We start from the raw sequence: 55,779 nt of genomic DNA on the forward strand, positions 1-55,779 counted from the left end.
GCGCTGATCGGCGGCGCGCGCCGCGACGAAGAGAAGGCGCGGGCGAAGGAGCGCATCTTCTCGTTCCGCGACGAATTCGGCCAGTGGGATCCGAAGGCGCAGCGCCCGGAGCTGTGGAGCCTCTTCAACGCACGGCTGCATAAAGGCGAGCACCTGCGCGTGTTCCCGATCTCGAACTGGACCGAGCTCGACGTGTGGCAGTACATCGCGCGCGAGAACCTCGAGCTGCCGTCGATCTACTACGCGCACCAGCGCGAGATCGTGCGCCGCAACGGCCTGCTCGTGCCCGTCACGCCGCTGACGCCGATGCGCGACGGCGAGACGAGCGAAGTCGCCCAGGTGCGCTTCCGCACGGTCGGCGACATCAGCTGCACGTGCCCGGTCGAGAGCGACGCGGACGACGTCGAGAAGATCATCGCCGAGACCGCGGTGACCGAGATCACCGAGCGCGGCGCGACGCGGATGGACGACCAGACCTCCGAAGCCGCGATGGAACAGCGCAAGAAGCAAGGTTATTTCTGAAGCACACGAGGACATTCACATCATGAGCATCATCGAAAATCACGAAGACCTCGGCGTGCTGCGCTTCATCACCGCAGGCAGCGTCGACGACGGCAAGAGCACGCTGATCGGCCGCCTGCTGTACGACAGCAAGGCCGTGCTGTCCGACCAGCTGTCCGCGCTGTCGCGCGCGAAGAACAAGCGCACGGTGGGCGACGAGCTCGACCTCGCGCTGCTGACCGACGGCCTGGAAGCCGAGCGCGAGCAGGGCATCACGATCGACGTCGCGTACCGCTACTTCGCGACCGCGAAGCGCAAGTTCATCATCGCCGATACGCCGGGTCACGAGCAGTACACGCGCAACATGGTGACGGGCGCGTCAACCGCACACGCGGCGATCATCCTGATCGACGCGACGCGCGTGACGGTCGAGAACGGCGTTGCCGAACTGCTGCCGCAAACGAAACGCCACAGCGCGATCGTCAAGCTGCTCGCGCTGCAGCACGTGATCGTCGCGATCAACAAGATGGACCTCGTCGACTACAGCGAGGCGCGCTTCAACGAGATCCGCGACGCGTACGTCGCGCTCGCGAAGCAGCTCGGCCTCGACGACGTGCGCTTCGTGCCGGTGTCGGCGCTGAAGGGCGACAACATCGTCGGCGCGAGCGAGCGCATGCCGTGGTATGCGGGCGAGCCGCTCCTCGACGTGCTCGAGGCGCTGCCGGTGGAGACGCAGGCGCATGACGCACTGCGCTTCCCGGTGCAGTGGGTCGCGCGCCAGGACGGCAGCTCGGCCGACGATTTCCGCGGCTACATGGGCCGCATCGAGTCGGGCGAGGTGAAGGTCGGCGACGAGATCGTCGTGCTGCCGTCGAACCGCACCGCGACGGTCGCCGAGATCGTCGCGCCGGTGCCCGGCGGCACCGCGTCCGTCGCGCAGGCGTTCGCGGGCCAGACGGTGACGATTCGTCTCGAACAGGATGTCGACGTGTCGCGCGGCGACATGTTCGTCACGACCGCCGAGCCGGTCGAGCCGGCCAAGAAGCTCGAGGCCGACCTGTGCTGGTTCGACGAAGCGCCGCTGTCGCAGCAGCGCAAGTACCTGCTGAAGCAGACCACGAGCACGGTGTTCGCGAAGATCGGCGCGGTCAAGCAGGTGCTCGACGTGCATACGCTGTCGCACGCGATCGACCGTCACGAACTGAAGATGAACGACATCGGCCGCGTCGCGCTGACGCTGCAGAAGCCGATCGTCTGCGACACGTACGATGCGCATCCGGGCACGGGCGCGTTCGTGCTGATCGACGAGGCGACGCACCACACGGTCGCCGCAGGCATGATCCGGGCGTTCTCGGCGTAACAACCGGCGAACCGCGCCGCCATGCGGCGCGCGGACCGGACGCCGCCGTCCGCAGGACAAGCGAAGCGACAAACATGGGCAAGGTATATCTGATCGGAGCGGGGCCGGGCGCAGCGGACCTCATCACGGTGCGCGGCGCGCGGCTGCTGGCGCAGGCCGACGTCGTGCTGCACGATGCGCTGGTCGAGCCCGCGATGCTCGACTACGCGCCGAACGCGCGCAGGATCGCGGTCGGCAAGCGCTGCGGGCAGCGCTCGACCGCGCAGCACTTCATCAACAAGCAGATCGTCGATGCGGCGCGCGAGCATGCGTGCGTCGTGCGGCTGAAGGGCGGCGACCCGATGCTGTTCGGTCGCGCCGAAGAGGAAATGCGCGCGCTCGATGAGGCCGGCATCGACTACGAGGTCGTGCCGGGCATCACCGCAGCGCTGGCCGGCGCGGCGACGCTGAAGCGTTCGCTGACGCTGCGCGGCGTGTCGCGCAGCGTCGCGTTCGCGACGCACAGCCGTGCGCCGGGCAGCGACGAGATCCGCGAAGCCGCGCGCGCCGATTCGATCGTCTACTACATGGGCCGCGACAGTGCCCCCGGCATCGCGCAGGAGCTGATCGATGCCGGCCGTGCGCCGGCGACGCCCGTGGCGATCGTCGAGGCATGCAGTACCGCGCGCGAGCGCTCGCTGACGCTGACGCTCGCGCAGATGGCGGCTGGCGACGCGCAGGCATGGCTCGATCCCGCGGAACCGAGCCTGCTGATGATCGGCGATGCGTTCGCCGAGCGCGCACGGCACGCGAAAGAGGGCGATTCGTTGCGGACTGCCGCCTGAGCGGAATCCGGCCGCAGTCCGAAACAAAAAAGCGCTGGCGGAAGCCAGCGCTTTTTTATTTGGAGCCGCCGTTGCGCTTACGCGTCGTCGCCGATCCGGTCGATGCAATAGCGTGCGATCGCGTCGAGCACGCCGTCGTCTTCGCCGACAGCCGTCGCGCAGCGGATCTCGACGCCCGGATGCGCGGCGCGGCACGCATCGACGAGCTGCGGCAGGTCGCGGCGGATATGGCCGCCCTGGCCGAAGAACACGGGTACCACGGTGATGCGCGTGCAGCCGGCGGCGACTTGCGCGGCCACGGCCTCACCGAGCGGCGGCGTCATCAGCTCGAGGAACGCGAGCGACACGTGCGACGCAGGGGAGCCGGCGCCGCGCAGCCGCGCGGCGAGCCGCTCGAACGGCTCGGCCCAGCGCGGATCGCGGGCGCCGTGGCCGAACAGGACGATGCCGTGCGAGCTCATGTCGAAGTCTCCGTCGTGATGCGGCGCTCAGTGCCGGTCGACCCACTTTAGCGCGAACAGGCCGAGCGCGAGATAGATCAGGCCCGGCGTCGCGGCGGTGAGCGGTGCGGGCCACGTGTTCAGCGTGCCGATGTGCGAGAACAGCGTATTGAGCAGCTGGAAGCTCATGCCGAGCATGATGCCCCCGAACACCTTCACGCCGACCACGCCGGCGCGCGTGTGCAGGTACGCGAACGGCAGCGACAGCACGAGCATCACGAACACCGCGAACGGATACAGCAGCTTGCGCCACAGCGCGATGTCGTAGCGCTGCGTGTCCTGCTGGTTTTCGCGCAAGTGCTGGATGTAGCGGAACAGGTTGATGATCGACATGCGCTCCGGCGACACGAGCAGCACCGACAGGATCTGCGGCGTCAGGTCCGAACGCAGCCGGTATTCGGGCAGCGACACCTGCTGCGACCGGTAGACGGGGTTCAGCGCATCGGCCGGCTGGCCGCTGATCGGCTTGATCGGCGTGAGCTCGGTTTCGGTGACGCCCGTCAGCAGCCAGTGGCCGGGCGGCTCGTAGCGGCCCGTCTGCGCGATCCGCACGTTCTGCAGCTGGAATTTCGAGTCGAACTCGTAGATGCGCACGTTGCTGATCGTCGAATCGGGCGACAGGCTGCCGACGTTGACGAAGCGCGTGACCTGTTCGCCGTTTTCGCGGGCCGCGAGCGTGTCCTTCACCCACACGCCCGACTGGAAATTCGACGAAACCGACGCGCCGAGCGCCTGCAGCCGCACGCGTTCGGACAACTGGTCGGCGTACGGGCCGACGAATTCGCCGATCAGGTAGGTGATGATCACGAGCGGCACGCCGATCTTCAGCAGCGAGCGCAGCGCCTGGTTGGTCGCGAGGCCCGACACGCGGAAGATCGTGAATTCCGAATTCGCGGCCATTTGCGCGAACACGTAGATCGCGCTGATCAGCGCGGCGACCGGGATGATCTCGTAGAAGCGCGACGGCGTCTGCAGCGCGACGCGCATCACCGCGTAGCCGAACTTGTAGTTGCCGTGCCCGACCGAGTTCAGTTCGCTGATCAGGTCGAAGAAGAAGAACAGACCCGAGAACGCGAACAGGATGAAGACGAACGTGACGTAGATCTGTCGCGCGAAGTACTTTTCATAGAGCCGCATCGATCATGCTCCCGAGCGGCCGAACAGCGCGCGTGTAAACAGCGGACGATTGCGCACGCGCAACCAGAAGATGACGGCGACGATCGCCGCGACGAGCGCGTGCAGGCCGACGAGGCCGACGCCGAACGACATCTTGCCCTGCTCGATCTGCGCCTGCACGACGTTCAGCAGGTTCGAGTAGGTGAGGTAGATCAGCACGGCCATCACGAGGTTGATCGTGCGGCTGCGGCGCGGGTTCTGGTACGCGAGCGGGATGCCGAGCACCATCAGGTTGAGCGCGATCAGCGGCAGCCCCGCGCGCCACGCGAATTCCGCGAGGTTGTCGCGCGTCGGGTTGCGCAGCAGCTCGGGCGTCGGCGTGCTGTTGGTGGTCTGCACGTTCACGACCGGCTTGCTGGTGATCTTCACGCCGTAGCGCTCGAACTCCATGATCTTGAAGTTCGGCTGGCCGGGCGTGCCGTCGTAGCGGCGGCCGTCTTCCAGCACGACGAAACGGTCGCCGTCCTTCGACGTTTCCGTATGGCCCGTCTGCGACACGACGACGTTGACCTTGCCGTTCTCGGTCGACGTCACGAACACGTTCTGCACCTTGCTCTGGTCGGGCGTCATCTTCTCGATGAAGAACACGCGATGGTTCGACGCCGACTCGCGGAACTGGCCCGGCGCGAGCAGCGAGATCTCGTCGCGCTGCTGGAAGCGTGCCTTGATCATCTTGCTCTGCTGGTTCGACCACGGCCAGCCGACGAACGCGAAGAACGCGATCAGCAGGATGAGCGGCGTAGCGAACACGCCGATCGGCTTGATGAGGCGCGTGAGGCTCACGCCCGACGCGAGCCACACCACCATTTCGGAATCCCGGTACCACCGGGTCAGCACGAACAGGATCGACACGAACAGCGTGACGACGAGCATCACGGCAAGATAGCCGATCACGGTCAGGCCGATCAGCACGAGCACGTCCCGCGGGTCGATTTCACCGGACGCGGCGTAACCGACGATGCGGATCATCATCGTCGTGAGCATGATCGTGAGCAGCACCATGAACACGGCGCCAGCCGTATACGCAAGCTCGCGCTGGAGGGAGCGTTCGAAGATCATTCTTGATGAGAAGAGGGCGGGAGGCTGCGCACGCGTGGTGGAGCGCTCGCGCCGCCACGGGAAAAATAGCGGATAATTGCGGCTTTCATCCTTAGCCCAGATTTTATCCGAGGACAAGCGCGATGGACTTTAGCATAAAAGGCTGTGATTGGAGCAAAGGCGAGGCCAAGGGGTTCCTGACCGGGAAGTCCGACTGCATCGTGCTCGGCATCTTCGAGGCGCAGACGCTTTCCGGCGCGGCGCTCGACATCGACACGGCCACCAAGGGACTGATTTCGCGCGTGGTGAAGGCCGGCGACATGGACGGCAAGCGCGGCAAGACGCTGTTCCTGCACGAAGTGTCGGGCATCGGCGCGTCGCGCGTGCTGCTCGTCGGTCTCGGCAAGCAGGATGCTTTCAATCAGAAAGCCTATAACGATGCAGCCACGGCCGCCTGGCGCGCGCTGCTGGCGACCAAGGTCGTCCAGGTCACGTTCACGCTCGCGCAACTGCCGGTCGACGAGCGCAGCTCCGACTGGGGCGTGCGCGCGGCGATTCTCGCGCTGCGCAACGAGACCTACCGCTTCACGCAGATGAAGAGCAAGCCGGAACCGGCGTCGCACACGCTCAAGCGCGTCGTGTTCAGCGTCGATCCGTCGGATGAAAAGGCCGCGAAGGTCGCGGTCAAGCAGGCCGTTGCGCTCGCGAACGGGATGGATCTCACTCGCGACCTCGGCAACCTGCCCGGCAATGTCTGCACGCCGACCTATCTCGGCAACACCGCGAAGAAGCTCGCGAAGGATTGGGGCCTGAAGGCCGAAGTGCTCGGGCTCAAGCAGATCCAGGCGCTGAAGATGGGCTCGTTCCTGTCGGTCGCGCGCGCGTCGGTCGAGCCGCCGCAGTTCATCGTGCTGCACTACCAGGGCGCCGCCGCGAAGGCCGCGCCGGTCGTGCTGGTCGGCAAGGGCATCACGTTCGACACGGGCGGCATCTCGCTGAAGCCGGGCGAGGGCATGGACGAGATGAAGTACGACATGTGCGGTGCCGGTTCCGTGCTCGGCACGATGCGCGCGGTTGCCGAGATGGGCCTGAAGATCAACGTCGTCGCGATCGTGCCGACCTGCGAGAACATGCCGGGCGGCAACGCGACGAAGCCGGGCGACATCGTCACGAGCATGAAGGGCCTGACGATCGAGGTGCTGAACACCGACGCCGAAGGCCGCCTGATCCTGTGCGACGCGCTCACGTATGCGGAGCGCTTCAAGCCGGCGGCGGTGATCGACGTCGCGACGCTGACGGGCGCGTGCATCATCGCGCTCGGCCATCACAACAGCGGCCTGTTCTCGAAGGACGACGCGCTCGCGGGCGAACTGCTCGACGCGTCGCGTGAGGCGGGCGACCCGGCATGGCGCCTGCCGCTCGACGACGAGTACCAGGATCAGCTGAAGTCGAACTTCGCGGATCTCGCGAACATCGGCGGACGTCCGGCCGGCAGCGTGACGGCCGCGTGCTTCCTGTCGCGCTTCACCGAGAACTACCTGTGGGCCCACCTCGACATCGCGGGCACCGCGTGGAAGAGCGGTGCCGCGAAGGGTGCGACGGGCCGCCCGGTGCCGCTGCTCGCGCAGTTCCTGATCGACCGCGCCGGCCAGTGATGGCGGTGCTGACGACGATGCGGGTACGCGGGCAATGACGCGGATCGATTTCCACTCGAACGTCGGCGATTCGCTCGCGTATGCGTGCCGGCTGCTGCGCAAGGCCTACCAGGCCGGGCAGCCGGTTGTCGTGCTCGCCGAGCCCGCGCGCCTGCGCGCGCTCGACGAGCGGCTCTGGACGTTCTCGCCGCTCGATTTCATTCCGCATTGCGGCGTCGACAGCGAGCACGCGGCCGGCACGCCGATCGTGCTGGCCGCCGATCTCGACAAGGCGCCGCATCATCACGTGCTGCTGAACCTCGGCGCGACCGTGCCCGCGCAGTTCGCCCGCTTCGAGCGCCTGCTCGAAGTGGTCGGCAACGCGCCGGACGAACTGGCCGCGGGCCGCGACCGCTATCGCTTCTACCGCGATCGCGGCTACGCGCTGAACAACTACAAGCAGGGCAGCTAGCCGCAACCGTCGACGGAGTGTTGCCGTGACACAAGCCGATTCATCCTCGATCCCGACGCTGACCGACGTGCTGGTGCCGGGCAAGCCGGTGCCGGCGCGCTCGCCCGCGCCCGACGCGCCGCAGCCGCACGCCGGCGCGGCGATTCCGGTGCTGACCGACGTGATCGCGCCGGCCGATTCCACGAAAGCCGAGGGCGACCCCGAATTCGTCGTGATCGAACCTGTGCCGACGCTGCACGTGCCGGCGGTCGAGCTGCCGGGCGACGTCGCGACGGCTGCCGCGGCGGCGATGGGCGAGACCGATGCGCCGGCCGAACCGGGCGCCGCGGAGCATGTGGTCGCCGAGCACGCAGCGGCCATGAATGCGCCGCTCAAGACGTCGCTGGCCGACGACGATGCGTCGCAGCATGCGTTCGCTGCGGTGGCGCGCGACGCGGCCGGGCACGCGTCTGACGCGGTCATGCCGGAGGCGGTCGTACCGGCCGCGGTGCCGCAGCCGGATGTGCAGGCAGCCGTCGGGCTGACGCCTGAAGATGCGCAGCATATCGCCGAGCGCCTGCGCAATCGGCTGACGAGCTATCTGACCGGAGCAGGGCGCGAGGCCATCGAGGCCCGCTGTCGCGACGCACTGCATGAGCATTCGGCCTGGCTGGTCGGCCAGGTCACGCGCGAGGTGGCGCTGACGCTGGAAACCGAGGTCATGGACTGGGTCCGCGACGCGGTCGACGAAGAGATCGCGCGCCGCCGCGCCGGTCATTCGGGCTGAACTTCGGGCTGAACCCCCGGCCGTTCCGGTGACAGAAAAGAGGGGCGGTTCCAGTAAGTGCCGGCGAAGCTGCCGGCGACGGGCAAGCCCGCCTGTCGGCGGCACCCAGCACAACGGTTGTGCCCCGTCCGGGGCATCCGGTTCAATGCAGCGACAGCACCCATTGCGCGAGTGCGTGGGCTTCGCCGCTCGTCAGTTGCGTATTGGCGGGCATCGGCACGCCGCTCCACACGCCGACGCTGCCTTTCACGATCGATTGGGCAAGGTAATCGACGGCGTCGCCGCGCGCCGCATACTTGCCGGCGATGTCGCGGAACGACGGGCCCATCAGCGGCTTGCCGACCGCGTGGCAGGCCATGCAGTTCTTGCGCTGCGCAAGCGCGAGCCCGTCGGCCGGTTCGGCGCGCGCCGCCGCTGCGCCGCCTGTCAGCAGCATCACGAGCAGCGCGCGCAATATCGTCTGTTTCATGCGGTTCTCCGCCGGCGGGGACGGCCGGCTTCATGGTCCGCGCATTATAAAAGCAAAGGGAACGCACGTTTTGCGCGTTCCCCCGGCGGCCGTTTCCATTGGGGTCGCATGGTGCGGCGATATCGCGTCAACCCGTGACGGCGCCCTGGTTCGCCGGCCGGGCGAGGGCCGCGAATTTCGCGAGCACGCCGCGCGTGTAGCGCGGCGCCGGCTGTTTCCACGCGGCGCGACGGCGCGCGAGTTCGGCATCGTCGACGTTCAGTTCCAGCAGCAGCCGGTGCGCGTCGATCGTGATCGAGTCGCCTTCCTGCACGAGCGCAATCGTGCCGCCGACGAACGCCTCGGGCGCGACGTGGCCGACCACCATGCCCCACGTGCCGCCCGAGAAGCGGCCGTCCGTGATGAAGCCGACCGATTCGCCGAGTCCCTTGCCGATGATCGCGGACGTCGGCGCGAGCATTTCCGGCATGCCGGGGCCGCCCTGCGGGCCGAGGTAGCGCAGCACGAGTATGTCGCCGGCGTGGATCCGGTCGCCGAGGATCGCATCCATTGCGCTCTGCTCGTCGTCGAATACGCGGGCGGGGCCCGTGATCACCGGGTTCTTCAGGCCGGTGATCTTCGCGACCGCGCCGTCTTCCGCGAGATTGCCCTTCAGGATCGCCAGGTGGCCTTCCTTGTACAGCGCGCGGTCGATCGGGAAGATCACGTCCTGGTCCGCGCGCGGCACGCTCGGCACGTCCTTCAGTTCGTCGGCGATCGTGCGGCCGGTGATCGTCATGCAGTCGCCGTGCAGCAGCCCCGCATCGAGCAGGATCTTCAGCACCTGCGGAATCCCGCCGGCCCGGTGCAGGTCGGTCGCGACGTACCGTCCCGACGGCTTCAGGTCGCAGATCACGGGCACGCGCTTGCGGATGCGCTCGAAGTCGTCGATCGTCCAGTCGACCTCGGCCGCATGCGCGATTGCGAGATAGTGCAGCACCGCATTGGTCGAGCCGCCGGTCGCCATGATTACCGACACCGCGTTCTCGATCGACGCCTTCGTGATGATGTCGCGCGGCTTCAGGTCACGCTTCACGGCTTCGACGAGCACGCGCGCCGATTCGGCCGCCGAATCGACTTTCTCCTGGTCGGGGTTCGCCATCGTCGACGAGTACAGCAGCGACATCCCGAGCGCCTCGAACGACGAACTCATCGTGTTCGCGGTGTACATGCCGCCGCACGAACCCGACGTCGGGCACGCGTTCTGCTCGACGCCTTCGAAATCCTCCTGCGACATCCGGCCCGCGGTGAATTCGCCGACGGCCTCGAACGACGACACGATCGTCAGGTCGCGGCCCTTCCAGTGGCCGGGGCGGATCGTGCCGCCGTACACGTAGATGCCCGGCACGTTCAGGCGCGCGAGCGCGATCATGCCGCCCGGCATGTTCTTGTCGCAGCCGCCGACGACGACCACGCCGTCCATCCATTGCCCCTGCACGCAGGTCTCGATGCAGTCGGCGATCACCTCGCGCGACACGAGCGAGTACTTCATGCCCTCGGTGCCCATCGACATGCCGTCCGAAATCGTCGGTGTGCCGAAGATCTGCGGGTTCGCGCCGGACGCCTTCACGGCCGCGACGGCCGCGTCCGACAGGCGCTGCAGGCCGGAATTGCACGGCGTGATCGTCGAATGGCCGTTCGCGATGCCGACCATCGGCTTGTCGAAATCGTCCTTCTGGTAGCCGAGTGCGTAATACATCGAGCGATTCGGCGAACGGGCCACGCCTTGCGTGATGTGCTTCGAGCGACGGTTGTATGGCATGGGGGACTCCATCGTTGTCTGGGCGACGCCCGTGAGCGGCGCGCCGGTTCGGATGAAACAAGAATGGAGTGTCCGGATTGGGATGTCCAATATATTATTTGTCGCCTATTAAGTCGTTTTGCGAATGAGTAACGTATGGCCGATCCGACACCCGACCTGCGCCAGTGGCGCTATTTCATGACCGTTGCCGACGAGCGCCATTTCGGCCGCGCGGCCGAGCGCCTGTCGATGACGCAGCCGCCGCTGTCGCAGGCGATCCGGGCGCTCGAGGATGCGCTCGGCGTCGCGCTGTTCGTGCGCACCAAGCGGTCGGTGGCGTTGACCGCGGTCGGCGCGGCGCTGTTGCCCGACGTGCGCCGGCTGCTTGCGTCGGCCGATGCGCTGCCGCCGCTCGCGCGGCGGCTCGCGCGCGGCGAGGCCGGCTCGCTGTCGCTCGCGTTCGTGTCTACCGCCGATTACGGGCTGCTGCCGTCGCTGCTGCGCGCGTTCGGCGCGCGCTATCCGCAGGTACGCCTGCAGCTCGCGGAGGCGACGAGCGACGTGCAGATCGACGAACTCGTCGCCGGCCGCATCGACGCGGGGCTCGTCATTCCGCCCGTGCCGCCGCGTCACGCGGCCGGGCTGTCGTACCTGCCCGTCGTGCGCGAGCCGCTGGTGGTCGCGATGCCGACCGCAACGTCCGACGCGCCAGAGGACGAACCCGTGCATCTCGCCGAGGTCGCCGCATTGCCGCTCGTGATCTTTCCGCGTCGTTTGGCGCCCGGCTTTTATGACATCATTACGGGCTGCTACGGCGCGGCGGGGGAAACTCCGCGCATCGGCCAGGAGGCGATCCAGATGCAGACGATCGTCAGCCTCGTGTCGGCCGGCATGGGCGTCGCACTGGTGCCGCAATCGATGCGTAACCTGCGGCGCACCGGCGTGGTCTACCGGCCGCTCGCCGGTCACGCACCGGTCGTCGAGACAGGCCTCGTGTGGCGCACGGGCGACGTGAGTCCCGTGCTCGCCGGCTTCATCGACGTCGTGCGTGCGCAGGGCCTCGCGGCATGACGTGAACGATGGAGCGCCGGTGCCGTCCAATGCGCGGTGCTGCGCGTTCGCGATGGCCGTACCGCATTCGAAAACTTCTTCGCTAACCCATGATCATTCACCCGAATTTCGACCCCGTTGCGATCCATCTCGGGCCGCTGGCCGTGCGCTGGTACGGCCTCATGTATCTCGTCGGCTTCATCGCGGCGATCGTCGTCGGCCGGGTCCGCCTGAAGCTGCCGCACGTCGCGGCGCAAGGCTGGACCGCGAAGGACATCGACGACATGATGTTCTACGGCGTGCTCGGCACCGTGCTCGGCGGCCGGCTCGGCTACGTGCTGTTCTACAAGGCCGATTTCTACTTCTCGCATCCGCTCGACGTGTTCAAGGTGTGGGAGGGCGGCATGTCGTTTCACGGCGGCTTCCTCGGCGTGACGCTCGCGATGGTGCTGTTCGCGTGGCAGCGCAAGCGCCACTGGCTGCAGGTCACCGATTTCGTCGCGCCGATGGTGCCGACGGGGCTCGCGGCCGGGCGGCTCGGCAACTTCATCAACGGCGAGCTGTGGGGCCGCGTGACCGACCCGACGGCGCCGTGGGCGATGCTGTTCCCGGGCGCGATGCGCGACGATGCGGCCTGGCTGCCGAAACATCCGGCGCTCGTCGAGAAGTGGCATCTCGCCGACGTGTTCATGCAGTACCAGATGCTGCCGCGCCATCCTTCGCAGCTCTATGAAATCGCGCTCGAAGGCATCGCGCTGTTTTTCGCGCTGTTCTTCTTCTCGCGCAAGTCGCGGCCGATGGGCGCCGTGTCCGCGCTGTTCCTGATCGGCTACGGTCTCGCGCGCTTCACGGTCGAGTTCGCGCGCGAGCCCGACGACTTCCTCGGCCTGCTTGCGCTCGGCCTGTCGATGGGGCAGTGGCTGTCGCTGCCGATGATCCTCGCGGGCATCGCGCTGATGGTCTGGGCGTATCGTCGCCGCGCGGCGAATGCGACTGCGTGATGCGATATCGATGCGCGCGCAACTGGCGCGTGCATCGGCAACTCGCATGAAAAAACGCCGGCCCTCGGGTCGGCGTTTTGCGTTTCTGGCAGCCGCGCGTTGCGCGTTACTTCATCTGCACCGAGCCGTTGACGGTGACCGACACGGTGGCCTTGCCGCCTTCGACCGCGATCGGCGCGCTCATCTTCGCGCTGTCCATCGGCGCCGCGGCCATCGCCATCATGCGCGGGTACGGCTGCACGTTGCGGCCGCTGCCGACGTTGACGTCGCGGATCGTGTAGCTGCCGTAGCCGAACGCCTTCGCGGCTTCGTCCGCGCGGGCGCGGAACGACTTGATCGCTTCGGTCGTGAGCTTCTGCTCGGCCGTGCGCTGCGCTTCAGGCGACAGCGAGAACTCGACGTTCGCGACCTGCATCAGGTTCGACAACTGGCCTGCAAGCTTCGACGCCGCGGCGAAATCGCGCGATTCGAGCGCGACCTCGGTGCGGCCGCGCCATGCGGAGATCTTCCCGTCGCGATCGGTGCTCGGATACACGGAGAACGCGCCCGTGTGCGCGGTGACTCCCGATACACCCTTCGCCTGCGACAGCGCTGCATCGGCGCGCTGGTTCAGCGCGGACGTGAGGCTGCCTGGATCCTTTGCCTGCTGTTCGTAGAACAGCGTGATGTGGATGATGTCCTGCGGCACGTCGGCGCTGGCCTGCGACGAAAGCGACAGCACGCCCGCCGGTTCCGGGAAGTGCGGGTTCGCGGCCTGCGCGTGCGCGGCGGGCGACGCGAGCGTCAGCGCGACGGGAACGGCGGCGGCGAGGGCGAGCGACAGCGCGAGTGCGGATTTTTTGGTCATTGTTGGACTCCTTGTGCGAGGGCGCGCACGCGGATCACGCGTGCACGACGCGGGCGTACCGCGCAACGAAAAAACAGCCGGCCCGATTGACCGACAGCGGTTGCTTAGGCTGCGCGAAAGACCCGCGAGTTCCGTGGCGGCAGCGCGTGCTGACCAGATTTGACGTTTGGCGCGCGCGCCTGCTGCGTGCGCCTACTGCGTGCGCCTACTTCATCAGCTTTTCGGTGATGAACCGCCATTCGGCGCGCGTAACGGGCGTGATCGACAGCCGGTTGCCGCGTGCGAGCACGCGCATGTCGGCGAGTTCGTCGTGTTCGCGCAATGCGGCGAGCGGCACGAGCGGCGACTTTTTCACATAGCGCACGTCGACGAGCAGCCAGCGCGGCGCTTCCTGCGTCGACTTCGGGTCGTAATAGGGGCTTTTCGGATCGAACTGCGTGGGATCGGGGTAGGGCGTCGACGATACTTCGGCGAGGCCCGCGATGCCCGGCTCGGGGCAGCTCGAGTGATAGAACAGCACGCCGTCGCCGATCTTCATCGTGTCGCGCATGAAATTGCGCGCCTGATAGTTACGCACGCCGGTCCACGGCAGCGAGCGCTGCGGTGCGTTGGCGAGATCGTCGATGCTTGCTTCGTCCGGTTCGGACTTCATCAGCCAGTATTGCATGGATCGTAATCGACGCAGCAGGAGGCATGATGGTCTGTTTGCATGCGCGTTCCGCGTGCAAACAGACCCTGAAAAAGAAAACGGCACCGGGACTCGCCCGATGCCGTTGGATAGGCCCCCGCCTTGGCCGCTAGGCCGGCATCCTGAACCTGAGGTTCAGAATTGGTCGCAGTTAGCAGCACTTCGGGTACATCAGACAGAGTGACGCGCGCGCCCGTGCTACAAATTTCCGCAACCGTGCACATGGCATTGGTTCAAGGAATATATGACCTTGGCGAACCAGGCAGGGAAGCTGACTGAACTGTGTTTCGATGCGCCAATTTGACCACCGTTGATCGCCGAGATCAAGGGGAATCGACGCATCGATTAAAACGTTACTGCGTCTCGTGCTGTGCGAGCACCGCGCCGAGCTGTTCGTTCATCTGGTGCATTGTACGACGGATTTCTTCCGCCGGAAATGCTTCACCGTGCCGCACGCTAGTTTGCAGCCGCAGCAATTCCGATGCGAGCGACAGTGCCGCCATCACCGCGATCCGATCGGTGCCGCGTACCGAGCTGTTCGAGCGGATTTTCGACATTTCGGCGTCGACACGCGCGACCGCCTCGAGCAGCGCCGCTTCGGTCTCGGCCGAACAGGCGAGACGATAGGCCTGACCGAGAATCGAGACTTCGATCTGCTTGGTGCTCATGCATGTTCTCCGTGGCTGGCCGCGTCATCGCCATCCGTACGCGCCTGCGCATCCAGCAGGTCGAGCTGGTTGTCGGCTTGCTCCGCGCTTTTCGAGCGCGGCAGCTTTTCGAGAATCGCGTTCAGTTTCACCTGTGCGTCGTCGATCTTTGCCGACAGCGTGTCGCGCTCGGCCGCGAGCGCATTGCGTTCATCGCGCAGCTGCGCGAGTTCCGCGCGGACCGTGTCCGCTTCCGCGCGCAATTGCGCGACCTGCTCCTCGAGCGCGAGCCGTTCCGAGTGATAGCGCTTGTTCAGCGAAATCAGACGGCCAATATTTTGAGATAGGGTTTCGAGTTCGTTGAGCATTTGCTGCGTCCTCTAAAGACCCAGCATTTTAGCGCGGAATAACGCGCAATCCGACATCTGTAACGTTTCCAGTCGTAACACCCCCGCTTCTTGCCGCGAATAGGCACGTCCCGCGCGTGTCCGAACGCTTCCTTGACGCTCGCGCGAGCGGCTCCTAAACTGGCGCCGCCTCGGTGCTCGCGCGTGGAACGCGCGGTTAAACGGGAAGCAGGGAGCGGGCTCCGCCAGGAGGCCGCCAACCTGCGCTGCCCCCGCAACGGTAAGCGGCCGCGTCCGGTGACGCAGGCCGGCTCGGGCGCGTTCCGCGTGCAGGTTTCGCACGCGGGCGCGGGCCACTGCGCGTCATCGCGCGGGAAGGCGAGCCGGTACGCCGCCAGCCCGGATACCGGCCGAGGCGGGGAGCCCGTACGGGCTTCGTGACGCGCGGCCTGCGGGGAGGCGGGGCGCGCAGTGCTTCACGGGATTTATCTTCATGCTGACCCCAATCGTCCGCACGGCGCTCGGCGCGCTCTGCGGATTGCCGCTTGCCGCCGCCGCGCAGACCGCGGCGAATGCCGATGCCGCGGCACCCGCCGTACCCGCGGCAACGTCCGCCGTGCCCGCGGCCCGGCCTGCCGCTGCGACCATGCTCGAACCGGTCGTCGTCACCGCGCAGCGCGCGCCGCAGGCGCTGGCCGACACGATTCCGCAAACCACCGTATTCGACGCGCAGGATATCGCCGCGCATCCGGGCGCCGACCTGCCGACGCTGCTCGCGCTCGCGCCCGGCGCGCAGATCGTGCGCAACGGCGGCCCGGGCGCGAGTACGACGATGTTTCTGCGCGGCGCGGAGTCGACGCAGTCGCTCGTGCTGATCGACGGCGTGCGGGTCGATTCCGCGAGTCTCGGTGCCGCGCAACTGAGCCAGTTGCCGCTCGACCAGATCGAGCGCGTCGAGATCGTGAACGGCAATGTGTCGTCGCTGTACGGCTCGGGCGCGATCGGCGGCGTCGTGCAGGTGTTCACGAAGGACGGCGGCAATCATCCGCCGCGCTTCAACTTCGCGGTCGGCGTCGGCAGCTACGGCACGCAGACGCAGCAGGCGGGCGTATCGGGCCGGCTCGACGGCGACGGGAAGACGACGTTCAGCGTGTCGATCGCACGCGACAAGGACAACGGCTTTTCCGCGCTCGACCCGGCGAAGAAGCCGAACGCGAACCCGAATGCGAACGGCTACCTGAACGAGAGCATCACCGCGGCGCTGCGCCACCGCTTCAACGATCGATGGGATGCGGGCGTCAGCTACTTCCAGTCGAACGGCAACAACAGCTACGACAACGCGTGGGGCGTGCCGACCGACCTGAACAACCTCTATTCGCGCGTGCAGCAGGTGCGTGCGTTCGCGAACGGCAAGCTGACCGACTGGTGGACCGCTCGCGTGAGCGTGTCGACCGGCAACGATCGCAGCCAGTCGGCGCTGAACGGCGTCTATACCGATCACTTCAATACCGACAACCGCCAGTACACGTGGCAGAACGATTTCCGCATCGCGCCGGATCACCTGATCCAGGCCGGCTACGAGCGGCTCGACCAGCAGTTCATGTCGAATGCGTATGCCGCGCCGCAGCGTCACGTGAATTCCGGCTGGATCGGTTATTCGGGGCGCTTCGGCCGCCAGCAGTTCCAGGCGAACCTGCGCCGCGACCAGTACTCGGACTTCGGCGGCGCCAACTCCTACTATCTCGGCTACGGCCTCGAACTGACCGATCGCTGGAAGGTGACCGCGAGCTATTCGGACGCGTTCCGCGCGCCGAGCTTCAACGACCTCTATTACCCGATGGCCGGCAATCCGTCGATCCAGCCGGAGCGTAGCCATTCGATCGAAGCCGCGCTGCAGTATGCGTCCGATGCGGTGGGCGTGATGCGGCTCACCGCATTCCAGACGCGCTACGCGAACCTGATCAACTATCGGCCCGACGGGAGCGGTTTCTACTATATTGCGCAGAACGTCGGCCGCGCGAAGGTGCAGGGGCTCGAAGGGTCGTGGCAGGGGCATGTCGGCGCGACCGACGTACGGGTTGCCGCCACGTTGCAGAACCCGGTCGACGAAACGCAGAATCAGGATCTCGACCGCCGCGCGCGGCGTTTCGCGTCGATGGCTGTGAACCGCGCATTCGGCGCGTGGCGCGTCGGCGGCGAATGGCTCGTGAGCGGCGCGCGCAACGATTCGGGCGGCGGGCGGCTCGGCGGCTACGGGATCGTCAACCTTTCCGCGCGCTACAACATCACGAAGTCGTGGTACGTCAGCGCGCGCATCGACAACCTGCTCGACAAGGACTACGAGCTTGCATATGCCTACAACACGCCGAAGCGAGGCGCCTATGTCACGCTCGGCTGGCAGCAGCAGTAAGCGGATGCGCTGCGCGTCGTGCGCAGGGCCGTGCGCGGCATGAGCGCCGCGCGCGCCGCCGCGATCTGGGCCGCGCTGGCCGCCGTGGCCGCGTTGCTGTTCGTCGCATCGCTGTCGATCGGCAGCGTGCCGATGTCGCCGTGGCAGGCGCTCGCGTCGCTCGTGCCGCATGGCGGCGACGCGCTGTTCGCCGACATCGTCCGCACGCTGCGCCTGCCGCGCGCGCTTGCGGGTTTCGCGTGCGGTGCGCTGCTCGCGCTTGCCGGTGCGCTGCTGCAGGTGCTGCTGCGCAACCCGCTCGCGGAACCGTACGTGCTCGGCGTGTCCGGCGGCGCGGCCGGGTTCGCGCTCGTCGCGATGATCGCGGGCGGTGCGTGGTGGCTCGTCGATGCGTCGGCGTTCGCCGGCGCGCTCGTGTCGGTCGCGCTCGTGCTCGGCCTCGCGCGCCGCGAGCTGTGGCGCGGCGATTCGCGCGATGCGTCGCCGCGGCTGCTGCTCACCGGTGTCGTGATCGCGGCAGGGTGGGGCGCGGTCGTCACGCTGCTGCTGTCGCTCGCGCCCGATGCGCGGTTGCGCGGGATCATCTTCTGGCTGACGGGCGACCTGAACGGCGTGACCGCACCGTGGTTCGCGTGGGGCGCGCTGCTATTGGCCGCATGTGTCGCGCTGCCGGCCGCGCCGGAATTGAACGTGCTGCTGCGCGGCGACGCGACCGCGCTCGCGCTCGGTGTCCCCGTCGCGCGCCTGCGCGTGCGAATCTATCTCGTCGCGTCGCTGGCCGCGGCAGCTGCGGTAACGACGGCCGGCACGATCGGCTTCGTCGGCCTCGTCGTGCCGCATGCGCTGCGGCTCGCGTTCGGCAACGACCAGCGCATGCTGCTGCCGGCCGCGATGCTCGCGGGCGGCGGCGGCGTGATGGCGGCGGACCTGCTCGCGCGCACCGCGATCGCGCCCGCACAACTGCCGGTCGGCGTGATGACCGCGTTGATCGGCGTGCCGGTGTTCCTGTGGATGTTGCTGAGGAGGCCGATGCGATGACAGGCACTGCGCAGCACGCTGCCACCTCCGGCAACGACATGGCCTGCACGTGCGTGGACCTGACGCTGAGGGCCGGCGCGCGCACGCTGCTCGACGGCTTCACGCAGGCCTTCCGTCCCGGCGAAATCTGGTGCGTCGCGGGGCCGAACGGCGCGGGCAAGACGACGCTGCTCGCGACGCTCGCGGGGCTGCACCCGCCGGCCGGCGGCCGGGTCGAGATCGACGGCCGGCCGCTCGCCGCATGGCCGCCCACGCAGCTCGCGCAGCGCCGCGCGCTGATGCCGCAGCAACTGCACGATGCATTCAGCGCGACCGTGTTCGACACGGTGCTGCTCAACCGTTTTCCGTATCTCGGCGGCTGGGGCTGGGAGCGCGACGGCGACCGCGCGGCTGCGCACGATGCGCTCGCGACCTTCGACCTGACCGCACTGGCGTCGCGCGACGTGCTGTCGCTGTCGGGCGGCGAGCGGCAGCGGGTCGCGCTGGCCGCGACGCTGTGCCAGGACGCGCCGCTGATGCTGCTCGACGAGCCGCTCGCGCATCTCGACCTGCATCACCAGATCGACTGCCTGACCGCGCTGGCCGCATGGCTCGACGCGGGCCCGCGCACGGTGCTGTTCTCGTGCCACGACCTGAATCTCGCGCGGCGTTTCGCGACGCATGCGCTGTTGCTCGACGGCCGCAGCCATGCATGGGCCGGCCCCGTGCACGACGTGCTGACGCCCGAGCGTGCGAGCGATGCGTTCGGCTATCCGCTCGTGCTGATCCGCGAGCATGGCCGCGACGCGCTGCTGCCTGCGTGGCCCGAGCGACAATGACCTTTTCCTTTCCGATGCGCGGCGCAGGCCGCGCCAACGACACGGCTTCCCGATGACGACTCCGACCCACTTCCCGCCCGCGATCGCGCCGCTCGACGACGCGCTGCGCAAGCGCCTGCAGCATGTGATCGACCACAAGACCAAGCCGCCCGGCAGCCTCGGCCAGCTCGAGGCGCTCGCGCTGCAGATCGGCCTGATTCAGCGCACCGAGAGGCCGGTCGTGCAGCGCCCCGTGATGATCGTGTTCGCAGGCGATCACGGGATCGCGGCCGAGGGCGTGAGTCCTTACCCGCAAGCGGTGACCGCGCAGATGGTTGCGAACTTCCTGGCCGGCGGCGCGGCGATCAACGCGTTCTCGGGCGTCGCGCAGAGCACGCTCGAGATCGTCGATGCGGGCGTTGCGTCGCCGCTGCCGCTGTCCGACCGGCTGGTGTCGCTACCGGTCGCGCGCGGCACGCGCAACTTCGCGGCGGAGCCGGCGATGACGCGCGACGAGGCGATGACGGCGCTCGCGGCCGGCGCGGCGCGCGTGCGCCTGCACGCGTCGCTCGGCACGAACGTGATCGGCTTCGGCGAGATGGGGATCGCGAACACGTCGTCGGCCGCATGCCTGATGAGCCGCCTGCTCGACGTGCCGATCGACGCGTGCGTCGGGCGCGGCACCGGCCTCGACGACCAGGGCCTCGCGCACAAGCGCGCGGTGCTCGGCCGCGCGCTCGTCAAGCACTCGCACGCGATCGCGCCGCTCGACGTGCTCGCGACGTTCGGCGGCTTCGAGATCGCAATGATGACGGGCGCGTATCTCGCGGCCGCGAGCGAGCGGATGACGATCCTCGTCGACGGCTTCATCGCGACTGCCGCGCTGCTCGTCGCCGAGCGCATCGCACCCGGCGTGCGCGACTACTGCGTGTTCTCGCACACGTCGCACGAGGCCGGGCACCGGCGCATGCTCGAGCATTTCGGCGCGAAGCCGCTGCTCGCGCTCGACCTGCGGCTCGGCGAAGGCACGGGCGCGGCGCTCGCGCTGCCGCTCGTGCGTGCGGCGGCCGCGTTCCTCAGCGAGATGGCGAGCTTCGAGTCTGCCGGCGTCGACGATCGTGACGCCTGATCGCGGGCCCGGCGTGCGTGCCGAACTGCGCTACTTCTTCGTCGCGCTCGGCTACTTCACGCGCGTGCCCGTGCCGCGCGCGATCGGCTACGCGGCCGGCGATCTCGATCAGGCCGCACGCTATTTCCCGCTCGTCGGCGCATGCGTCGGCGCGTGGGGTGCGCTCGTCTATCTCGCCGCGCTGCGCGTGCTGCCCGCGTCGATCGCGGTCGGGCTGTCGATGGCTGCGACGCTGCTCGCGACCGGCGCTTTCCACGAGGACGGCCTCGCCGACAGCTGCGATGCGTTCGGCGGCGGCTATACGCGCGACGACGTGCTGCGCATCATGCACGACTCGCGGATCGGCACGTTCGGCGCAGTCGCGCTCGTGATCGCGCTCGGCCTGAAATGGCAGGCGCTCGCGGCCATGCCGCCGCTGCGCGCCGCGTGGACGATGATCGCCGCGCATGCGGCGAGCCGCGCGGCGGCCGTCAGCCTGCTGATGTCGCTCGACTATGTGCGGCCCGAAGGCAAGGCGAAGCCGGTCGCGCAACGGATGGGCGCACGCGCGGCGTGCGTCGCGGCGGTATTCGGGTTGCCGTGGCTGTTCTGGCCGGACTGGCGCACGGGTGTCGCCGCGTGCGTCGCGCTCGTGCTCGTGCGCGCGTGGGCGGCCCGCTACTTCGTGAAACGGATCGGCGGTTATACGGGCGACTGTCTCGGCTTCGCGCAGCAACTGAGCGAACTGGCGATCTATCTCGTGGTGCTCGGATGGACGTCGTCCTGATCCGTCATCCGGCCGTCGCCGTCGAGCCGGGCATGTGTTACGGACGCAGCGACGTGCCGCTCGCCGCGCCGGCCGACGCCGGCGCGCATGCCGTGCGTGCGCATCTGTCGGCTCTCGGCGCGCCGCCGCCCGAACAGCTCTGGACGAGCCCGCTGACGCGATGCGCGTCGATCGCCGAACGGCTCGCGCACGCATTCGATGTGCCGCTGCAGCGCGATGCCGGCTGGCAGGAAATGGATTTCGGCGCGTGGGAAATGCGGCGCTGGGACGATATCGACCGTGCAGCGCTCGATGCGTGGGCGGCCGACCTGATGCATGCGTGCGCGCATGGCGGCGAAAGCGTCGCGCGGTTCGCCGCGCGGGTTGCGCGGCAGGCTGATGCGGTAGCGCAGGTCGATCGGCAGCAATGGGCGGTCACGCATGCGGGCGTGATCCGCGCGTTCGCATCGCATGTGTTGCGTGTGCCGCTCGATACGCTGCTGTCGCGGCCGGTGCCGACAGGCGGTGTCGTCTGGCTGCGTGCGGACGATGCGGCGCGAACATGGGAAGTCGTGCACTGGGATGAATAGGGTCGCTCGCGTCTGCATGTGAACGACACGACGCGCGGTCGAACCATCTCAAGCACCGGACGCAGCAGAGGCAGGTGCGCGGCCAACGCGCAAGTCAGTGGAAATCAGCGCGCCGGCCGGCGCGCACGCGCGGCATCGAGATCCTCGCACAGCGCGGCCGCACCCTGCGCGATCCGCGGCGACGGCCGCGTCAGCAGATCGCCGTCGATCGCGAACAGGTTGTTGCGCGCCACGGCCGTCAGCGCGGGCCACGCGCGCCAGCGTGCAAGGCTCGGCAGCGGTTCGTTCGAGCGCGTCGCGCCGGCGCTCGTCGTCACGATCGCTTCCGGATTCGCGGCGAGCACGGACTCGTCGGTGACGCTCGGCGCGAGCGGCTTGAGCGACGCGAACACGTTGCGGCCGCCGCATAGTGCGATCACGTCGTTGACCAGGTGCTCGCCGTTGAGCGTCGTCAGCGGGCGGTCCCAGACCTGGAAGAACATCGTGACGGGCGGCCGCGCGGCGTAGCGTGCACGCAGCGTCGCGATGTCGTGCGCAAAGGACGCCGCGGCCGCATCGGCTGCCGGCTGCGTGCCGAGCAGCGTGCCGAGCCGGCGCAGCGACGACGACACATCGTCGAGATGTTTCGGTTCACTGAAGAACAGCGGGATATGCAGCGCGCGCAGCGCGTCGGTCTGCCGCTCGGCGTTGCCGTGCCGCCAGACCACGATCAGGTCGGGCTTCAGCGCTGCGATTCGTTCGAGGTCGAGCGCCTTGTTGTCGCCGACGCGCGGCACCGCTTGCGCGGCGGGCGGATAGTCGCTGTACGTGACGGTGCCGACGAGCTTCGCGCCGCCGCCGGCCGCGTAGACGAGCTCGGTCGCGTGCGGCGCGAGGCTGATCACGCGCTGCGCGGGCGCGGGCAGCGTAACCGTATTGCCGGCGTCGTCGCGTGTCGTGACATCGGCATGGACGAGCGGTGCATGAGCGAGCGCGGCCAGTGTCGCGACCGGCGCCAGCCGGCGGAACTTGCGCGGGCTCATGCGGATTCCTGTTGCAGCGTCGGCACGCAGTGCGCGAGCGCATCATCGAGGCGCTGCCACTCGGCTTCGCTGCCCGGCAGGCCGATGCGCACGCTCGACGGCTTCGCGAAGTATCGCGTCCAGATCCCGCGTGCCGCGAGCGCCGCATGCAGCGCCGCGGCGCGCGGGTCGTCGGTCCAGTTGAACAGCGGCGTCGCGCGAACCGCGAAGCCGTGCGCGCGCAGCAGTGCGGCCAGCCGCTCGCCGTCGGCCGCGAGCCGTTCGCGGGCGGCGGCTTGCCATGCCCGATCCGCGAACGCCGCGGCGACTGCGTGACGCGCGGGGCCGCCGACCGTCCATGCGCCGAGCATGTCGCGCAGCGCGACGATCCGTTCGGGGCATGCGAGCACGAAGCCCGCGCGGATACCGGCGAGACCGAAGAACTTGCCGACCGAGCGCAGCACGACGAGCCCCGGCCGATTAACCTGCGGCGCGAGCGATTGCGTCGCGCCCGTATCGGCGAACGCCTCGTCGACGGTCAGCGTGCCGCCGCGCGCCGCCAACTGCGCATGCCAGCCGAGCAGGCGCTCGGCCGGCACGAATTCGGCGGTCGGGTTGTTCGGATTCCCGACGATGACGTGGCGCAGCGTCGCCGGCAGCGTATCCGTGCCGATGTCGAGCGGAACGACGCAATGGCCGTGACGCGCGAACGCGGGCGCGTATTCGCCGTACGCGAGCGACGCGACACCGGCGTCGCCGGTCGGCAGCAACGCAGGCAATGCGCGGATCGCGGCCTGGCTGCCGGCAACCGGCAGCACGTGCGCGGGATCGGGCGCGCGGTAGTACTGCGCGGCGCAGGCCGCGAGGCCGTCGCCGTCGTCGGGCAGCCGGCGCCACGCGTCGGCCGGGACGGGCGGTACCGGATAGCCGACCGGATTGATGCCGGTCGACAGGTCGAGCCACGCGTCGTACGGAATGCCGTGGCGGCGTGCGGCTTCATGCAGGTTGCCGCCGTGCGCGATGCGTGTGTCAGACATGATGAGTGGCCATGACGAGAGCGCCGCTCGCGACCAGCAGCGCGAGCCACAGTGCGAGCGTGCGTGTGACGAGCGACAGCGCGGCGACGACGTGGACGGCGGTCGCCGTTGCACCGGTGCCGAGCGTCGGACGATCCTCGATTTCACCGTGATAGACGGCCGGGCCGCCGAGCTGCACGTTCAGGCTGCCCGCGCCCGCGGCCATCACCGGGCCCGCGTTCGGGCTGTCCCAGTGGCGCGCCTGCGTGCGCCAGCAGCGCCATGCGGCGGCCGTGTCGCCGAGCAGCGCGTAGCTCGCGGCCGTGAGGCGCGCGGGAATCCAGTTCATCGCGTCGTCGAGGCGCGCGGCGGCCCAGCCGAAGGTCAGGAAGCGCGGCGTGCGGTAGCCCCACATCGCGTCGAGCGTGTTCGCGAGCCGGAACAGCAGCGCGCCGGGGCCGCCCGCGACGACGAACCAGAAGAGTGCGCCGAAGATCGCGTCGTTGCCGTTCTCGAGCGCCGATTCGACGGCCGCGCGCGACAATGCGCCTTCGTCGGCGTCGCTCGTGTCGCGCGACACGATGCGCGCGGTCAACTTACGCGCGGCGTCGAGGTCGCGCCGCAGCAGCGCCGCTGCGATCGGCGCGACGTGGTCGGCGAGGCTTTTCGCGCCGAGCGCGAACCACAGCAGCGTGACGTGCAGCGCGGCCGCGAGCGGCCACGGCAGCACGGCCACGAGCCATGCGGCGACGGCCACCGGCGGCACGACGGCCGCGGCCCACGCGGCGACACCGACCACGCGGCCGCGTCGGCCCGTATTCAGAGCGCCTTCGATGCGCGCGGCAAGCCGGCCGAACGCGACGAGCGGATGCCAGCCGGCGGGTTCGCCGATCGCGCGGTCGACGATCGCGGCCGCGACCGCAAGCATCGCGACGACGGGCAGCGACAGCATCAGCATGACGGCGCTCCCGTCTTGAGGTCGAGCGGCAGCCCGGCGACGAGCAGCGTCACGCGCGTCGCGAGCGCGGCGACGCGCTGGTTCAGGCGCCCGAGTTCGTCGACGTAGCGGCGCGTGATCGACCCGAGCGGCACGACGCCGAGCCCGATCTCGTTGCTGACGACGATCACCTTCGCGCGCGCGCCGCGCAATGCATGTTCGAGCCGCTCGACCTGCGCCGCGTACTGCGCATCGTCGAGCGGTTCGCCGTCGGCCGGGCACAGCAGGTTCGTGAGCCACAGCGTCAGGCAGTCGACCAGCAGGCATGCGTGCGGATCGTCGAGCCGCGCGAGCGTGCCGGCGAGGTCGACGGGCGCGTCGGCGAACCCCCATTCGGCCGGCCGGCGCGCGCGATGATTCGCGATGCGCTGCGCGAATTCGGCATCGGCGGCGGTCGCGGTCGCGATGTAGGTGACGGGGCGGCCGCTGTCGGCGGCGAGCCGCTCGGCATACGCGCTCTTGCCCGAGCGCGCGCCGCCGAGGACGAAGGTGAGGTCGTGCGGAATCATCGCGTGATTGTAACGGCGCACGCGTACCGGCGCGGGCGATAATGCGGCCTTTGCTTCGCGACGACCTTTAACACGATGAATGCACCCGAGCCGCGGCCGCGCGGTACGCTGATGATCCAGGGCACGACGTCCGACGCGGGCAAGAGCACGCTCGTCGCGGGCCTGTGCCGCCTGGCGCGCCGTGCCGGCGCGCGCGTTGCGCCGTTCAAGCCGCAGAACATGGCGCTCAACAGCGCGGTGACGGCCGACGGCGGCGAGATCGGCCGCGCGCAGGCGCTGCAGGCGCTGGCCGCGGGCGTCGCGCCGCATACGGATTTCAACCCCGTGCTGCTGAAGCCGACGAGCGATCGCGGCGCGCAGGTGATCATTCACGGCAAGGCGCGGTTGAACCTCGACGCGCGTGCATATCACGACTACAAGCCGGTCGCGTTCGACGCGGTGCTCGAGTCGTACGCGCGCTTGCGCGCCGGTTACGACACGGTGATCGTCGAGGGCGCCGGCAGCCCGGCCGAGATCAACCTGCGCGACGGCGACATCGCGAACATGGGCTTTGCCGAACGCGTCGACTGCCCGGTCGTGCTCGTCGCCGACATCGACCGCGGCGGCGTGTTCGCGCACCTGGTCGGCACGCTCGCGTGCCTGTCGGACAGCGAGCGTGCGCGCGTGCGCGGCTTCGTGATCAACCGTTTCCGCGGCGACGTCAAGCTGCTCGAACCGGGGCTCGACTGGCTGCGTGCGCAGACCGGCAAGCCGGTGTTCGGCGTGCTGCCGTACCTGCACGGGCTGCTGCTCGATGCGGAGGACATGCTGCCCGCGCAGGCGCGCAGCGCCGCCGTACGCGGCGACGCCGGCGTACTGCGCGTCGTCGTGCCCGCGCTGCCGCGCATCAGCAACCACACCGATTTCGATCCGCTGCGCGCGCATCCGCAGGTCGAGTTCACATACTGGAAGAGCGGCCCGGTGCCGGATGCCGACCTGCTGATCCTGCCCGGTTCGAAGAGCGTGCAGCGCGATCTCGAATGGCTGCGCGACGCGGGCTGGGACGCGATGATCCGTCGTCACCTGCGCTACGGCGGCAAGGTGATCGGCATCTGCGGCGGGATGCAGATGCTCGGCCGCACGCTGGACGATCCGCTCGGCCTCGAAGGTGTGCCCGGCAGCGTGCCGGGGCTCGGGCTGCTCGATTTCGACACGACGCTGCAGCCCGACAAGACGCTGAAGAACGTGACCGGACATCTCGCGCTGCCGGGCGGGGCCGCCGTGCGCGGCTACGAGATCCACATGGGCGACACGCGCGGGCCCGCGCTCTCCGCGCCCGCGCTGGCGCTGGCAGCCGACGCCGCGCAGGACGGCGCGCGCCCGGACGGCGCGGTTTCGGCCGACAACCAGATCCTCGCGACCTACGTGCACGGGCTGTTCGATGCGCCCGACGCGTGCGCGGCGCTGCTCGCGTGGGCCGGGCTCGACGGCGCGGAGCGCATCGACTATCCGGCGCTGCGCGAAGCATCGCTGGAGCGGCTGGCCGATACATTCGCCGAACATCTCGACCTCGACGCGCTGTACGCCGAGTTTCGCTGAAGCGGCGCCGGGCCGCCCTCGCTTTTTCCGCCGGATCGCGTACAACACAAGGAGGGCGGAGGTCCGCCTGGAGGAGTGCGACGATGAAGGTTCGATGGTGGTGGAGCGTGCTGCTCGCGGCGCTGCTGGGCGCATCGGCGGTTGCACCCGCGTGCGATTCGTACACACCGGGCGGCAGCCAGTCCGGGTCCGGCGACGCCACACAAGGCAAAAGCGGGTACTGACGCAGGTATCGGGGCATGATCGATCATGCCCCTTTTTATGGCCTTATTCGTTCCTGTTGGGAATCAGTTAAAGCGAATTGGCGTGTTTATCGGCTGAATCGATTCGAATAGAGTGCGATCCATTCTGATCCACTCACGAAGGAATCCGCCATGAACCCCAATCGCCTGAACGATTTTGCCGCGACGCTGCTGCGCGTCGCGCTCGGCGTGCTGTACCTCGCGCACGTCGCGCAGAAGGTGTTCGTCTTCACGCTGCCCGGCACCGCGCAGTTCTTCGCGTCGATCGGCCTGCCGGGCTGGCTCGCATACCTGACGACATTCGTCGAACTGGCCGGCGGCCTGGCGCTGCTCGCGGGTTTCCGCGTGCGGGTCGCCGCGCTCGCGCTGCTGCCGTTCATGCTCGGCGCGACGGCCGCGCATCTGCCGAACGGCTGGAGCTTCTCGTCGCCGCACGGCGGCTGGGAATATCCGGCGTTCTGGGCCGTCACGCTTGCCGTGCAGGCGCTGCTGGGCGGCGGCGCGTTCGCGATCGGCGCCCGGGAGGCCGCGGTTCAGCGCGTGTAAGGAAGTATCAGGGGCGCGCGGTTCGGCGCAACCCGTTCCGGTGATCCCCCGTTTGCCGATATCATCGCTCCCTGTATCCGCAATCGAGCGGCGCCAGCCATGCGGCCGGCGCCGCGTGGCTTTTTCGGGGGAATTCATGACGGTGATCGTGGTGGCGAATCCGAAGGGCGGCGTGGGGAAGAGCACGTTGTCCACCAATCTTGCCGGCTATTTCGCGGCGCAGGGCGCGTGGGTCGCGCTCGCCGACCTGGACCGGCAGCAGTCCGCGCATGCGTGGCTCGACCTCCGGCCGGCCGGCTTGCCGGCGATCGAGTCGTGGGATCTCGATCCGGACGCGCCGTCAAAGCCTCCGCGCGGCCTCGAATACGCGGTGATCGATACGCCGGCCGGCCTGCACGGCAACCGGCTCGGCGTCGCGCTGCAACTGGCCGACAAGGTGATCGTGCCGCTGCAGCCGTCGATGTTCGATATTCTCGCGACCCAGCAGTTTCTGGAGCGCCTCGCCGGCGAAAAGGCCGTGCGCAAGGGCGGCGTCGAGGTCGGGATCGTCGGGATGCGGGTCGATGCGCGCACGCGCTCGTCGGACCAGCTGCACCGCTTCGTCGAAGGGCTCGGCCTGCCGGTGCTCGGCTACGTGCGCGACACGCAGAACTACGTGCAGATCGCCGCGCACGGCCTCACGCTGTGGGACGTCGCGAAGAGCCGGGTCGAAAAGGATCTCGAACAGTGGCGGCCGATCGTCGAATGGGCCGAGCGCAGTGCGCCGAAGGCGGAGAAGGCCGCCAAGGCGTCCTGATCCGATCGCGCGGCCACGAGGCCGGCGCGCGCCGAAATGAGAAAGGGCCGGATTCCGTGTCGCACGGGATCCGGCCCTTCGACCGCAGGCGGCGCAGCCGCTCCCGCGCGCCACGGCACGCGGGCGGCCGGTCAGTCAGATTACGTCCAGTTCTGCGTCGGCACGTGATCGCGGTGGCCCTTGATCTTGTTGCCGTCGTCGATGAACACGAGCTTCGGCTTCCAGCCGGCCTGCAGTTCGGCCTCGTCGACCATCGCGAACGCCGCGATGATCACGAGGTCGCCGAGCTGCGCACGGCGCGCGGCCGAGCCGTTCAGCGAGATCATCCCGCTGCCGCGCTCGCCCTTGATCGCGTACGTCGAGAAGCGCTCGCCGTTGTTGATGTTCCAGATGTCGATCCGTTCGTTTTCGACGATGTTCGACGCTTCGAGCAGGTCTTCGTCGATCGCGCACGAGCCTTCGTAATGCAGCTCGCAGTGCGTGACTGCCGCGCGGTGGATCTTCGATTTGAGCATGTGGCGCTGCATGGTGTCTCCGTGATGCGTCGTGAGAGGCGCGGGCGGGCGGCCCGTCAGATTTCCAGGTTGTCGATGAGGCGCGTCGCGCCGAGCTTCGCGGCCGCGAGCACGACGAGCGGCTCGCCGGCTTCGAGTTCGGCGGCGCTCGGCGCGATCAGGTTCGCGCGGCGGCGGATCGACAGGTAGTCGGGCGCCCAGCCGCGCTCGGCCAGGTGCGTGCGCGCCTGCTGCTCGAGCTTGCCGAGGTCGCGCTCGCCGCTGAGCACGCTTTCGCGCATGCGCTGCAGCGTCTTCGCGAGTTCGGGCGCTTCCCGGCGCTCGTCGGCCGACAGGTAGCGGTTGCGCGACGACAGCGCGAGGCCGTCCTCGTCGCGCACGGTTTCGGCCGCGATGATGTCGACCGGCAGCGCGAGCTGCTGGCACATGCGGCGCACGATCATCAACTGCTGGTAGTCCTTCTTGCCGAACACGGCGACGCGCGGCTGCACGCAGGCCATCAGCTTCGACACGACCGTGCACACGCCGGTGAAGAAGCCGGGCCGGAATTCCCCTTCTAGGATCCCGCCGAGATCGTCCGGCGGCAGCACGCGGTATTCCTGCGGTTCCGGGTACATGTCGCGCTCGGTCGGCGCGAACAGCACGTAGACGTTTTCCTTCTGCAGCTTCTCGATATCGTCCTGCAGCGTGCGCGGGTATTTGTCGAAATCCTCGTTCGGGCCGAACTGCAGCCGGTTGACGAAGATGCTCGCCACGACCGGGTCGCCGTGCTGGCGCGCGAGGCGCATCAGCGACAGGTGCCCTTCGTGCAGGTTGCCCATCGTCGGCACGAACGCCGTGCGGTTCTGTCCGCGCAGCTGGTCGCGCAGTTCCTGGATCGAGCTGATGACTTTCATGATCGGGTAGCGGGTTCCTCGCGCATGCGCGCGTTGGCGCCGCGGCAGCGGCGTCGGGGTCGAAGCGGAGAACGCCGGCGCGCGGGCGGCGCATCGGGCGTCGGCGGATTGTAGAGGATTTGGCCGCCAAACGCATCGAAAAGAGAACGATCGTTCACTTTTTAATCGGGCGTGCCGGAAACGAGCCGCGGCTTGGGCTGCGGCCACCCGCCGCGGCGACGCGGCGAGCGTCGGGGTGAATCGGGAGAACGGGAAGGGCGGGCGCGGGCCTTAAGCAGGCAGGTACGCGAGGCGCACGTAAATCGGCGCGAACGGTTCCGGCTGCGTGATCTCGACGAGCGATTCGCGCGCGAGTTCGAGCATCGCGATGAAGTTCACGACGACGACCGGCACGCCGCGCGACGTGTCGAACAGGTCGGCGAACTCCATGAAGCGCGCGTTCTGCAGCCGGCGCAGGATCAGGCTCATGTGTTCGCGCACCGACAGCTCCTCGCGGGAGATCTTGTGGTGCTGGACGAGCTTCGCGCGCTTGAGTACGTCGGCCCACGCGGCGCGCAGGTCGTCGGAGTTCACGTCGGGGAAGCGCGGCGTGATGCTTTGCTCGATGTAGACCTCGGCGCGCAGGAAGTCGCGGCCGAGCTGCGGCAATTGGTCGAGGCGCTGCGCGGCGAGCTTCATCTGCTCGTATTCGAGCAGGCGGCGCACGAGTTCGGCACGCGGATCTTCCGCTTCGTCGCCGGTGTCGGCCTTCTTGACCGGCAGCAGCATCCGCGACTTGATCTCGATCAGCATCGCGGCCATCAGCAGGTATTCGGCGGCCAGCTCGAGGTTCGACGTGCGGATCTGGTCGACATAACCCAGATATTGCGCGGTGACCTGCGCCATCGGGATGTCGAGCACGTTGAAGTTCTGCTTGCGGATCAGGTACAGCAGCAGGTCGAGCGGGCCTTCGAACGTCTCGAGGAAGATCTCGAGCGCGTCGGGCGGGATGTAGAGATCCTGCGGCAGCTTGAAGAGCGGCTCGCCGTACAGGCGAGCGAACGCCGCGACACCGTCGACCGTGTCGGGCGTCGAATCGGCGCCCGCGGGCGCGGCGATCGCGTCGTCCTGCCGGGCGGCGCTGGCCTCGTCGGCGGCGCTCACGTCGTCAGAAGTTCTGGTAGTAGACGTACGACGTTTGCTTCACGCGCGATTCCTGCTGGTCGGCGCGCTCTTCGAGGTCGATCGGCTGCTTGTCCCACAGCAGCGAACGGCCCTTGCGCTGCTCTTCCTCGAGCGTCGGCTTCTGCTGCTTGAGCTGGTTCAGGAACTGCGTGACGTCGGACTGGTACGGCATGGCTGGATTTTCCGTTTCGGGCGGCGCACGATGCGCCGGATTCGCGTTGGCGGGATTTTACCGCATCGCGGGAACGACCGGCGCCAATCGCGCGTCGAATCCGCGGGCCCGCACCTGCGGCGACGCGGCCCGGGCCCGTGCGCGCGTCGTTGCGCGCAAGCGTCAAAGCCTCGCGCGTGCGGGCATGGCCGCTGCCCTGTGGTCAAATACAGGGTTTCCACGAAACCGTGACAACCGAGGGCGAGGTCATATTTGGCGGGGCAGTCGAACCAGCAAGCATACATGGCGCATGACCCGGGCCCGCGCGCGGCACGCAATCGCGCCGGCGCCGCGGCCCGCGCCGCACGGGCGGCCTTCGCGGGGTGCGTCGCCGCGTTGTTCGCGTTGCCGGCCCACGCGAAGTACGACGTCGACATCGACGCGCCGCGCTCGGTCCGCAAGCTGCTCAAGTCGCATCTCGATATTGCGCGCTTCGCGAAGCGCGACGACATCAGCGACGACCAGTTCGACTTCCTCGTGACCGCCACGCCGCAGCAGGTGCGCGACCTGACCGCGACGGCCGGTTATTTCTCGCCGGTCGTGCGCACCGACGTGCGTATGCGCGACGGCAAGCGCGACGTGCGCATCGCGGTCGATCCGGGGCCGCAGACCGTCGTGTCGACGGTCGACCTGACGTTCAAGGGCCCCGTCGACACCGAAGATCCGAAGCAGGAGGCCGCGACCCGCTTCGCGTTCTCGCTGAAGCCGGGCGACCCGTTCACGCAGTCCGACTGGGACGGCGCGAAGGGCGCGGCGCTCAAGCAACTGCAGTCGCGCCGCTATCTCGGCGCGAAGATCACGTCGTCCGAGGCGCGCGTCGATCCGCGCACGCAGCGCGCGACGCTCGCGGTCACGTTCGACAGCGGGCCGACGTTTACGATCGGCAAGGTCGATGTCGACGGCGTGCGCCGCTATCCGGAGAAGATCGTCACGAACGTCAATCCGCTGTCGGAAGGCGAGATCTACGACGCGCAGCGGATCACCGAATTGCAGCGGCAGTTGCAGAACACGCCGTACTACGCGAGCGTCGCGATCGACGTCGGCGACGATACGACGAAGCCCGAGCGCACGCCCGTGCACGTGAAGGTCAGCGAGTTCCCGTACAACAACATCCGCGGCGGCGTCGGTTTCGCAACCGATACCGGGCCGCACGTGCAGGGCTCCTATACGTATCTCGACACGTTCGGCGCCGCGTGGCCGCTGACCGTGTCGGGCCGGCTCGACCAGATCCAGCAGTACGGGCAGGTTCAGCTGTCGATGCCGCCGGGCGAGAAAGGGTGGACCAACAGCGTGCTCGCGTCGTATACGAACACCAACGTGTCGGACACGCGCATCTACAGCGCGCGGGTCGGCGTGCAGCGCACGCGCACCGGCCAGTTCATCGACTATGCGTATTCGCTGATGTTCTACCAGGACCGGCTCGACCAGAACGGCGCGGGGCCGACCACGAGCCGCGCGCTCGTGCCGCAATGGGCCTGGACGCGCCGCAACGTCGACGATCCGCTGTTTCCGCGCTCGGGCAACCTGATCCACGCGGAGGCCGGCTTCGCGATCAAGGGCGTGGCGACCGACCAGACTTTCATCCGCGGCTACGCGCGCGGCCAGCAGTATTTGCCGATCGGCAAGCGCGACCTGTTCGTGTTCCGCGCGGAGCTCGGCGGCGTGTTCACGAGCGGCAGCTCGACCGGCGTGCCGGCGTCGCTGCTGTTCCGCGCGGGCGGCTCGAACTCGGTGCGCGGTTACGGTTACCAGAGCATCGGCAACAGCGTCGCCGGCTCCGTGTTGCCGACCAAGTACCTGATGACGGGCACCGCCGAATACCAGCACTGGTTCAACCGCGACTGGGGCGCCGCGACGTTCTTCGACATCGGCACCGCGACCGATGCGTGGGGCGAGAAGGTGTTCTACCCGGGCGTCGGCATCGGTGCGCGCTGGCGCAGCCCGGTCGGCCCGATCAACGTCGACGTCGCGTACGGGTTGCGCAACCACAGCGTGCGCCCGTACCTGACGCTCGGCATCGCTTTCTGAACGTACCGCTTCATCCACGACGAACCGCATGACGAAGGACCCGAACGACACGCCGCCGCCTCACGATCCGGACTCGCCCGACGGCGCACCCGACGCGCCGCCGCGCGCGCCGCGCCGCGGACGCGCGGTGCGCGTCGTCGCGTGGACGCTCGCGACGGCCGTGCTGCTCGTCGTGCTGGCTGCCGGGCTCGTGCTGGCCGCGGCGACGACCGAGCGCGGCACGCGGCTCGCATGGCAGGTGGCCGGGCGCGTGCTCGACGCACGGCTCGCGGGCACGCTCGAAGGCGGCTCGCTTGCGACCGGCGTGCGGTTGCGAGGCTTCGCGTGGACCAGCCCCGACGGCACCGGCACCGAGGTCCGCATCGACCGGCTCGACGGCCGCTGGGAATTGACCCGCGCGCCGTGGCGGCTGTCCATCGCCTATCTTCGCGCGGGCACGATCGACGTGCGGATCGCGCCGGGGCCGTCGACGCCGAGCACGACGCCGCAGGATCTGAGCCTGCCGCTGCAGTTGCGGATCGACGACCTGCGCGTCGATCACCTCGCGATTCACGAAGGCGGTTCGACGACGCAGCTCGACCATCTCGCGCTGAACGGCCGCAGCGACGGCCGTCATCATGAACTCGTGCTCGGCGGCGTCGATACGCCGTACGGCGCGCTGACCGCGCACGCGAAGCTCGACGGCGCGAAGCCGTTCGCGCTGACGGGCGAAGCTACCTACTCGGGCAAGCTGTCCGACGAGCCGGTCGACGCGCGGGCCCGTGTGTCGGGCTCGCTCGAGGCGCTCGTCGCGGACGTCGATGCGAGCGGGATGAAGCTGAGCGGGCGCGCGCACGTCGAGGCCGCGCCGTTCGGCGCGGTGCCGCTCACGCGCGCGTCGCTCGCGTTCGATCACGTGAATCCGCAGGCGCTCGCACCCGGCGCACCGGCCGCCGATCTCGCGGTGCGCGCGGAACTCGCGCCCGTGACCGCGCCTGCCGGCACCGCACCTGCGAAGGGTTTCGCGGTGACGGGCCCCGTGTCGATCGTCAACGCGAAGCCCGGCACGCTCGGCGATCACCTGCTGCCGGTGATCGACGCGCACGCGAACGTGCATCTCGACGCGCACGCACAGCGGATCGACGATCTCGCGCTGAAACTGATCCGCGACGGCAGCGTGACGGGCAACGGCACGCTGACGGGCGGCAAGGGCCGCTTCGACCTGAAGGTCGCGAACCTCGACCTGAACGCATTCGTCGCCGAGCTGCGGCCGATGCGCCTGGGCGGCCCGGTCGGCGTGACGCTCGCGGGCGACGTGACGACCGTCGACTTCAACCTGAACGACCCGAAGCTCGCGCTTGGCGCGCGCGCGAAGGTCGCGCTGACGTCGCAGCAGACGGTGCTGACCGACGCGCGCGTGACGGCGGCCAAGGGCCGTATCGACCTGACGGGCGTGTTCCGCCACGACGCGCATTCGAGCTACGACGCGAAGGCGACGCTGACGGCGTTCGATCCGCTGCTGCTCGCCGCGATGAGGGCGCCGAAGGCTGGTGGCGGCAAGGCGGCCGCCACGGCAAAGGCGAAGGCGCCGGCCACGCGCGGCGAGACGCGCGTGTCGGGCACGCTGACCGCGTCGGGCGCGTTTGCGCCGCAGGTGTCGACGAAGGCGACCTTCAAGCTCGGCGACAGCCTGTACGACGGCGTGCCGCTGACCGGTGCCGGCGTCGTGCAGCTCGCCGGCTCGCGGATCCTGCCGAGCAATGCGAACCTGTCGATCGCGGGCAACCACGTCGATTTGCGCGGCAGCTTCGGCGCGCCCGGCGACCGGCTGCGCTTCGTCGTCGACGCGCCGCAGCTCGACCGGCTCGGCTTCGGCGTGGAAGGGCTCGTGCAGGCGCAGGGCGACCTGACCGGCAGCTTCGCGCATCCGAACGTGACGGCCACTTACAAGGCCGAGCGCGTCGTCGTCGGATCGAACCGGATCGGCGCCGCGCAGGGCCGCGCGGACATCCGCGACGGCGCGCACGGCGCACTCGTGTTCACGGCCGACGCGACCGACATCGCGCTCGGCTCGCTGAAGCTGAAATCGCTGCGCGCGAATTTGAACGGCACGCGCGCGAAGCACACGCTCGACGCATCGGCGGTCGGGACGACCGGCGGCCGCGTGATCGACGCGACGCTCGCGGCGAACGGCGGCGTGGTCGAGAACCGCGACGGAATGCGCTGGGACGGCACCGTCACGCGCCTTGCGAACCGCGGCACGCCGGCCGTCGCGCTGCAGGCGCCGCTCACCGTGTCGGCCGGCGCCGGCCGCGTGACGCTCGGCGCGACGCGGCTCACGCTCGAAGGCGCGGCGATCGACCTGAAGTCGTTCGTGTTCGATCACGGCCAGATGCGCTCGGCGGGCTCGGTGAGAGGCGCATCGGTCGCACGCTTCTTCGAGGTCCGCCAGGAGCTGACGGGCCAGCGGCCGCCGGTGCGTACCGACGTCGTGCTCGATGCCGACTGGGATTTCTCGCTCGGCGCGAACGCGACGGGCTACGTGCAGGTGAAGCGCCGCGGCGGCGACGTGACGATCGAGAGCGGGCGCGGCGTCGCGTCGCTCGGGCTGACTGACCTGTCCGCGCGCGCGAGCTTCGCGCCCGGCAACCGGCTCAACGTGACGGCGCTCGCGAAGGCGAACCGGATCGGCACGCTCGATGCGAACGTCACGGTGCCGTTCGCGCTGCGCGACGGCATGTTCGGGGTCGTCGACGACGGCCCGCTGTCGGGCCGCATCGACGCCGACATCCCGTCGCTGAAAGCGACCGGCAACCTGTTCGGGCCGAGCTACCTGCTCGGCGGGCGCGCGGCGCTGAAGCTGACGGTCGCCGGCACGCCGGTGAAGCCGAACCTGTCGGGGATGCTGACGGGCGACGACCTGTCCGCGACGCTCGTCGACCAGGGCGTGCAGTTGAAGGACGGCATCGTGCGCGTGAAGCTCTCGGAAAACCTCGTCGAATTCCAGCAGGTCGAGTTCCACGGCGGCGACGGCACGCTGCGCGCGCTCGGCCGCGTGCGCCTCGACGGCGAGGCGCCCGACCTGACCGCGAGCATCGTCGCGGACAAGCTCGAACTGTTCGCGGCGCCGGACCGCAAGCTGTCGCTGTCGGGCAAGGCGACGGTCGCGAACGACGGGCCGCGCGGCGCGCTGTCGATCGACGGCAAGTTCGTCGTCGACCGCGCGCTGTTCGACCTGCCCGAGGAATCGGCGCCGCACCTGTCCGACGACGTCGTGATCGTGCGGCCGGACGGCACGGTGCGCGGCGAGACGCCGACCGGCACCGCGGTGGCGAAGCCGCCGCCGGCCACGGACAAGCCGGCGCCGTCGCTCGCGCCGCGCGCGAACATCGACATCGGCCTCGGCAACAACTTCCGCTTCAAGGGCCACGGCGCGGATCTAGGGCTGCGCGGCACGATCACCGTGATGAGCGCGCCGGGCGTGCCGCTGCGCGCGGTCGGCAACGTGCGCGTGACCGAAGGGTCGACGTACACGTCGTTCGGCCGCAAGCTCGCGGTCGAGAACGGCTTCTTCACGTTCAACGGGCCCGTGTCGAACCCCGGCGTCAACATCCTCGCGATGCGGCGCAACCAGGAGGTCGAGGCCGGCGTGCAGGTGACGGGCACGATCCAGTCGCCGACGGTCAAGCTCGTGTCGGAGCCGAACGTCACCGACAACGAGAAGCTGTCGTGGCTGCTGTTCGGGCACGGCACCGACCAGGGCAACAACGTCGGCCAGCAGGGCGCGATGACGGCCGCGCTCGCGCTGCTCGGCAGCGCGACCGGCAAGCGCGTCGCGCAGACCATCGGCCTCGACGAATTCTCGATCGGCCGCAGCGACGTCGGCCTGACCGATCCGCAAGTCGTGCAGGTGTCGAAGGCGATCAACGAGCGCTTCGTGCTCGGCTACGAGCAGGGGCTGCAGTCGGCCAGCAACGCGTTCAAGGCGACGATCAACCTGACGCGCTTCTGGTCGGTGTCCGCGTACGGCGGCACGTTCCAGGGCGTCGACCTGAACTACACGCGGCGCTTCGATCGCTGGTTCGGGCAGCGGTGACGGCGGGCGTCGCGTGTCGCTCGCGGCAGATGGCGCGGTGTGGCGTGCATGTGAGCCCGTCGTTGTGTGCGGCGACGGCGACAGGGCTGGCGATTCAGCGACCGCTCGCCGCAGTCGTCATGCCGGGTTCGCTGCCGCGCACGCGGCGAATCCTTCGTGCGTTTCGGCGACCGTGACGTCGACCTGCAGCAGCCGGCCGCACGCATCGATTCGCCGCGCGCGGAAGTAGTGGCGGTATCGCAGCGCGGCGGCCGCGACCGGCGGCGTGATCCGGGAATTCCACGATTCGATCGAGAAGCCGCCGGCGTCCAGCCATTGCAGCAGTCGCGACACGCCCGCGTCGTCGGGCGGCACGACGAGGTCGACGTCGTTCAGCGGCGCTTCGGCACCGGTGTCGCTCGCGCCGGCGGCGAGCCGGCGTGCGAAACCGCCGAACACGGCGAACGCGAAGCCGTCGCGTGCCAGTGCGGCAACGAATACGCGGGCCGCGTCGGCATCGCTTGCGAGCGGTGCCTTGCGGCACACGAGCGCGTATTCATGCGTGCGGTCGGTCGGCCCGTTGCCGTGCAGTGCGGGGCCGTCCGCGCGTTCGTAGATCAGCACGCGCTCTTCGTGCAGCACGAAGCGTTCGCCGAGCAGCCGCGCGACATCCCACGCAAGCGGCACGAACCGGCCGCCGAGCCGCAGGTTCTGTGCCATCGCGATACACCAGCCGCCCGGTTCGAGCAGCGCATGGACGCCCGCGAACACGTTGCGCATCCGCTCCAGATACGGCGCGTAGTGTGCGACGCCGTACAACTGCCCGTCGGCCGGCTTGCCGGGCAACGCGTCGCAGCCGAAGTACGGCACATTCGTCAGGCACAGCGTGAACGGGCCGCCCGCGTCGCGCGCGGCGGCCTGCGTCGCGGCGCGCGACAGGTCGCCCGCGAGCACCGGATGGCGGTTGGCCGTCGTGCCGGCCCGCGCGAGCCGCTCGCGTGCGAACGCCGCGCGCTCTGGATCGATCTCGACGCCGAGCGCCGGCACGCCGCAGCACGCAGCCGCGACGAGCGTTGTGCCGAAGCCGCAGAACGGATCGACGATCCAGCCGTCCGGCGTCGCGTGGCTGCCGATGAACGGCGTCATCTGTTCGACCCAGCCGCAATCGCGCGCGGTGAATGAATCCCGTGCGCGCAGGTCGGCGGGCAGCGTCGTGTCGGCGGCTTCGTCGGTCAGGTGCAGCCAGCTAGTCACGGCGGTCATCGTCGCTCCACAGGATGTCGCGCGTCGGTTGCCAGCCCGCGCACAGGTTGCCGTTCGGATGGAAGACGAGCTTGTACACGGCGTCGCGCAGTTCGTGCTCGCGCATCTCGCCGTAGTCGGACGTCTCGAACACGACTTCGAACCCGTCACGATGCGCCCAGCGCGCATTCCAGAAGTAGTAGCCGCCCGTCAGCGCGATCGGCCCGCAGTGCGCGGAAAACACCGGGTCCGCGACGCACGCGAGCAGCAACGCGTCGATCGCGATGCGTGCGCGGTCTATGTAGCGGCGCGTCGCGTTGTGTCGGTACGTGTCGGGCAGCACCGAGAATTCTCGGAAGATCACCGTGCTCGCGCCGAGCGTGCGGGCACGATCGAGGTAGCGGAGCACATCCGACGGCGTCTCGATGCCGCCGCGCTGCACGATGCAGACGAGCTTGACCGGGAAGCGGGCACGCGCGGCGGCGAACGCGGTCTCGAACGCGGCGTCGCGCATCACTGGCTGGCCAGGGCGAAAGCGCATGATCGACTGGTTCACGTCGTCACGGTCGTGATGGCGCGACCATTCGAGCCATGACAGCCCGAACGCGGCGAGCGCGGGCAGCAGCGCGTCGCCATGCTCGACGAGGCCTGCACCGTTCGTGTACAGCACGCTGCCGCCGACGTCGGGGCCGTCGTCGCCAGCCGCGTCGAGCGTTGCGACGAGCGACAGCAGCCAGCCGGGATCGTCGGTGTTTTCGAGTCCGGACAGCGAATACGACAGCGGCACGCCGCGCAGCGCTCGCAGCGCGCGGGCGAGCCGGTCGAAATGAGCGGCGGGTGGGCGCAGGCTGGCCGCCATTGGACCGGATGCGGTCTCGTCGACGAGCGTTTCCGAGCAGAACCTGCAGCGCGCGGAGCACGGCCGGGCGGCGGCGTACGGCGTGAAGGTCAGCGGCTGCGCGAAGCGGATCGTGCGTGCGCGGAGCACATGCTCGTGCCAGCGCGCATGGTTGCTGGCGGGCGGCTCGCGCAGCGCAAGCCAGGCGAAGCGATTGGCGAGCGCGCCGAACGCGCGGCTGCGCGCGACGAGCGGTGCGACGCCGTTCGCGTCGGCGATCGGCACGAGCGGGATCGTCAGCGGGGAGCGGGTGCGGCTCATGCGGCGCGACGTGCGCGTCCGTGCGGCCGAACAGGCGTGGGGTGCGTTCTCATGGCGTTGTTCCGTGTGCGGCACCCGCCGCCACAGCTCACGGCTGGCCACGCGTGGTGACCTTCGGAATCCGGCGGGTTCCGGTGCTGCGAGAGCATCGGCCTGTGCGAGCGGCTGCCGCGCAAGCCGATATGGTAGCGGAATCCGCGCGTCGAACGCGCCGCGTCGCGATCCCGTCAGCGCGGGCATAAAAAAGCCCCGCACGCATCGTGCGGGGCCTTTTTCGTGCAAGCGGCGGCGCGCTCGGCGCGGCTTACTTCACGCGCATGCCGGGCTTCGCGCCGCTGTGCGGCTCGAGGATGTAGAGACCCGGCTCGGCCTTCTCGTCGGTTGCCGACGCCGCGAGCACCATCCCTTCGGACAGGCCGAACTTCATCTTGCGCGGCGCGAGGTTCGCGACCATCACCGTCAGCTTGCCGACGAGCTGCTCGGGCTGGTACGCGGACTTGATGCCCGAGAACACGTTGCGGGTCTTTTCCTCGCCGATGTCGAGCGTGAGCTGCAGCAGCTTGTCCGAGCCTTCGACGGCCTGGCACGCGACGATCTTCGCGATGCGCAGGTCGATCTTCGCGAAATCGTCGATCGAGATGGGGGCGTCGTCGGCGCCGTTTACGACGGCCGGCTTCGCGTTCGCCTTGGCGTTCTTCGCATCCTTCGAGTCCTTCGCGGCGTTCGCGCTTGCAGCGGCCGCGTCGGCCTGCAGCGAATCGCGGTTCGCGGCGAGCAGCGCGCCGATCTGCTTCGCATCGACGCGCGTCATCAGGTGCTGGTACGCCTTGATCGGCTGTTCCGACGACAGCGGCTTCGCGGCATCGGCCCACGTGAGCGGCGCGATTCCGAAGAACGACTCGACGGATTCGGCGACGCGCGGCATCACCGGCTTCAGCGCGAGCGACAGCAGGCGGAACGCCTCGAGGCTCACGCTGCAGGTTTCATGCAGCGCGACCGCGTTGGCCGGATCCTTCGCGAGCTCCCACGGTTTCGCGCCGTCGACGTACGCGTTCACGTCGTCCGCGAGCTCCATCGTGTGGCGCAGCGCGCGGCTGTATTCGCGTGCTTCGTAGTTCGCGGCGATCGCGGGAATCGCATCGCGCAGCTTCGCGACGAGCGGATGGTTCATCGCGCTGTCCTGCACACGGCCGTCGAAGCGCTTGAGCAGGAAGCCGGCCGCGCGGCTCGCGATGTTCACGTACTTGCCGACGAGGTCGCTGTTCACGCGTGCCTGGAAGTCGTCGAGGTTCAGGTCGATGTCTTCCATCGTCGCGTTCAGCTTCGCGGCGAAGTAGTAGCGCAGCCATTCCGGGTTCAGGCCCGTGTCGATGTAGCTCTGCGCGGTGATGAACGTGCCGCGCGACTTCGACATCTTCGCGCCGTCGACCGTCAGGAAGCCGTGCGCGAACACGTTGGTCGGCGTGCGGTGGCCCGAGAACTCGAGCATCGCGGGCCAGAACAGCGTGTGGAAGTACAGGATGTCCTTGCCGATGAAGTGGTACTGCTCGGCCTTCGAGCCCGCGCGGATCCATGCGTCGAAATCGATGCCGTTGCGGTCGCACAGGTTCTTGAAGCTCGCGTAGTAGCCGACCGGCGCGTCGAGCCACACGTAGAAATACTTGCCGGGCGCGCCCGGGATCTCGAAGCCGAAGTACGGCGCGTCACGCGAGATGTCCCAGTCGGCGAGCTTGGCCTCGCCGGCGTCGCCGAGCCATTCGCGCATCTTGTTGGTCGCTTCGGGCTGCGCGAGGCCGCTCACCCATTCGCGCAGGAACGTCTCGCAGCGCGGGTCGGACAGGCGGAAGAAGTAGTGCTTCGACGTCTTGCGCACCGGCGTCGCGCCCGACACGACCGAATACGGGTTCAGCAGTTCGGTCGGCAGGTAGGTCGAGCCGCACACCTCGCAGTTGTCGCCGTACTGGTCCTTCGCGTGGCACTTCGGGCACTCGCCCTTGATGAAGCGGTCCGGCAGGAACATTTCCTTGACGGGATCGTACGCCTGCTCGATCTCGCGCTCGGCGATCAGGCCGGCTTCCCGCAGCGCGAGGTAGATCTGCTCGCTCAGCACGCGGTTCTCGTCCGAATCGGTCGTGTAGAAGTTGTCGAACGACACGCCGAAGCTGTCGAAGTCGCGCTTGTGCTCGGTCCAGACGCGGTCGATCAGCTGCTTCGGGCTCAGGCCTTCCTTCTCCGCGCGCAGCATGACCGGCGTGCCGTGCGTGTCGTCGGCGCCGATGTAGTAGACCTCGTGACCGTGCATTCGCAGCGTCCGCACCCAGATGTCGGTCTGGATGTACTCGACCAGGTGGCCGATGTGGATCTGCCCGTTGGCGTAGGGCAGTGCGGACGTAACGAGGATCTGGCGCGCGCCTTGCGGCGCCGCAGCCTGCACGGAAGTGAGGTCGGTTGCGGACATAAGGTCTGTAGAGGAACGGCGGAAATACGACGGGAAACTGCGATTCTAGCAGGGGCGCGGGCCGGGGAGGCACGGCGCCGCGTGGCGGGCGCTGGAACGGGCGGAGTCGGGCAAACGGCGTGCCCGGCGGTGCTGCTGCGTTGCAGCACGAATTCTGCAGGCAAAAAAAACCGGGGCGGATACGGCCCCGGAGCAACAACGACAAGAGGAGAATGGTGACGCGCCGGCAACTACCAGCCGCGTACCGTAAATACTGACCACGGCCCGCGACGGAAGTTCGAAAATTTTTTCGATTTGTTACCGGCCCCGACGGACGCCTTGTCCGGCGGGGCTGCGCGGGCGGCGTGCCCGCGCCTTCTCCTCGTCGTGCGCTTACTGCGCCTGCGCTGCGCGCAGGTAGATTTCGACGCGGCGGTTCTGTGCGCGGCCGGCTTCGGTCGCGTTGTCCGCGATCGGGTTCGACGGGCCCATGCCCTGCGCCGACAGGCGGCCGGCGTTGACGCCGCGCTGCGCGAGCGCGTTCACGACGCTTTGCGCGCGGTTCTGCGACAGCGTCTGGTTCAGCTGCGCCGAGCCCGTGCTGTCCGTGTAGCCGACGACCGATGCCGTCACTTGCGGGTTCTGGTTCAGCGTCGTCGCCAGGTCGTTCAGCAGCGGCGTGAATGCCGGCGTGATCGCGTACTGGTTCGTCGCGAACGTCACCGAGCTCGGTACGTTCAGCTTCAGCGAGCCGTCCGGCTGCTCGGTCACCTGCGTGCCCGTCTTCGCTGCCGACGGCGCGAGCTTGTTCCTGATCGCCTGCCAGTTGTAACCCGTCACGCCGCCGACCAGCGCGCCGACGCCCGCGCCGATCGCCGCGCCCTTGCCGCCGCCAGCCAGAGCGCCGATGCCTGCACCCAGCGCCGCACCCGTGCCGGTACCGACGGCCGTGTTGGTGCCTTGCGGCGATGCGCAGCCGGCCAGCACTGCACCGGCCAGGGCGAAGACGGACAGGCGAGTCGCGATTTTCATGTTCATCTTGGATTCCTCTCTTGGTTGAACGAGTCGACAACGACAACTACAGTTACGGCTCCCCGCACAGGCCGCCCGAAAAAGGAGGGCGGGCCTGGCGCTAGCGGCAGCCGCCGAGGCGGTTGCATGCCCTGTCCGTCAACATGGCTGTTCGGACAGCGCGACGCGTCAGCCTCTACAATATAGGCGGTTAGTGGCCGATTTGGCCCCATAGCGTGCCGCACGCGAAGAGTGCGCCGGGTCGCGCGTTCGCGCAATGGCATGCAACAGATTCTTTCACTTTTCCCGATTTTCGCAGCGTAATTTGATATTTTTTGACGTTTGCGCGCGAGAAAAACGTTTTCACGGAGTTTCGATGAGCATTGACCGGGCACAAGTCGACGCCGCACTGGCGGCTGTCGTCGACCCCAATACCGGCCGGCCGTATGCGGCGAACAAGGGCGTGCGCAACGTCGCGATCGACGGCGATGTCGTGGCGCTCGACGTGGTGCTCGGTTATCCCGCGCGCAGCCAGCACGACGACGTGCGCGCACGCGTCGCGGCAGCGCTCCAGGCCGTGCCGGGCGTGCGCGACGCGCGCGTCGCCGTGTCGCAGGAGATCGTCGCGCACACGGTGCAGCGCGGCGTGAAGCTGCTGCCGAACGTGAAGAACATCGTCGCGGTGGCGTCGGGCAAGGGCGGCGTCGGCAAGAGCACGACGGCCGTGAACCTCGCGCTCGCGCTCGCCGCGGAAGGCGCATCGGTCGGCATTCTCGATGCCGACATCTATGGCCCGTCGCTGCCGACGATGCTCGGCATCCACGGCCAGCGCCCCGAGTCGCCCGACAACCAGTCGATGAACCCGCTCGTCGGCCACGGGCTGCAGGCGAACTCGATCGGCTTCCTGATCGAGGAAGACAACCCGATGGTGTGGCGCGGCCCGATGGCGACCTCCGCGCTCGAGCAGTTGCTGCGCCAGACCAACTGGCGCGAGCTCGACTACCTGATCGTCGACATGCCGCCCGGCACCGGCGACATCCAGCTGACGCTCGCGCAGCGCGTGCCGGTCACGGGCGCGGTGATCGTCACGACGCCGCAGGACATCGCGCTGCTCGACGCGAAGAAGGGCCTGAAGATGTTCGAGAAGGTCGGGATTCCGATCCTCGGCATCGTCGAGAACATGAGCATCCACATCTGCTCGAACTGCGGCCACGAGGAGCACATCTTCGGCGCCGGCGGGGCCGAGCGGATGGCGAAGGACTACGATGTGAACGTGCTCGGCAGCCTGCCGCTCGACATCGCGATCCGCGAGCGGGCCGACAGCGGCACGCCGACGGTCGCGGCCGATCCGGACGGTGCGCTGGCGCGGCGCTACCGCGACATCGCGCGCGGGGTCGCGCTGGCGATCGCCGAGCGCGCGCGCGACATGACGTCGAAGTTCCCGACCATCGTTGTTCAAAATACGTAAAACCCTTGCGGGGCGGGGCCTCACGCTGTTTACGGCGCCGCGAGGCGCGGTATCATGGCGACTTTTCCCGGGTCCCTTTACCCGCCCGGCACGGCCGCCGTGTCAAACGGCCGTCAGCCGGCATGAGGATTGAATGAAACAACGACATCACGGGGTGCGCGCCGGCCGCGCGCGGCACGCGCTGCTGGCCGTCGCCGCGCTGGGCCTGCTGGCCGGCTGCACCTCCTTTTCCTCGTCGCACGAAAAACGGGCCGACGCACAGCTGCAGCCGACGGTCGGCTCGCAGGCGCGCGGCGCGGTGACGTTCGTCGAGCGTCCGGACGGCGTCCAGGTCACCTACAACCTGGTCGGCCTGCCGCCGAACAGCGATCACGCGCTGCAGGTGCACGAGCGCGGCGACTGCAACGCGGGCGACGGCTCGAGCGCCGGCCAGGTGTTCGCGCCGGCCGCCGACCGTCTGCGCGCGGGCGCCCGCGTCGCCGGCGACCTCGGCAACATCCATGCGGATGCGAACGGCGTCGCGGCCGGCTTCATCGTCGCTCCAGATCTGGCCCTCGATGGCGTGCGCTCGGCGATGAGCCGCGCGGCGCTGGTGCACCGCGAGCCGAGCGATCCCGCGTTTCCGCAGCATGGCGCGGGGCCTGCGCTCGCCTGCGGCGTGATCCGCTGACGGCTGCCGCGTGCGCGGGCCGATGATCGCGTAAAATGTCCGCCTTTCCCCGCCGCCGCCTCGTATCGGCGGCTTTCGTTTTCCGTCACGCAGCGTTTCCTGGCGCCCCGATATGACACGACCCCCACGCTCACTTTGTTCGCTGCCCCCCGAGGGGGCGGTCAGCCTCCTTGGGACGGCCCGGCGGAGGCTGACATGAGCATCAAGTCCGACAAGTGGATTCGGCGCATGGCCGAAGAGCACAAGATGATCGAGCCGTTCGTGCCCGATCAGGTTCGCGCGTCCGAGGATGGCCGCCGGATCGTCAGCTACGGCACGTCGAGCTACGGCTACGACATCCGCTGCGCAGACGAATTCAAGATCTTCACGAACATCAACTCGACGATCGTCGATCCGAAGAACTTCGACGAGGGTTCGTTTGTCGATTTCAAGGGCGACGTGTGCATCATCCCGCCGAACTCGTTCGCGCTGGCCCGCACCGTCGAATATTTCCGCATCCCGCGCACCGTGCTGACGGTCTGCCTCGGCAAGTCGACCTATGCGCGCTGCGGGATCATCGTCAACGTGACGCCGTTCGAGCCCGAGTGGGAAGGCTACGTCACGCTGGAATTCTCGAACACCACGCCGCTGCCCGCGAAGATCTACGCGAACGAAGGCGTCGCGCAGGTGCTCTTCTTCGAGAGCGACGAAGTGTGCGACGTGTCGTACGCCGATCGCGGCGGCAAGTATCAGGGGCAGCGCGGTGTCACGCTGCCGAAAACCTGATCTGGTTGCATATCGTCTCACCAGTTTCCGGGTGACCGCTGCGCGTGACGCGCCGCGGTCGTTCTTTTTGGAGAATCGCCCATGAAGTTTCGTTTCCCCGTCGTCATCATCGACGAAGATTTCCGCTCCGAGAACATCTCGGGCTCCGGCATCCGGGCGTTGGCCGAAGCGATCGAGAAAGAGGGCGTCGAAGTCCTCGGCCTCACGAGCTACGGCGATCTGACGTCGTTCGCGCAGCAGTCGAGCCGCGCGTCGTGCTTCATCCTGTCGATCGACGACGACGAACTCATGCTCGGCGAAACCGGCCCGGACGGCGAGCTGCCCGAGCTCGCGACCGCGATCATCGAGCTGCGCGCGTTCGTCACCGAAGTGCGCCGCCGCAACGCGGACATCCCGATCTTCCTGTACGGCGAGACGCGCACGTCGCGGCATCTGCCGAACGACATCCTGCGCGAGCTGCACGGCTTCATCCACATGTTCGAGGACACGCCGGAGTTCGTCGCGCGCCACATCATCCGCGAGGCGAAGGTCTATCTCGACTCGCTCGCGCCGCCGTTCTTCAAGGAACTCGTCAAGTACGCGGACGAAGGCTCGTACTCGTGGCACTGCCCGGGCCACTCGGGCGGCGTCGCGTTCCTGAAGAACCCGCTCGGCCAGATGTTCCACCAGTTCTTCGGCGAGAACATGCTGCGCGCGGACGTCTGCAACGCGGTGGACGAACTCGGCCAGCTGCTCGATCACACGGGCCCGGTCGCGGCGTCCGAGCGCAATGCGGCGCGCATCTTCAGCGCCGATCACCTGTTCTTCGTGACCAACGGCACGTCGACGTCGAACAAGATCGTCTGGCACGCGACGGTCGCGCCGGGCGACATCGTGCTGGTCGACCGCAACTGCCACAAGTCGATCCTGCACGCGATCACGATGACGGGCGCGATTCCGGTGTTCCTGACGCCGACGCGCAACCATTTCGGCATCATCGGGCCGATCCCGCGCGACGAATTCAAGCCGGAGAACATCCGCAAGAAGATCGAGGCGAACCCGTTCGCGCGCGAGGCGCTGCGCGAGAACCCGGACATGAAGCCGCGGATCCTGACGATCACGCAGAGCACGTACGACGGTGTCGTCTACAACGTCGAGATGATCAAGGACCTGCTCGGCGACCTGCTCGACACGCTGCACTTCGATGAAGCGTGGCTGCCGCACGCGACGTTCCACGATTTCTACCGCGACATGCACGCGATCGGCGACGGCCGCCCGCGCACGGGCGCGCTGGTATTCGCGACGCACTCGACGCACAAGCTGCTCGCCGGCATCTCGCAGGCGTCGCAGATCGTCGTGCAGGATTCGGAGAACCGCACGTTCGACAAGCACCGCTTCAACGAGGCGTACCTGATGCATACGTCGACGAGCCCGCAGTACGCGATCATCGCGTCGTGCGACGTCGCGGCCGCGATGATGGAGCCGCCGGGCGGCACCGCGCTCGTCGAGGAATCGATCGCCGAGGCGATCGACTTCCGCCGCGCGATGCGCAAGGTCGACGCCGAATACGGCGACGACTGGTTCTTCAGCGTGTGGGGCCCGGACAACCTGTCGGAAGAGGGCATCGGTTCGCGCGACGACTGGATGCTGAAGCCGAACGACCACTGGCACGGCTTCGGCCCGCTCGCGGAAGGCTTCAACATGCTCGACCCGATCAAGGCGACGATCATCACGCCGGGGCTCGACGTCGACGGCGAGTTCGGCGAGACGGGCATTCCGGCCGCGATCGTCACGAAGTACCTGGCCGAGCACGGGATCATCGTCGAGAAGACCGGCCTGTACTCGTTCTTCATCATGTTCACGATCGGCATCACGAAGGGCCGCTGGAACTCGATGGTGACCGAGCTGCAGCAGTTCAAGGACGACTACGACAACAATCAGCCGCTGTGGCGCGTGCTGCCGGAATTCGTCGCGCAGCATCCGCGCTACGAGCGCGTCGGCCTGCGCGACCTGTGCACGCAGATCCACGACGTGTACCGCGCGAACGACATCGCACGCCTGACGACCGAGATGTACCTGTCGGACATGGAACCGGCGATGAAGCCGTCGGACGCGTTCGCGAAGCTCGCGCACCGCAAGATCGACCGCGTGCCGCTCGACGAGCTCGAAGGCCGCGTGACGAGCATCCTGCTGACGCCGTACCCGCCGGGCATTCCGCTGCTGATCCCGGGCGAGCGCTTCAACAAGACGATCGTGAACTACCTGCGGTTCGCGCGCGACTTCAACGAGCGTTTCCCGGGCTTCCACACCGACATCCACGGCCTCGTCGCGGAAGAGGTGAACGGCCGCGTCGAGTACTACGTCGACTGCGTGCGCGACTGATGGCGACGCACGGACGATTCCGGGCGATGCGCGCGGCGGTGGCCGCGCTCGTCGTCTGGGCGGCAGGGGCGGCGGGGCTGGCGGGGTCGGGCGTCGCGCACGCGGAAGTCGCGGCGGCCGACCCGATCGACGTCGCGATGCGGCAATGCCTCGCGCGGCGCGACCGGTCGTCGACGGCCGGCCAGATCCAGTGCATGGGCGAAGCGCAGCAGCAGTGGCAGACGGTGATGGACGGCGCGTACCAGCGCCTGTTGAAGGATGCGCCGGCCGACGCGAAGCGCGGCTGGCAGGACAGTCAGCGCCGCTGGGTCACGTGGCGCAAGGATGAAATCCTTCTGCTGAAGGCCGTGTACGACACGACGCGTGGCACCGCGTACACGATGTCGAGCGCCGACATGCAGCTGCAGCCCGTGCGCGATCGCGCGCTGGCGCTGCGCGGCGCGGCCGATCGTTTTGCGCCGCCGCCCGCTGCCGTACCGGTCGCGGCTACGAGCGGCACGAGCGTGGCCGAGGGCGCGGCCGCGTCGAACGGCAAGCCGGCGGCGAACGCGTCGCGCGATCCGGCCGTGCGGCGCGTGCGGCCGTGCGAACAGGATGCCGCGTGCGAGCACGCGCTGTTCGACCTGAACCGCTATTACCAGAAGCTGCGCCGCAAGATGCCTGCGCATTCGGCCGCGACGCTGGTGCGCGCGCAGCGCGCGTGGGTCGCGTTCCGCGATGCGACGGCGCCGCTCGTCGGCGAGGACGGTCGCGTCGACCTGATCGGCGCGCGCATCGCGACGATGAAGCGGCTGTCGGAGACGGCCGGCAACAAGTAGAAGCCGTCGCGACGCCGGTCGTTCGGCGGCACAACAAAACGGGCACCCTTGGGTGCCCGTTTGCATTTGGCGGTGCGCAGCGCACCGTGTTTCGCGCTCGCGTGTCCTACGCCGGCTTCTGCGTGTCGTACCGGCCGAACCACGACGGCACGAGTGCGACCGCATCGTCGAGCGACGCGAGCACGTGCAGGCTCAGCGCGACGATTTCGGGCGTCGGCGCCTTCAGGTCGGGCACGGTGACGACCGACGCGCCCGCGCCGGCGGCCGACTGCGCGCCGAAGTCGCTGTCCTCGAACGCGACGCACGTATGTGCCGGCACGCCGAGGCGTTCGGCCGCGAGCCGGTAGACGGCCGGATCGGGCTTGCCGCGCGCGACTTCGTCGCCGCCCGCGATCGCGCGGAAGAACGGCAGCACGCCGACTGCGTCGAGCCGCGCGCGGATCACGTCGCACGCGGACGACGACGCGACCGCGCACGGGATGCCGGCCTGTGCGAGCGTGTCGAGCAGCGCGAACGCGCCGGGCTTCAACGGGAACTTCGGATGGGGTTCGGGCGCCGCGAGTTGTTCGCGTACGCGGATGCGCACGGCGTCGAACGTATCGGGATTGCCGATCAGCCGCGCCAGGATGACCTGGCCCTCGGCGAACGAGCGGCCGACGATCTGCAGGTAGTCGGTGGCCGTCAGCGCGACACCGTGTGCGTTCGACACGTCGATCCACGTGTTCATGATGGTCCGCTCGGAATCGACGAGCAGGCCGTCCATGTCGAAGAGTGCGGCGGAAAAGGTCATCGGCGACATCGGGGAAGCAGGGCAGGCAATGGGCGGCGCAACGGCCGCCCGAATGAAAAACGGACGCCGAAGGCGTCCGTCCGGGACAACGGGCTTACCGGCCGAGCGCGGCGCGGGCGGCCTTGACCGCCGCGCGCACCTGGTCGGGTGCGGTACCGCCCGGATGGTTGCGGCTGGCGACCGAACCCTCGAGCGTCAGGTAGCCGAACACGTCGTCGCCGATCAGGTGCGCGACGTTCGGCAGTTCCTGCTTCATCTCGTCGAGCGTCAGGTCGGCGAGATCGATGCCGCGGTCGTCGCAGATCCGCACCGCGTGCGCGACGGCTTCGTGCGCGTCGCGGAACGGCAGGCCGCGCTTCACGAGGTAGTCGGCGAGGTCGGTGGCGGTCGAGAAGCCCTGCAGCGCGGCAGCGCGCATCGCGTCCGGCTTCACGGTGATGCCCGCGACCATTTCGGCGAAGATCCGCAGCGTGTCGGCGACGGTGTCGACCGTGTCGAACAGCGGTTCCTTGTCTTCCTGGTTGTCCTTGTTGTACGCGAGCGGCTGGCCCTTCATCAACGTCAGCAGCGCCATCAGGTGGCCGTTCACGCGGCCCGTCTTGCCGCGCGCGAGCTCGGGCACGTCCGGGTTCTTCTTCTGCGGCATGATCGAGCTGCCGGTGCAGAAGCGGTCGGCGATGTCGATGAAGCCGACGCGCGGGCTCATCCACAGCACGAGTTCTTCGGAGAAGCGCGACACGTGCGTCATCACGAGCGCGGATGCGGCCGTGAATTCGATCGCGAAGTCGCGATCCGACACCGCGTCGAGCGAGTTCGCGCAGATGCCGTCGAAGCCGAGCGTCTTCGCGACCGCGTGGCGATCGATCGGGTAGCTCGTGCCCGCGAGTGCGGCCGCGCCGAGCGGCAGGCGGTTCACGCGCGTGCGGCAGTCGCGCATGCGCTCCGCGTCGCGCGAGAACATCTCGACGTACGCGAGCAGGTGGTGGCCGAACGTGACGGGCTGCGCGACCTGCAGGTGCGTGAAGCCCGGCATGATCGTGGCGGCGTTCTGTTCCGCGAGGTCGAGCAGCGCGCCGCGCAGGTCGTTCAGCAGGCCGCCGATGCGGTCGATCTCGCCGCGCAGCCACAGGCGGATGTCGGTCGCGACCTGGTCGTTGCGCGAGCGGCCCGTGTGCAGGCGCTTGCCGGCGTCGCCGATCAGCGCGGTCAGGCGCGCCTCGATGTTCAGGTGGACGTCCTCGAGGTCGAGCTGCCATTCGAATTCGCCGCGCTCGATCTCGCCCTTGATCTGCGCCATCCCGCGTTCGATCGCGGCCAGGTCGTCGGCGCTGATGATCTTCTGCGCGGCGAGCATGTTCGCGTGCGCGAGCGAGCCGGCGATGTCGACGAGCGCGAGGCGCTTGTCGAAAAACACCGACGACGTGTAGCGCTTGACCAGCTCCGACATCGGTTCCGAGAAGCGGGCCGACCAGGCCTCGCCCTTTTTGTGCAGTTGGGACGTCATGGCGATTCTTCGAAGGGGAGTTGGGCGGCGTGCGCCGCCGAGGGAATCCCGCAATTCTAACATTCGCGGGCCTGGCGGCCGGCGCGGGCTAGCGGGGCGTGCAGGTCAGCGGGCCGATCCGCGGCAGCGTGCCGTCGTCCGGCCGCCGGTACGAGAACACGACGACGCAGTCGTGGCCGCCGCCGGAGATTTCCAGGCGGTTGTTCGCGACGAGGCCGTCGACGAACGTGAGGCCGTCGTAGCCGACGATCGTGCGCTGGCCGCTTTCGACGTGCACGACGTCGAGGCCGGGCGGCAGCGGCGCGCCGTCCGGCGTGCGCAGTGCGATCGACGCCGCGCGGTAGCGCGTGACCGGGAAGCGCGCGAGCACGCCCGAGCGGGCCTGCGGCACGACGTCGAGCGTCGTGTCCGCGATGCGCGCATCGGCCGGCAGCGTCGTGCCGTCGATCGCGACGCGATTGTGCTGGTACGCGCTCAGATCGGGCACCAGCAGGTAGCCCGTGCGGTCGGTCTCGCCGATCGGCCGGTTCTGGTGCAGCACCGGCACGCGCCCGGCATCGGTCGACACGAGCGCGAAGCCGTCGTCGATGCGGCGCGACGTCAGCAATTGGCCGTTCATCAGCACGAGCGCGCCGGTCACGTCGACCGACGCGTCGTGCTGTCCGCCGAACGACTGTCCGAGCAGCGTGACCTGGCCCGCACGGCCCAGGTATTGCAGCTGCCCCTGGCCGTAGCGCAGCGGGCCGTTCTCGCCGGCCTGCACGTTCCAGCCGAAGCCGCCGTCGTAGTCGGGCGCGCGCGACGCGCTGACCGCGCGGGTCGACTCGCCGTTCTGCCGGCCGACGCTCGCCGCGACCGACGTGTTGTCGCCGAGGCCGACGCTCAGGCTGACGAAGAAGCCGCGCGCGTTGTGCTGCCGGAAATCCTGGAATGCGCTGACGGTCATCGACGCGAGCATCCCGACGTTGACCGACCACGCCGCCGAGCCGATCCGCGATGCAGGCGCGCCCGGGTATTTGAGGCCGAGATAGCTGAACGACAGCGTCTGCGCACGGAGGAACGGGAACGACACCGTCACGCGGTCGCTGACGGTCGCGACCGGCGTGCCTTCGCGCGCGCCGAGGTCGCCGTAGCCGCCGAACGCGCGCAGCGTCTGCGCGTCGACCGAGAAGCGCGGCGTCACGTACTGGTAGCCGAGGCCGGCCTGCGCGCCGGAGAAGCGCCCGGCGCCGACGGCCAGCGACGCGTTCGCGACACCCCCGCCGCCGATGCGCGCGAGCACGCCCGCGCCGGCGTTATAGACGCCGCTCGTCGCCTCGGCGTGTGCCTCGGCGGTCAGCCGCTCGGTGACGCCGTAGCGCACCGATCCGCTCGCGGCCGGCGTACGCGCATAGTCGAACGCGTCCTGGCCATATGCGCGGCGCAGGAAGCCCGCCTCCACCGAATAGCTGGCGAGGCCGGGCGCGAGCAGGCGCGTGTCGACGTAGAGCGGGATCGACGTGGCGATCGTGCGGCCGAGCGCGTCGCGCGTGATCACCGTCGCGTTGCCGGCGCCGGTGATGCCCGGCACGCTGTTGATCACGAACGGGCCGCCCGGCACGTTGCCGCTGAACTGGCGCACGTTGTTCACGTACAGGTCGACCGCCGACGGCACGACCGCGCTGCCCGACAGCGCCGGCACCGGGAAGGTCACGAGATCGGGGCGCAGGCCGAAGTTGCTGCGCCACTGCACGCCGCCGATGCGCAGCGAGCGGGTCCACGACAGCGACGACGAGATGGTGTCGCCGAATTGGGTCGTTGTGAGCGTGCGCGGGTCGGACACCGTCCACGACGTGTCGTAGCGCATGTAGCGCTGCCCGTCGCGACGGAAGTAGCCGATGCCGGTGTTGCTGAACACGCCGGCCGGATCGAAGTAGCGCGCCTCGGTCCACACCGCGAGCGGCGCATGCGCGGCGGTCTGCGCGTATGCGTCGTAGTTCAGCACGATGCCCCGGCCGGACGTCGCGGGCGGTGTGGCGGCGAGCCCGCGCGCGTCGAACGTGTGCGGAATGCGCAGCGCGTCGGGCACGTGCAGGTCGATCGTCTGGCGGCCCGGATCGTAGTCGTAGCGCAGGCCCGCGAGCGCGTCGAGCGCGACCGGCGTGTTCGACAGCGGCTGCGCGCGGTCGCCGCTGGCGATGCCGAGGTCGTTCAGGTCGGCCGACGCCGCGAACAGGTGGCCGTCGGCCTGCCGGAAGCGCGCGATCCGGCGGGTCGGCTCGCCGTTGATCGACACGTCGAGGTACAGCACGCCGGGCTCCGGGGCCGCGGAAGGGGGCAGCTCGGGGGCCGGCTGTGCGCCTGCGGTGCCCGCGCGCAGCGCCAGCGTGAGGGCGGCGAGCCACGCGTAGCGCCTGGCAGGCGTCGTTCGATGGGCATGTCGCGTCGTCGGCACGCGCAACGGGGCGGGAGGGCGCCAGCGCCGGATTCAGCGCGGCGTCAGCCGGGCCTCGACGGGTTGCGTGTTTACCGTCGCGCGGACTTTCACGAACGGCGACGGGCGCGCGTCGAGCTTGAGCGGCCAGTGCCGCACGCTGCCGGCCAGTGCGTAGCCGAGCAGCCCGCGCGCGACTTCATGCGCGTTGCCGTGCGCATCGACGAGCTGCACTGCGGAGAGCTGCGCGCGCCGGCCGCCGAGATTCGCGACCGACAGCCGCAGGCCCTGCGAATCGGCCTCGATGCGCCAGTCAAGCTGCGGCGGGGTGGGCGGTGCGGCGGGTTCGACGAACACCGGCACCGAGTAGCGCACGCGGATCGTGATGCCGTTCTGCGCCGGTGTGCCGGGCGCGGGCAGCTCGTCGATCAGCACGCGATAGCTTTCCTCCATGACCGGGCTCGCGCGCGTGGTGCGCACGAGGCGGATCAGCTGCTCGGCGTTCGCGCTGATCTGCAGCAACGGCGGCGACGCGGCGAGCGAATCGGTCGGCGTCAGCACGTCCTCGCCGTTCTCCTGCGTCCAGCGGAACGTGCGCACCTGGCCGTAGATCGGCTGCACGCCCGAATTGCTGAGCGTGACGCCCGCCGCCGTGACCGACGGCGACAGCTCGAGCGTTACCGGCGAAATCTGCAGCGTCGCGGCCGTCGCGGTTGCAGCCGACGCGGCGCACAGTGCGGCGACAAAACAGGGGCCGATCGCCACGGCGGGTCAGAAGTAGACGGTCGCGGTGACGGTGGCCTGGTAGGTGTCCGGTTTCGGGGTGGCTTGCGTCTGCACCTGGCCGTATACGTTGAGTGTCTGGGCGGAGCCGTTGCCGGTGCCGCCGACGGTGTCGGTGCCCTGCGTGTTCCCCCAGATCGTCGTGTGGCCGCTGTCCTGGAACAGCTGGAAACCGACCGTCGTGCCCGTGTTGCCGCTCGTCGTGCCGGCCATCAGCCGCGCGCTGACCGTCGAGCCGGAGACGCCGCCCGCGTCGAGCCCGACGTTGTACGGCGTCGTGTTGCTGCAGGTGATGGAGAGCGTGGTCTGCTGGTTGATCGCGGCCGTCAGTACGCCCGAGGTGCCGAATGCGAGCGGGTTCACGTTGACCGAGCAGTTCGCCTGGATGGTCAGCGTGACGTTGAATTGCGCGGTGGCGGTGCCGTTGGAATAGACGGCGGCGGCGGCAGGGCGCCAGGCCGGGGTGAGTGCGATGGTCGCCGCGATGGCGGTGGACAGCGCGTGACGCGTGATGGCGTTCATTGTGATGGTCTCCAGCCGTTCCGGGCGTATCGCCCCGGCCTGCAGTGCCCGAACCGCGTGATTCGCCGTGTCGACCGAACCGCACATTCGTCTGACTAGATTACTCTACGCATTTGGTTGCATGCAATGGTAGAAATACGGACTAGTTTGCATTGTCTGAATATTGTGCGGGCGGCCGGTTTGATCTGGATCAACGGTTGGGGCGGCAGCCGGGCAGCGACCGGAACGAATGCTTTTCTATTGGGGGAAACCATGGCGGAGCGGCGGGTCGCGCGGGCGTACCGGTATCTGCGTCGGGTGGCGTGCTGGCTGCTGGCCGCGCTGCTGTGCGGGCCGTGGCTGTCCGCGCAGGCGGACAGCTGCACGGTGAGCGCGCAGACGACGAGCTTCGGTTCGGTCAGCCCGATCACGCAGGCGGCGTACACGACGACCAGCACGGTGGGCGTGACGTGCACGTGGGATACGTTGAGTCTC

The 55,779-nt window shown here is 68.7% G+C and carries 52 protein-coding genes, 1 other RNA gene and 1 riboswitch (2 of these 54 only partly in view); of the genes, 26 read left to right on the forward strand and 27 right to left on the reverse strand.

Features of this window, described 5'->3' with window-relative positions:
- The 3 genes from cysD to cobA all read left to right on the forward strand — a co-directional run.
- On the forward strand, nt 1-522 hold the 3' portion of the coding sequence (gene cysD / locus ACM6JT_RS28760) for a sulfate adenylyltransferase subunit CysD (RefSeq protein ID WP_034178784.1). It extends 441 nt beyond the left edge of the window; only the last 522 of its 963 coding nucleotides appear in the window; its start codon lies beyond the left edge, outside the window; it ends in the stop codon at nt 520-522.
- A gap of 22 nt (nt 523-544) precedes the next feature.
- Entirely contained in the window at nt 545-1,861 is a 1,317-nt protein-coding gene (locus ACM6JT_RS28765) for a sulfate adenylyltransferase subunit 1 (protein WP_243564816.1), read from the forward strand.
- Between the two features lie 74 nt (nt 1,862-1,935).
- Nucleotides 1,936-2,685, forward strand: coding sequence for a uroporphyrinogen-III C-methyltransferase (cobA, locus tag ACM6JT_RS28770; RefSeq protein ID WP_034178782.1), 750 nt, complete (start codon nt 1,936-1,938; stop codon nt 2,683-2,685).
- A gap of 77 nt (nt 2,686-2,762) precedes the next feature.
- Here cobA and ACM6JT_RS28775 read toward each other — a convergent pair whose 3' ends face one another.
- From ACM6JT_RS28775 to lptF, 3 genes are read right to left on the reverse strand one after another with little or no spacing between them, the layout of a single operon-like run.
- Nucleotides 2,763-3,146: a sirohydrochlorin chelatase gene (locus tag ACM6JT_RS28775; RefSeq protein ID WP_131948598.1), complete on the reverse strand. Its 384-nt coding sequence runs from the start codon at nt 3,144-3,146 to the stop codon at nt 2,763-2,765.
- A 27-nt stretch (nt 3,147-3,173) separates the two neighbouring features.
- The gene (gene lptG, locus ACM6JT_RS28780) at nt 3,174-4,322 is read right to left on the reverse strand and encodes an LPS export ABC transporter permease LptG (protein WP_034178780.1); all 1,149 of its coding nucleotides are present in this window, start codon (nt 4,320-4,322) and stop codon (nt 3,174-3,176) included.
- Nucleotides 4,323-4,325: 3 nt separating this feature from the next.
- Complete coding sequence (lptF, locus tag ACM6JT_RS28785; RefSeq protein WP_034178779.1) at nt 4,326-5,420, reverse strand: LPS export ABC transporter permease LptF; 1,095 nt, start codon at nt 5,418-5,420, stop codon at nt 4,326-4,328.
- A 122-nt stretch (nt 5,421-5,542) separates the two neighbouring features.
- On the opposite strand from lptF, the gene ACM6JT_RS28790 reads away from it, so the two are divergent.
- From ACM6JT_RS28790 to ACM6JT_RS28800, 3 genes are read left to right on the forward strand one after another with little or no spacing between them, the layout of a single operon-like run.
- The gene (locus ACM6JT_RS28790) at nt 5,543-7,054 is read left to right on the forward strand and encodes a leucyl aminopeptidase (RefSeq protein WP_414857735.1); all 1,512 of its coding nucleotides are present in this window, start codon (nt 5,543-5,545) and stop codon (nt 7,052-7,054) included.
- 34 nt (nt 7,055-7,088) lie between these two features.
- Nucleotides 7,089-7,505 (forward strand): DNA polymerase III subunit chi, encoded by a 417-nt coding sequence (locus ACM6JT_RS28795; protein WP_034178777.1) that lies wholly within the window; start codon nt 7,089-7,091, stop codon nt 7,503-7,505.
- A 25-nt stretch (nt 7,506-7,530) separates the two neighbouring features.
- Entirely contained in the window at nt 7,531-8,271 is a 741-nt protein-coding gene (locus ACM6JT_RS28800; RefSeq protein WP_414857736.1) for a DUF2486 family protein, read from the forward strand.
- Nucleotides 8,272-8,413: 142 nt separating this feature from the next.
- Here the strand turns inward: ACM6JT_RS28800 and ACM6JT_RS28805 are convergent, their stop codons facing one another.
- Nucleotides 8,414-8,740: a c-type cytochrome gene (locus ACM6JT_RS28805; protein ID WP_131948594.1), complete on the reverse strand. Its 327-nt coding sequence runs from the start codon at nt 8,738-8,740 to the stop codon at nt 8,414-8,416.
- A 127-nt stretch (nt 8,741-8,867) separates the two neighbouring features.
- Entirely contained in the window at nt 8,868-10,541 is a 1,674-nt protein-coding gene (gene ilvD, locus ACM6JT_RS28810; protein WP_105393082.1) for a dihydroxy-acid dehydratase, read from the reverse strand.
- Nucleotides 10,542-10,676: 135 nt separating this feature from the next.
- On the opposite strand from ilvD, the gene ACM6JT_RS28815 reads away from it, so the two are divergent.
- Together ACM6JT_RS28815 and lgt are read left to right on the forward strand one after the other, a co-directional pair.
- Nucleotides 10,677-11,591, forward strand: coding sequence for a LysR substrate-binding domain-containing protein (locus ACM6JT_RS28815; protein WP_131948593.1), 915 nt, complete (start codon nt 10,677-10,679; stop codon nt 11,589-11,591).
- 89 nt (nt 11,592-11,680) lie between these two features.
- Nucleotides 11,681-12,571, forward strand: a complete 891-nt coding sequence (gene lgt / locus ACM6JT_RS28820) for a prolipoprotein diacylglyceryl transferase (protein ID WP_414857737.1) — start codon at nt 11,681-11,683, stop codon at nt 12,569-12,571.
- Between the two features lie 106 nt (nt 12,572-12,677).
- Here lgt and ACM6JT_RS28825 read toward each other — a convergent pair whose 3' ends face one another.
- The 5 genes from ACM6JT_RS28825 to ACM6JT_RS28845 form a co-directional block, all read right to left on the reverse strand.
- Nucleotides 12,678-13,418, reverse strand: a complete 741-nt coding sequence (locus tag ACM6JT_RS28825) for an SIMPL domain-containing protein (RefSeq protein WP_034178771.1) — start codon at nt 13,416-13,418, stop codon at nt 12,678-12,680.
- 205 nt (nt 13,419-13,623) lie between these two features.
- Nucleotides 13,624-14,085 (reverse strand): EVE domain-containing protein, encoded by a 462-nt coding sequence (locus ACM6JT_RS28830; RefSeq protein ID WP_034178770.1) that lies wholly within the window; start codon nt 14,083-14,085, stop codon nt 13,624-13,626.
- A gap of 111 nt (nt 14,086-14,196) precedes the next feature.
- Nucleotides 14,197-14,378, reverse strand: a non-coding RNA gene (ssrS, locus tag ACM6JT_RS28835) — 6S RNA.
- An 81-nt stretch (nt 14,379-14,459) separates the two neighbouring features.
- Nucleotides 14,460-14,774: a cell division protein ZapA gene (locus tag ACM6JT_RS28840; protein WP_011352906.1), complete on the reverse strand. Its 315-nt coding sequence runs from the start codon at nt 14,772-14,774 to the stop codon at nt 14,460-14,462.
- Nucleotides 14,771-15,121, reverse strand: a complete 351-nt coding sequence (locus ACM6JT_RS28845; protein ID WP_006478092.1) for an ATPase — start codon at nt 15,119-15,121, stop codon at nt 14,771-14,773. The genes ACM6JT_RS28840 and ACM6JT_RS28845 overlap by 4 nt, the downstream gene beginning before the upstream one ends.
- A gap of 154 nt (nt 15,122-15,275) precedes the next feature.
- Nucleotides 15,276-15,530: riboswitch (cobalamin riboswitch) on the forward strand.
- 63 nt (nt 15,531-15,593) lie between these two features.
- On the opposite strand from ACM6JT_RS28845, the gene ACM6JT_RS28850 reads away from it, so the two are divergent.
- The 6 genes from ACM6JT_RS28850 to cobC are packed head-to-tail and all read left to right on the forward strand — an operon-like array spanning nt 15,594 to nt 21,809.
- Nucleotides 15,594-17,510 (forward strand): TonB-dependent receptor domain-containing protein, encoded by a 1,917-nt coding sequence (locus ACM6JT_RS28850; RefSeq protein WP_175749820.1) that lies wholly within the window; start codon nt 15,594-15,596, stop codon nt 17,508-17,510.
- A 39-nt stretch (nt 17,511-17,549) separates the two neighbouring features.
- Nucleotides 17,550-18,548 carry a FecCD family ABC transporter permease gene (locus tag ACM6JT_RS28855; RefSeq protein ID WP_414857738.1) on the forward strand — a complete coding sequence of 333 codons (999 nt, stop codon included), beginning with the start codon at nt 17,550-17,552 and terminating at the stop codon, nt 18,546-18,548.
- Nucleotides 18,545-19,366, forward strand: a complete 822-nt coding sequence (locus ACM6JT_RS28860; RefSeq protein ID WP_407970789.1) for an ABC transporter ATP-binding protein — start codon at nt 18,545-18,547, stop codon at nt 19,364-19,366. Before ACM6JT_RS28855 ends, ACM6JT_RS28860 begins: the two co-directional genes overlap by 4 nt.
- 52 nt (nt 19,367-19,418) lie before the next feature.
- Nucleotides 19,419-20,474: a nicotinate-nucleotide--dimethylbenzimidazole phosphoribosyltransferase gene (cobT, locus tag ACM6JT_RS28865; RefSeq protein ID WP_414857739.1), complete on the forward strand. Its 1,056-nt coding sequence runs from the start codon at nt 19,419-19,421 to the stop codon at nt 20,472-20,474.
- On the forward strand, nt 20,464-21,240 hold the full coding sequence (locus tag ACM6JT_RS28870; RefSeq protein ID WP_407970788.1) for an adenosylcobinamide-GDP ribazoletransferase: 777 nt from the start codon (nt 20,464-20,466) through the stop codon (nt 21,238-21,240). The genes cobT and ACM6JT_RS28870 overlap by 11 nt, the downstream gene beginning before the upstream one ends.
- Complete coding sequence (cobC, locus tag ACM6JT_RS28875) at nt 21,225-21,809, forward strand: alpha-ribazole phosphatase (RefSeq protein ID WP_414857740.1); 585 nt, start codon at nt 21,225-21,227, stop codon at nt 21,807-21,809. Before ACM6JT_RS28870 ends, cobC begins: the two co-directional genes overlap by 16 nt.
- Before the next feature lie 104 nt (nt 21,810-21,913).
- On the opposite strand, the gene ACM6JT_RS28880 is transcribed toward cobC, so the two are convergent.
- The 4 genes from ACM6JT_RS28880 to cobU are packed head-to-tail and all read right to left on the reverse strand — an operon-like array spanning nt 21,914 to nt 25,332.
- Nucleotides 21,914-22,831 (reverse strand): cobalamin-binding protein, encoded by a 918-nt coding sequence (locus tag ACM6JT_RS28880; protein WP_414857741.1) that lies wholly within the window; start codon nt 22,829-22,831, stop codon nt 21,914-21,916.
- Complete coding sequence (gene cobD / locus ACM6JT_RS28885) at nt 22,828-23,847, reverse strand: threonine-phosphate decarboxylase CobD (RefSeq protein ID WP_414857742.1); 1,020 nt, start codon at nt 23,845-23,847, stop codon at nt 22,828-22,830. Before cobD ends, ACM6JT_RS28880 begins: the two co-directional genes overlap by 4 nt.
- A complete protein-coding gene (gene cbiB / locus ACM6JT_RS28890) occupies nt 23,840-24,784 on the reverse strand; it encodes an adenosylcobinamide-phosphate synthase CbiB (RefSeq protein ID WP_175749814.1) in 945 nt (314 codons plus the stop codon). The genes cobD and cbiB overlap by 8 nt, the downstream gene beginning before the upstream one ends.
- Nucleotides 24,778-25,332 (reverse strand): bifunctional adenosylcobinamide kinase/adenosylcobinamide-phosphate guanylyltransferase, encoded by a 555-nt coding sequence (gene cobU / locus ACM6JT_RS28895; protein WP_414857743.1) that lies wholly within the window; start codon nt 25,330-25,332, stop codon nt 24,778-24,780. The genes cbiB and cobU overlap by 7 nt, the downstream gene beginning before the upstream one ends.
- A gap of 75 nt (nt 25,333-25,407) precedes the next feature.
- Between cobU and ACM6JT_RS28900 the strand changes: the two genes are divergently transcribed.
- From ACM6JT_RS28900 to ACM6JT_RS28915, 4 genes are all read left to right on the forward strand, one after another.
- Complete coding sequence (locus ACM6JT_RS28900) at nt 25,408-26,910, forward strand: cobyric acid synthase (protein ID WP_414857744.1); 1,503 nt, start codon at nt 25,408-25,410, stop codon at nt 26,908-26,910.
- A gap of 83 nt (nt 26,911-26,993) precedes the next feature.
- The gene (locus ACM6JT_RS28905; RefSeq protein ID WP_414857745.1) at nt 26,994-27,134 is read left to right on the forward strand and encodes a hypothetical protein; all 141 of its coding nucleotides are present in this window, start codon (nt 26,994-26,996) and stop codon (nt 27,132-27,134) included.
- Nucleotides 27,135-27,284: 150 nt separating this feature from the next.
- The gene (locus ACM6JT_RS28910) at nt 27,285-27,698 is read left to right on the forward strand and encodes a DoxX family protein (RefSeq protein ID WP_105393092.1); all 414 of its coding nucleotides are present in this window, start codon (nt 27,285-27,287) and stop codon (nt 27,696-27,698) included.
- A 136-nt stretch (nt 27,699-27,834) separates the two neighbouring features.
- A complete protein-coding gene (locus ACM6JT_RS28915; RefSeq protein WP_034178760.1) occupies nt 27,835-28,494 on the forward strand; it encodes a ParA family protein in 660 nt (219 codons plus the stop codon).
- Nucleotides 28,495-28,634: 140 nt separating this feature from the next.
- Here the strand turns inward: ACM6JT_RS28915 and panD are convergent, their stop codons facing one another.
- From panD to ACM6JT_RS28935, 4 genes are all read right to left on the reverse strand, one after another.
- Nucleotides 28,635-29,021 carry an aspartate 1-decarboxylase gene (panD, locus tag ACM6JT_RS28920; protein WP_031398432.1) on the reverse strand — a complete coding sequence of 129 codons (387 nt, stop codon included), beginning with the start codon at nt 29,019-29,021 and terminating at the stop codon, nt 28,635-28,637.
- A 44-nt stretch (nt 29,022-29,065) separates the two neighbouring features.
- Nucleotides 29,066-29,905, reverse strand: a complete 840-nt coding sequence (gene panC / locus ACM6JT_RS28925; protein ID WP_414857746.1) for a pantoate--beta-alanine ligase — start codon at nt 29,903-29,905, stop codon at nt 29,066-29,068.
- A 270-nt stretch (nt 29,906-30,175) separates the two neighbouring features.
- Complete coding sequence (locus ACM6JT_RS28930; RefSeq protein ID WP_034178758.1) at nt 30,176-31,048, reverse strand: segregation and condensation protein A; 873 nt, start codon at nt 31,046-31,048, stop codon at nt 30,176-30,178.
- Nucleotides 31,049-31,052: 4 nt separating this feature from the next.
- On the reverse strand, nt 31,053-31,241 hold the full coding sequence (locus ACM6JT_RS28935; RefSeq protein ID WP_034178757.1) for a DUF3460 family protein: 189 nt from the start codon (nt 31,239-31,241) through the stop codon (nt 31,053-31,055).
- A 252-nt stretch (nt 31,242-31,493) separates the two neighbouring features.
- Here ACM6JT_RS28935 and ACM6JT_RS28940 point away from each other — a divergent pair, with 252 nt between their 5' ends.
- Together ACM6JT_RS28940 and ACM6JT_RS28945 are read left to right on the forward strand one after the other, a co-directional pair.
- Complete coding sequence (locus ACM6JT_RS28940; protein WP_131948581.1) at nt 31,494-33,308, forward strand: autotransporter assembly complex protein TamA; 1,815 nt, start codon at nt 31,494-31,496, stop codon at nt 33,306-33,308.
- Between the two features lie 28 nt (nt 33,309-33,336).
- Nucleotides 33,337-37,383, forward strand: a complete 4,047-nt coding sequence (locus tag ACM6JT_RS28945; RefSeq protein ID WP_414857747.1) for a translocation/assembly module TamB domain-containing protein — start codon at nt 33,337-33,339, stop codon at nt 37,381-37,383.
- 117 nt (nt 37,384-37,500) lie between these two features.
- Here ACM6JT_RS28945 and ACM6JT_RS28950 read toward each other — a convergent pair whose 3' ends face one another.
- The 4 genes from ACM6JT_RS28950 to ACM6JT_RS28965 form a co-directional block, all read right to left on the reverse strand.
- Nucleotides 37,501-38,625: a DNA methyltransferase gene (locus ACM6JT_RS28950; RefSeq protein ID WP_414857748.1), complete on the reverse strand. Its 1,125-nt coding sequence runs from the start codon at nt 38,623-38,625 to the stop codon at nt 37,501-37,503.
- A complete protein-coding gene (locus ACM6JT_RS28955; RefSeq protein ID WP_414857749.1) occupies nt 38,609-39,763 on the reverse strand; it encodes a hypothetical protein in 1,155 nt (384 codons plus the stop codon). Before ACM6JT_RS28955 ends, ACM6JT_RS28950 begins: the two co-directional genes overlap by 17 nt.
- 304 nt (nt 39,764-40,067) lie before the next feature.
- Entirely contained in the window at nt 40,068-42,221 is a 2,154-nt protein-coding gene (metG, locus tag ACM6JT_RS28960; protein WP_243564802.1) for a methionine--tRNA ligase, read from the reverse strand.
- A gap of 372 nt (nt 42,222-42,593) precedes the next feature.
- Nucleotides 42,594-43,238, reverse strand: a complete 645-nt coding sequence (locus tag ACM6JT_RS28965) for an OmpA family protein (RefSeq protein ID WP_034178753.1) — start codon at nt 43,236-43,238, stop codon at nt 42,594-42,596.
- Between the two features lie 349 nt (nt 43,239-43,587).
- On the opposite strand from ACM6JT_RS28965, the gene apbC reads away from it, so the two are divergent.
- From apbC to ACM6JT_RS28990, 5 genes are all read left to right on the forward strand, one after another.
- Nucleotides 43,588-44,679 (forward strand): iron-sulfur cluster carrier protein ApbC, encoded by a 1,092-nt coding sequence (gene apbC / locus ACM6JT_RS28970; RefSeq protein ID WP_034178752.1) that lies wholly within the window; start codon nt 43,588-43,590, stop codon nt 44,677-44,679.
- A gap of 133 nt (nt 44,680-44,812) precedes the next feature.
- A complete protein-coding gene (sodC, locus tag ACM6JT_RS28975; RefSeq protein WP_034178751.1) occupies nt 44,813-45,349 on the forward strand; it encodes a superoxide dismutase [Cu-Zn] in 537 nt (178 codons plus the stop codon).
- Nucleotides 45,350-45,544: 195 nt separating this feature from the next.
- Nucleotides 45,545-46,114, forward strand: a complete 570-nt coding sequence (dcd, locus tag ACM6JT_RS28980) for a dCTP deaminase (protein ID WP_006398615.1) — start codon at nt 45,545-45,547, stop codon at nt 46,112-46,114.
- Between the two features lie 81 nt (nt 46,115-46,195).
- Entirely contained in the window at nt 46,196-48,475 is a 2,280-nt protein-coding gene (locus ACM6JT_RS28985) for an arginine/lysine/ornithine decarboxylase (RefSeq protein WP_034178750.1), read from the forward strand.
- Nucleotides 48,475-49,293, forward strand: coding sequence for a lysozyme inhibitor LprI family protein (locus ACM6JT_RS28990; RefSeq protein WP_175749809.1), 819 nt, complete (start codon nt 48,475-48,477; stop codon nt 49,291-49,293). The genes ACM6JT_RS28985 and ACM6JT_RS28990 overlap by 1 nt, the downstream gene beginning before the upstream one ends.
- 106 nt (nt 49,294-49,399) lie before the next feature.
- Here the strand turns inward: ACM6JT_RS28990 and ACM6JT_RS28995 are convergent, their stop codons facing one another.
- The 5 genes from ACM6JT_RS28995 to ACM6JT_RS29015 form a co-directional block, all read right to left on the reverse strand.
- On the reverse strand, nt 49,400-50,083 hold the full coding sequence (locus ACM6JT_RS28995) for an HAD family hydrolase (protein WP_034179403.1): 684 nt from the start codon (nt 50,081-50,083) through the stop codon (nt 49,400-49,402).
- 94 nt (nt 50,084-50,177) lie between these two features.
- Nucleotides 50,178-51,587: an argininosuccinate lyase gene (gene argH, locus ACM6JT_RS29000; protein WP_034178748.1), complete on the reverse strand. Its 1,410-nt coding sequence runs from the start codon at nt 51,585-51,587 to the stop codon at nt 50,178-50,180.
- An 88-nt stretch (nt 51,588-51,675) separates the two neighbouring features.
- On the reverse strand, nt 51,676-54,021 hold the full coding sequence (locus tag ACM6JT_RS29005) for a fimbria/pilus outer membrane usher protein (protein WP_414857750.1): 2,346 nt from the start codon (nt 54,019-54,021) through the stop codon (nt 51,676-51,678).
- A 33-nt stretch (nt 54,022-54,054) separates the two neighbouring features.
- On the reverse strand, nt 54,055-54,765 hold the full coding sequence (locus ACM6JT_RS29010; RefSeq protein ID WP_175749806.1) for a molecular chaperone: 711 nt from the start codon (nt 54,763-54,765) through the stop codon (nt 54,055-54,057).
- A gap of 6 nt (nt 54,766-54,771) precedes the next feature.
- Complete coding sequence (locus ACM6JT_RS29015; RefSeq protein WP_034179402.1) at nt 54,772-55,305, reverse strand: spore coat U domain-containing protein; 534 nt, start codon at nt 55,303-55,305, stop codon at nt 54,772-54,774.
- Nucleotides 55,306-55,557: 252 nt separating this feature from the next.
- Between ACM6JT_RS29015 and ACM6JT_RS29020 the strand changes: the two genes are divergently transcribed.
- Nucleotides 55,558-55,779, forward strand: the 5' end (the start) of a protein-coding gene (locus ACM6JT_RS29020; RefSeq protein WP_105392940.1) for a spore coat protein U domain-containing protein. Its footprint extends 777 nt past the window's final position; the window shows 222 of its 999 coding nt (coding positions 1-222); its start codon is at nt 55,558-55,560; its stop codon lies beyond the right edge, outside the window.

The sequence above is a fragment of the Burkholderia sp. IT-111MI5 genome (assembly GCF_949752865.1).
Taxonomy (GTDB): domain Bacteria; phylum Pseudomonadota; class Gammaproteobacteria; order Burkholderiales; family Burkholderiaceae; genus Burkholderia; species Burkholderia pyrrocinia_C.

Bases quoted from the DNA above. Each gene is read 5' to 3' on its own strand.
- lgt (WP_414857737.1), top strand. From the start codon at position 11,681: ATGATCATTCACCCGAATTTCGACCCCGTTGCGATCCATCTCGGGCCG.
- ACM6JT_RS28830 (WP_034178770.1), bottom strand. From the start codon at position 14,085: ATGCAATACTGGCTGATGAAGTCCGAACCGGACGAAGCAAGCATCGAC.
- ACM6JT_RS28985 (WP_034178750.1), top strand. From the start codon at position 46,196: ATGAAGTTTCGTTTCCCCGTCGTCATCATCGACGAAGATTTCCGCTCC.
- ACM6JT_RS28995 (WP_034179403.1), bottom strand. From the start codon at position 50,083: ATGACCTTTTCCGCCGCACTCTTCGACATGGACGGCCTGCTCGTCGAT.
- ACM6JT_RS28950 (WP_414857748.1), bottom strand. From the start codon at position 38,625: ATGACCGCCGTGACTAGCTGGCTGCACCTGACCGACGAAGCCGCCGAC.
- cobC (WP_414857740.1), top strand. From the start codon at position 21,225: ATGGACGTCGTCCTGATCCGTCATCCGGCCGTCGCCGTCGAGCCGGGC.
- metG (WP_243564802.1), bottom strand. From the start codon at position 42,221: ATGTCCGCAACCGACCTCACTTCCGTGCAGGCTGCGGCGCCGCAAGGC.
- cobT (WP_414857739.1), top strand. From the start codon at position 19,419: ATGACGACTCCGACCCACTTCCCGCCCGCGATCGCGCCGCTCGACGAC.
- ACM6JT_RS28990 (WP_175749809.1), top strand. From the start codon at position 48,475: ATGGCGACGCACGGACGATTCCGGGCGATGCGCGCGGCGGTGGCCGCG.
- ACM6JT_RS28880 (WP_414857741.1), bottom strand. From the start codon at position 22,831: ATGAGCCCGCGCAAGTTCCGCCGGCTGGCGCCGGTCGCGACACTGGCC.
- cobU (WP_414857743.1), bottom strand. From the start codon at position 25,332: ATGATTCCGCACGACCTCACCTTCGTCCTCGGCGGCGCGCGCTCGGGC.
- ilvD (WP_105393082.1), bottom strand. From the start codon at position 10,541: ATGCCATACAACCGTCGCTCGAAGCACATCACGCAAGGCGTGGCCCGT.
- lptG (WP_034178780.1), bottom strand. From the start codon at position 4,322: ATGCGGCTCTATGAAAAGTACTTCGCGCGACAGATCTACGTCACGTTC.
- sodC (WP_034178751.1), top strand. From the start codon at position 44,813: ATGAAACAACGACATCACGGGGTGCGCGCCGGCCGCGCGCGGCACGCG.
- ACM6JT_RS28790 (WP_414857735.1), top strand. From the start codon at position 5,543: ATGGACTTTAGCATAAAAGGCTGTGATTGGAGCAAAGGCGAGGCCAAG.
- lptF (WP_034178779.1), bottom strand. From the start codon at position 5,420: ATGATCTTCGAACGCTCCCTCCAGCGCGAGCTTGCGTATACGGCTGGC.
- panD (WP_031398432.1), bottom strand. From the start codon at position 29,021: ATGCAGCGCCACATGCTCAAATCGAAGATCCACCGCGCGGCAGTCACG.
- ACM6JT_RS28910 (WP_105393092.1), top strand. From the start codon at position 27,285: ATGAACCCCAATCGCCTGAACGATTTTGCCGCGACGCTGCTGCGCGTC.
- ACM6JT_RS28915 (WP_034178760.1), top strand. From the start codon at position 27,835: ATGACGGTGATCGTGGTGGCGAATCCGAAGGGCGGCGTGGGGAAGAGC.
- dcd (WP_006398615.1), top strand. From the start codon at position 45,545: ATGAGCATCAAGTCCGACAAGTGGATTCGGCGCATGGCCGAAGAGCAC.
- ACM6JT_RS28765 (WP_243564816.1), top strand. From the start codon at position 545: ATGAGCATCATCGAAAATCACGAAGACCTCGGCGTGCTGCGCTTCATC.
- ACM6JT_RS28795 (WP_034178777.1), top strand. From the start codon at position 7,089: ATGACGCGGATCGATTTCCACTCGAACGTCGGCGATTCGCTCGCGTAT.
- apbC (WP_034178752.1), top strand. From the start codon at position 43,588: ATGAGCATTGACCGGGCACAAGTCGACGCCGCACTGGCGGCTGTCGTC.
- ACM6JT_RS28955 (WP_414857749.1), bottom strand. From the start codon at position 39,763: ATGAGCCGCACCCGCTCCCCGCTGACGATCCCGCTCGTGCCGATCGCC.
- ACM6JT_RS28900 (WP_414857744.1), top strand. From the start codon at position 25,408: ATGAATGCACCCGAGCCGCGGCCGCGCGGTACGCTGATGATCCAGGGC.
- ACM6JT_RS28945 (WP_414857747.1), top strand. From the start codon at position 33,337: ATGACGAAGGACCCGAACGACACGCCGCCGCCTCACGATCCGGACTCG.
- ACM6JT_RS28855 (WP_414857738.1), top strand. From the start codon at position 17,550: ATGAGCGCCGCGCGCGCCGCCGCGATCTGGGCCGCGCTGGCCGCCGTG.
- ACM6JT_RS29015 (WP_034179402.1), bottom strand. From the start codon at position 55,305: ATGAACGCCATCACGCGTCACGCGCTGTCCACCGCCATCGCGGCGACC.
- ACM6JT_RS28935 (WP_034178757.1), bottom strand. From the start codon at position 31,241: ATGCCGTACCAGTCCGACGTCACGCAGTTCCTGAACCAGCTCAAGCAG.
- cobD (WP_414857742.1), bottom strand. From the start codon at position 23,847: ATGTCTGACACACGCATCGCGCACGGCGGCAACCTGCATGAAGCCGCA.
- argH (WP_034178748.1), bottom strand. From the start codon at position 51,587: ATGACGTCCCAACTGCACAAAAAGGGCGAGGCCTGGTCGGCCCGCTTC.
- cbiB (WP_175749814.1), bottom strand. From the start codon at position 24,784: ATGCTGATGCTGTCGCTGCCCGTCGTCGCGATGCTTGCGGTCGCGGCC.
- ACM6JT_RS28860 (WP_407970789.1), top strand. From the start codon at position 18,545: ATGACAGGCACTGCGCAGCACGCTGCCACCTCCGGCAACGACATGGCC.
- ACM6JT_RS28850 (WP_175749820.1), top strand. From the start codon at position 15,594: ATGCTGACCCCAATCGTCCGCACGGCGCTCGGCGCGCTCTGCGGATTG.
- ACM6JT_RS28815 (WP_131948593.1), top strand. From the start codon at position 10,677: ATGGCCGATCCGACACCCGACCTGCGCCAGTGGCGCTATTTCATGACC.
- ACM6JT_RS28775 (WP_131948598.1), bottom strand. From the start codon at position 3,146: ATGAGCTCGCACGGCATCGTCCTGTTCGGCCACGGCGCCCGCGATCCG.
- cobA (WP_034178782.1), top strand. From the start codon at position 1,936: ATGGGCAAGGTATATCTGATCGGAGCGGGGCCGGGCGCAGCGGACCTC.
- ACM6JT_RS28825 (WP_034178771.1), bottom strand. From the start codon at position 13,418: ATGACCAAAAAATCCGCACTCGCGCTGTCGCTCGCCCTCGCCGCCGCC.
- ACM6JT_RS28840 (WP_011352906.1), bottom strand. From the start codon at position 14,774: ATGAGCACCAAGCAGATCGAAGTCTCGATTCTCGGTCAGGCCTATCGT.
- panC (WP_414857746.1), bottom strand. From the start codon at position 29,905: ATGAAAGTCATCAGCTCGATCCAGGAACTGCGCGACCAGCTGCGCGGA.
- ACM6JT_RS28965 (WP_034178753.1), bottom strand. From the start codon at position 43,238: ATGAACATGAAAATCGCGACTCGCCTGTCCGTCTTCGCCCTGGCCGGT.
- ACM6JT_RS28845 (WP_006478092.1), bottom strand. From the start codon at position 15,121: ATGCTCAACGAACTCGAAACCCTATCTCAAAATATTGGCCGTCTGATT.
- ACM6JT_RS28805 (WP_131948594.1), bottom strand. From the start codon at position 8,740: ATGAAACAGACGATATTGCGCGCGCTGCTCGTGATGCTGCTGACAGGC.
- ACM6JT_RS28905 (WP_414857745.1), top strand. From the start codon at position 26,994: ATGAAGGTTCGATGGTGGTGGAGCGTGCTGCTCGCGGCGCTGCTGGGC.